A 57395-nucleotide genomic window follows, 5' to 3' on the forward strand; every position below is an offset into this window, starting at 1 on the left:
GCAGATCGTAGGCGGGCGACAGGACCGGCGTCCGCCGGTCGGGGTAGATCAACGACCAGTTCTTCAAGTGCATGTCGCGAAGGCCGATATGTCATGGGCGCGATTCCATTGGCCGGTTTATGCGACCGAGGTTCGGCGTCGCATCGAGCATCGCGGTCGCAAGAGCTGCGGCCGTCGGCTCGCTCGTCCTGGTCGAAGTCGGTGCCGCGCGTGAAACGAAATGCCGCGGAGCGCTTCGCCAAGCGCGCGGTGCGCGCCGTGGTGAAGGTTTCGTCCGCGGACAGCGTGGTCGCAGCGATCTTGTCTGTAATCCTTCAAGCGCTTGTTCGGATCGGCGCCCTGATCTCCGCTACCGCTCAGATCGCAAGGGCGATGACGGAGCTAAAGAATTGCGCCCCGAAACTGATATCCGATCTCTTTCTAGTCACCGCTGACGTGCGCTAGCGCACTCGACAGCCCGCGCGTGTTCGCATTGACGGCTTTGAGTTGCGCAGCAACTCTCATCCCGATGAGCCTAATAGGATAGCCTATGCGTCGGGACCACGAACAGAGAAGCGGAGAACAGATTGTAGAGAGTCTTTCCGCTTCGAAGCCTTCAGATCTAAGAAAGATACCATTTGCCGAGCGCTTGACCTGTACGATTGACGAAGCGTGCCAAGCAACCGGCTTGGGCCGAACCAAACTCTATGAATTAATAGGGGCAGGGCAGCTCGATACGCGGACCGTCGGACGTCGCCGACTCGTGCTTGTGCGCTCACTCCACTCCCTGCTCGACCCCAGTTGTTCAAAGGCTGACGGCATCGAAGACGTCTCGTAGCAAACCGATTTCTAGGATGCGCTATTTGGTCGACCAAGGATGCGTGCTCACCTCAGCACGCTGAGCCCCGGCCGCACCATCGCTCTGCCCGCGCGAACAGCAGCCCAAACCCGTAATCCAAGCGTGTCATTCTGTTCAAAACCGCGCGTGAGGGATCTTTTGGTCGCTCCCGACCTCCGCCCGAGAATTGGCTTGGGTTCCGGCACGAGCGGATACAATGGTGGGGCGGTTGGTGGGGCGGTAACCCAGAAACTGCGAATATCCGCAGAAAAAAGTAAGGCGCGACTGGCATCACCACAGTCGCGCCCTACGTCACCGGTTTATGGGGCAGGGGGGAATAACCGGCTGCCATGATGACTCCGGCGCGCGAGAGTCGTTCCAGGCGTTGCAAATTATTTTTGATCCGGTTTTTTTGGGGCGGTCTTTCTTCGCACACGGTTAAGTGATCGTGACTGCCGAGAACCCCGGACAATCCGGCAGCGTTGTTCCAGCGATCGCCATGGGGCGAGGGACGAACAACCATGTCACAGATCAGCAAAGCGTTTTTCGGGGCAGTCGCCATCTCGTTGACGCTCGGTGCCGTGCAGCTGGCGTCGGGTCACGATCTCGCCGATCGCTGGCAGGCCGTCGCCGACAAGCCGAGCCACGTTGTCAATCGCGCCGCCAAGGCGGATCGCATCGCCGATCGGAGGCCCGCAGCCGTGCCGACCCGCACCGTGTCGATGCGCCTCAACGATCTCGCCGATACGTCAGTGTTGCTGCGTGTTCCCGCGAGGATCGAGACCGGCAATGCGAGGCCGCCCGTCTTGCTGCAAAAGCAGGGGCGCAAGCCTACGGTCGCCTGCGAGCCCGTCGTCAGCTCGTTGACCGAAATCGCAAAGCTGCTCCAGCCCGGCCGCTGCGTGACCTGATCAGTTTGAATTCTGCTCGATAACTATTCGGCCGGCTCGGGCGAGGCGTTCTCTTCGGCTGTCCCGGCCCGGCTTGCCATGATTCCCAGCGCCACGCCGCCGATCGCGAGGATGGGAAGCAGCCGCTTGACGCCGATGGCGCGGACGATCTGCAAGCCCGTCGCAATCAGCATCGGATCGGACAGCATGCTTTGGGCTGCGGATCGCGCGGCCTTTTCCGCCGCCTGTCGCGCACGCTTCTCGGCCTCTCTCTTGTAGGCGATGTAGCTGCCGGCGGCGGCCAGCGTGAGCAGGAAGAACACCCCGGCGCCGGCAAGGCACGCCTGCACCGGGCCATAGTTTTGCAGCACCAGGATGAAGACCGCGGCGCAGAGAAATGCCGTGGTGATGAAGAGCGCAAGCGCCGCGGCTGCGGCCAGCGACGTCAGCCGCACGGTGGTCCCGGTGGACGCGCTGATGCCGTCGATAATCCGTTGAAACATCGCCCTCGCTCCTCAATCCCTCCTGCCAGCGTCCAAAGCGCGATGACGAGTCATGCTGATCTCATCGCGCGTTAGCGGCGCCAGGCAATGCCGATCAGGAAGCCGATACCGAGCGCCAGTCCCACGGTCGCGAGCGGGCGCTGGGTGATGGCATCCTCGAGCGTTTCCTCCAGCGAGGTCGCTGCGTCCTGTGCGGCATCCATCATCGCGCTGCCGCGCTCGGAGGCGTCATCCATCGCTGAATCCATCTGTTGGCGCGCCTGCTTGTAGCCTCGCCGGGCCTGCTTGCCCGCGGAGTTGGCAAAGGAATTGAGCGCGTCAGTGATCTGTTCGGTGAGGGCGGCGATATCGTTTTTCACGGCTAGGACATCCTTTTCGAGGCGTTCGCGGGCGGCCTTGTCGGTCCAGTCTTTCATTCCTGTTTCGGTATTTGTCATTGACATCGAAAGCTCCGGATCGTTGGCGGTGAGCTAGCCGGAAAAACGTTCCGCCGTGACGGAAGTTCCCGTTGCGGAAACTGCCTAGTCACCTGGCAGTTGCGGCGCATCCGCCGGCGCAAGATGCTCCTTCAGGATCAGCGCAACGATCAAAAGCGGCGATGACAGGAATGCCCCCATCGGGCCCCACAGCCAGGTCCAGAAGGCGAGCGCGAGGAATACCGCCAGTGCATTCAGTGCCAGCCGCCGGCCGATGATGGTGGGCGTGACAAAATGTCCCTCCAGGAAGGTCAGGCCGCCAAAGGCGAGCGCTGCCATCAATCCGCTGCCAAGGGTCGGAAAGGCGATCAAGCCGACCACGACCAGTACGACGAACATCGCGATCGGTCCGATGATCGGTATGAAGTTCAGCGCTGCCGCCAGCGCGCCGAGCCCGGCCGGATTGGGCATGCCGGTCAGCGCACAGACGATGCCGGCGGCGATGCCGACGCCGATATTGATGACCGACACCGTCAAGAGATAGCTGCCGAGATGGACCTCTATCTCGTTGAGGATCCGCAGCGTGCGCAGCCGGGCGTCGCGATCGCTGAAGGTCATGATCAGTGCGCGCCTCAAGTCGCGCCAGCTCGCGATGAACAGGATCAGGGTTGCGAAGAAGAGCAGGAATTCGGTGAAGGTCGGCGACAGGAATTCCAGGGTCGGCTGCACCCACTCGAACTTCGGCATCTGGAAGTTCGGCAGGCCTTCCGAACCGCCGACCATGGCTTGCAGCTCCTGCCACATTGCCAGCGGCCGGTCGAACAAATGCAGCTTGTCCTTGAGCTGCGCGCCGAGCTCCGGCAGGCGGGTGCTCCATTCCATGACCGGCGAAGCGATCAGGGCGACGACGAAGGTGACCATCGCGGTGACCGTGACCACGATCAGCACCGCGGCCAGCGCGCGTGGTACCCGTTGCCGCTCGAGAAATGTCGCCGCCGGCGACAGCATGGTGCCGGTGACGAAGGCCATCACCACGGGAAGGAAAAACGGCTTGCCGACATAGAGCACGGCCACGACCGCGATCAGAAGCATACCCGCAAGCGAGAAGGCGACGAACTCGGTACGCCGGATCACCGGCGGCAGGTCGCTCTTGCTGTCGGGAAGCGGCGTGCCTTCGCTGTCCTTGGAAAGCAGACGCTCACTGGGAAGGACGTGCACAGCCATTCTCCCGCACGAAGCTTACGCTCCGCGCGCGCAAGACTGCCTGAAGAACGTGCCTCTGATCGGAAGGTTCCGTCGCGTACTCGTGAAGTCGCCTTGGCTTGACTGTGACCGGTCGGCTGCGCGAGCGCGCGGAACTTGAGCCGTCGCAAGCGCGTTTGTTCAGGCAGCGCATCACCCTGATGCACTTCGATTCAAACGGGGCAGCACATGACACAGTTATCTGCATCCCACCGGCGGCTTTCGCCGCGCACCTTCACCGCGTTTGCCTTTGCGACAGCATTGCTGACGATGCCAGCCGGCGTCGCAAGCGCGCAGACCCTTGGCTTACAGACTCTTGGCTTCACGCCGATGCAGCTACAGGCCTTCCCGCAAAACAACTATGTGACCGAGCAGCCGCAGGCCTCGGATGATCCGGTCGCCTCGGACGATGCCGTCCTGCCCGAGCGGCTGCGCCGGCAGATCGTCAGCTTCGACGGCAGCCAGCCGGCCGGCACGGTCGTGATCGATACCGGAAATACCGTGCTCTATTACGTGCTCGGCCAGGGCCGTGCGATCCGCTACGGCGTCGGCGTCGGGCGCGATGGCTTCACCTGGTCGGGCGTGCAGTCGATCAGCCGCAAGGCGGAGTGGCCGGACTGGCATCCGCCGGCGGAGATGATCGCGCGCCAGCCCTATCTGCCACGCTTCGTCGCCGGCGGCCCCGGCAATCCACTCGGCGCGCGCGCGATGTATCTGGGCGCGAGCGAGTATCGCATCCACGGCACCAATGACCCCACCACGATCGGAAAATTCGTCTCCTCCGGCTGCATCCGCCTGACCAACGCGGACGTCGTCGATCTCTTCAACCGGGTCAATATCGGTACCAGGGTCGTGGTGCTTCCGAAGAACGCGCCGCTCATGGCGCGGGGCAGCGACGGTAAACCGGCGCGCCCGGTCACGACGACGCTGACCTCGGGACGCCAGGCGCTCAACGTTTCGGCCGTCTCCCTGAACGGTTCGGCGCCGAGGTAACATGATCAGGCGTTCGACCGGCAAACGGATGAGAGCGGCGGCCTTGCTGTTCGCTTCGCTTAGCCTGGCGCTGACGTCGTCGGCGCGCGCGGAGGATTTCCTTTCGGCGCTGTTCGGCGCGTTCGGTGCCCGGCCGCCACCCCAGATCAGGATGCCGTCCCCCGCCGACGACATGCCGCGCTACGAGGCGCCACGGGTGCGCTCCTATGGCGGCGGACAGGCCTGGTGCGTACGCACCTGCGACGGGCGCCACTTCCCGGCGCAAGGCAACGACAGCGAAAGCAAGGCGCAGAGCTGCAACAGCTTCTGTCCGGCGGCCGAGACTACCCTGGTCTATGGCAGCGACATCGACGACGCGGTCACGGAGACCGGGCAGGACTATGCCGACCTGCCGAATGCCTACCGCTATCGCAACGAGCTCGTCGCGGGCTGTACCTGCAACGGCAAGGATTCCGTTGGCCTCGCCGCGGTCAAGGTCACGGACGACCCGACCTTGCGCAAGGGCGATATCGTCGCGAGCCCCGGCGGATTGGTGGTCGCCAATCGCAATGCCAACGACAGGCACGGCGTCGCCATGAACTTCTCGCCGCTGCCGGAATCCGTGCGGGCGAAATTCCGCCACCTGCCGGTGGTGGCGCGGGAGTAAGTGCTTCCATCTGCGCGCGGGCTGGTCCCGTGCTCGGCGAGGGCGCCCTCGAGCGCGGGGCCTATGCCGCGCGAATCTTGCCGAGGAAGTCGCTGACCTGGTCGCCGAGCTGGCGGCTTTGCGTCTCGAGTAGTTCGGAGGCGTGCTTGACGTTGTCAGCGGCCGCGGCGGCCGCATCGGCATCGGCCTTCACGCCCGTGATATTGTCCGAGACGTTCCTCGTGCCCTGCGCGGCAAATTGCGTGCTGCGGGTGATCTCCTGCGTCGCCGCGCCCTGTTCCTGCACGGCCGCCGCGATCGCGGTCGCGACCTCGTTGACCTCGCCGATGATGCGGCCGATCGCCTGGATTGCGGTGATGGCATCGCCCGCGACCTTCTGGATGCCGGCGACCTGCTCGGAAATCTCCTCCGTTGCCTTGGCCGTCTGGGTTGCCAGCGATTTGACCTCGGAGGCGACCACGGCAAAGCCGCGCCCGGCTTCGCCGGCGCGGGCCGCCTCGATCGTGGCGTTGAGCGCCAGGAGGTTGGTCTGCGCTGCGATGGTGTTGATCAGGCCGACCACTTCGCCGATCCGGCTCGCAGAGGAAGCAAGGCCCTGAACGGTCCCGTCGGTATCGCGCGCCTGGCTCACAGCGCGGCTTGCGATGCCGGCTGCATGCGCCGCCTGCTGGCTGATGTCGTTGATCGAGGCGCTCAACTCTTCGGCGGCCGAGGCGACACTGTCCACGCTCGTCGACGCGTCGCTGGAAGCCTTGCCCGCGACCTGGACGCGCTCGTTGGTCTGGCGCGACACGGTCGAGAGATCGCCCGAGGTCTTGCGCATCTCGCCGGAAGCCTGGCTCAGTTCGTCGAGCGTCCTGCGTACCAGGCTCTCGAACTCGCCGACGGAAGCCTCGACCGCGCGCTGACGCGCCGCGGTGCCCGCATTGCGCTCGCGCTCCTGGGTCTCGATCGTGAGCTTGTCGGCCGCCTGCTGCTTGAAGGTTTCGAGCGCGCCGGCGAGAGCGCCGATCTCGTCGCGGCGGTCGAGATAGCCGCTGTCGACCGAGAGATCGCCGCCGGCGACCTTGAGCATGGCGTCGCGAATGTTGTGCAAGGGCCGGATGACGCGGCGGGTGACGGCGATCATCGCGCCGACCGCGAGCGCGAGCGCAAAAGTCAGCATTGCGATCTGCACCGCAAGCGCACGGCTCGCGGCCGAATATTGGCCCGCGGCATAGTCCCGCGCTTCATCCAGCGCGCGCTCGGCGACCGCGACCGCAGTGCCCATGCGCTGCGCGGTTTGCGGCGTCCATTGATCGGCGGTCAGCTCGGTCTTGGAGCCGACCATGATCTGGTCGATCAGCCGGTCGCGAAGCGCCAGGTAGTCTGGATTGAAATAGGCGGCCTTGGCCGCGCTCATGGCGCCAGCGAGCAGCGGCGAGAGCTGCATGCCGAGGGTGGAGGATTCCAGCCCGCTCCAGGAATTCTCGATCGCACCGACCGATTTGGTGTAGGTCTGCTGCGCTTCCATCGGCAGGCTGCCGGTCGCCACGAGACCGGTCGCCACCAGATCGGACGCTTCGCCGGCCGTATTGCGCAACAGCCAGGCGGCCTGCTTGATCGACAGGAGCTGGTCGATCAGCGGGTCGTTGTGATTGACGGCGGCCGTCAGGTTGGCAGAGATCTTTTCGAGTGTCGCGAGCAGCGCGCCGGTGGCCTCGGTATAGTCCTTTGCGAGATTTGGGTGCCGCGCCTTCTTCGCCTTGCGCATGTCGTCCCAGGCATCGCCCTGGAGTGCGGTGAGCCTCTCGACCTCCCGGTTCAGCGCGCCCACCAGCGTCGTCTGCTCGGCGAACGGAATAGACGGCAGCAGCGCCGCTGCGGCGCGGATCGCCGGCATTTCAGCGTCGTGAATGCCGTGCAGGAACTTGTCGATCTCCGGCGAGACCGCAGCCTCGCCGTTCAGCGCGCGCGGGGTCGACGAGCGATCGGTGCGCAGATTGTGCATCGCCTTGAAGGCGTGGCTCGAAGCTTCGGCGACCGCCGCGATCTGGCTGGTTGCGCGCAGCCGCTCCCAGGATTGCCAGGCTGTTGTGACGAGCAGCCCGACGACACAGGCTGCGAGCAAGGCGATGACGGACTGGAGCAGCGTCGATACGCTCAAACGGCCAAACATGACTGGAATCCCCCCGGAAGCCGCATATTTCTCGCAAAAGGGGATGAATTTAGTTGTAACGCGCGATAGCAGGATAGCCGGGGGAGCATGGCAGGGCGCGCCGACCGGCGGATGTTAAGAGATCGTTACCCCCCGCATTGTCGTCCTGGCAAAAGGGCAGAGTCTTGGCCATTGGCGCTTCTGGTAGAAATACGCATTTGCCAGAGGTTGTAGTGGGTTGCCTGAATGGAACCGGAGCGAGGGGCGCGGCGTTGGGAGTCCGTTAGCAAAAGGGGGGCCCTGCGATGCTCATCGGCGTACTCGTCACCTTTCTCGTCGTCGTCCTCGTTCTTTATCTCATCAACATGCTGCCGATCGACGGCCGCGCCAAGCAGATCGCGCGCGTTATCGTCATCATCATCGGCATCGTCTCTCTGTTGAAATATCTCACGGTGTTTTAGGCCGCGGCCGTAGCGTCGTAGTCTGGATGAGCGAAGCGACATCCGGGCTGAAATTGAGGCATGCCGGATATCGCTGCGCTCATCCCGGCTACAGGCTAAGCAAAAAGCCCCGGCGCGAGCCGGGGCTTTCGGTGTGTCGGGTCGCGTGGCTATTAGCCTGCCGTCTTAGCCCAGAGCCTTGGCCTCGCGGCGGCGTGCGGTGAGGATGTACTCGGTGTAGCCGTTCGGCTGCGTGCGGCCCTTGAAGACGAGATCGCAGGCGGCCTTGAACGCGACGCCGTCGAACGACGGCGCCATCGGCTTGTAGATTGCGTCACCGGCGTTCTGCTTGTCGACGACGACGGCCATGCGCTTGAGCGACTCCATCACCTGCGCCTCGGTGATGACGCCCTGGTGCAGCCAGTTCGCCAGATGCTGGCTCGAGATGCGCAAGGTGGCGCGGTCTTCCATCAGCCCGACGTCGTGGATGTCAGGGACCTTGGAGCAGCCGACGCCCTGGTCGATCCAGCGCACCACATAACCCAGAATGCCCTGGCAGTTGTTGTCGATCTCCTGCTTGACGTCATCGGGCGCCCAGTTCGACTTCGACACCGGAATGGTGAGGATGTCGGACAGCTTTGCGCGGGGCCCGCCCTTGGTGAGCTCCTGCTGGCGCGCGATGACATTGACCTGGTGATAGTGCAGCGCGTGGAGCGTCGCCGCCGTGGGTGAGGGCACCCAGGCAGTGGTGGCGCCGGCTTGCGGATGGGCAAGCTTCTGTTGCAGCATGTCCGCCATCTTGTCGGGCGCTGCCCACATGCCCTTGCCGATCTGGGCGTGGCCGGGCAGGCCGTCGATCAGTCCCATGTCGACGTTCCAGTCCTCATAGGCCTTGATCCACGCTTGCGCCTTCATCTCGTTCTTGCGGATCATCGGACCCGCTTCCATCGAGGTGTGGATCTCGTCGCCCGTGCGGTCGAGGAAGCCGGTATTGATGAAGACGATACGCTTGGAGGCTTGCTGGATGCAGGCCTTGAGGTTGACGGTGGTGCGCCGCTCCTCGTCCATGATGCCGACCTTGAGCGTGTTCTCCGGCAGTGCCAGCATCTGCTCGACGCGGCCGAAGATCTCGCAGGTCAGCGCCACTTCGTCAGGGCCGTGCATCTTCGGCTTGACGATGTAGACCGAGCCGGTGCGGCTGTTCTTGCTCTTCGAAAGACCCTTGAGGTCGTGGATCGCAAGCAAGCCCGTGACGGCGGCATCTAACAGGCCTTCCGGAATCTCCTCGCCCGTCTCATCGAGCACCGCGTCGGTGAACATGTGGTGACCGCAATTGCGCATCAGGAGCAGGCTGCGCCCGTGCAGCTTCACTTCGCCCTTGCCGTCCGGCGTCTTGTAGCTGCGGTCGGTGTTGAGCGAGCGGGTCAGCGTCTTGCCGCCCTTCTCGAAGTCGGCCGAGAGCGTGCCGTTCATCAGCCCGAGCGTGTTGCGGTAGACCAGCACCTTGTCCTCGGCATCGACCGCGGCGACGGAGTCTTCCATGTCGAGAATGGTGGAGACCGCCGCCTCCATGATCATGTCGGCAACCCCGGCGGGATCGTCCTTGCCGATCGTGTTGCTGCGGTCGATCTTCACCTCGACATGCAGGCCGTTGTTCACGAGGAGCACCGCGGACGGCGCCGCCGCATCGCCCACATAGCCGGTGAACTGCGCGGCATTCTTCAGGGCGGTGGCGTTGCCGCTCTTCAGCTTCGCCGCGAGCTGGCCTGCGACCACGCTATAGGCGGTGACGTCGGTGTGGCTGCCGGTCGCGAGTGGCACGGCGGCATCGAGGAAGGCTTTTGCTTTCGCAATGACCTTGTCGCCGCGCGCCTTGCTGTAGCCCTTGGCGGTGTCGGCCGCGTCATGCGGGATCGCATCGGTGCCGTAGAAGGCGTCGTAGAGCGAGCCCCAGCGCGCATTCGCTGCGTTCAGCGCGTAGCGCGCATTGGTGAGGGGCACGACGAGCTGCGGCCCGCAGATCTTGCCGATCTCTTCATCGACATTGGCCGTCTCGACCTTCTGCGTCGCAGTCTCGGGCAGCAGATAGCCGATCTCCTTCAGGAAGGTGGTATAGGCATTGATGTCGAACGGCTTGCCCTTATTCGCGCGATGCCAGTCGTCGATCTTGGCCTGCAAGCTGTCGCGGACCGCGAGCAGCGCGCGGTTTTTGGGACCCAGCTCCTTCACGATCGCGGCAAGCCCGGCCCAGAACGCGTCCGGCGCGATGCCCGTCTTCGGGGCCGCTTCCTTCGCGACGAAGTCGAAGAGAACAGGGGCGATCTTCAAACCATGGGCGTCGTGGCGTTTCATGAGGGGCTTTCTTGTTGGATTTGGCTGTTTTTGGCCGCCTTTGACCCGCTGGCAGCAAAACGCGCCCATAACGGGCGACTTTCGAGGCCCTATTAGCCTCAAAACCGGGGCGGTGAGAAGACCCCTAAAGTCTGTCAAAATGTCAAGATGGGGTGCCGCGGACCAACGCAACCGTTGTCATTCCCCGCGAAGGCGGGGCATCCAATACGCTGCGGCTTCTCCGTATCCCATCGCTGTCTCTGGGATACTGGGTCGCCCGGTCAAGCCGGGCGACGACAAGGGGAAATAGGCGAGCCTCAAATATTCGCGGCGAGGTCGACGACCTCGTCGAACAGCACGCCGCTTGCCTTCAGCATCTGTTCGATCGCGTCGGTTGCGTCCGCGACCGAACGTGTCGAGGTGTCGATGGTCAGCTCGGCACCTTGCGGCGGCTGGTAGTCGTTGCCGATGCCGGTGAACGACTGAAGCGCGCCGGAGCGGGCTTTCGCGTAGTGGCCCTTGGGATCGCGGCTCTCGCAGACTTCCGCGGGCGTCGCGACGTAGATCTCGCGGAACGTCGTGTCGGCGATGCGGCGCGCCGTGGCGCGGTCCTCGCGCGCGGGCGAGACGGCCGCGACGATCGCGATATGGCCGTTGCGGGCGAGATGCGTCGCGACTTCCGCGAGCCGCCGGATGTTCTCGCTGCGATCGGCGGCAGAGAAGCCGAGATCGCTGTTCAGCCCCGCGCGCACCGTATCGCCGTCGAGCAGGATCGGCGAGCCGCCATTGGTGAACAGACGCCGCTCCAGCGCTTTTGCCAGCGTCGACTTGCCGGAGGCGGGAAGGCCGGTGAGCCAGACCACGGCGCCGTTGTGCTGATAGCGCGCGGACCGCTCGTCGGGACGGAGTGCGGATTCCACCGGCACGATGTCGACGGGCACGGCGCGCTGTCCGGCGTCGACCGACAGCACCAGGCCGCCGCCGGCGATGCGCCCGGAGACCTCGATCACGAGGCGCCCGGTGCGCGGGTTCTCGGTATAGGGATCGGTGGCAATCGGATTGGAAAGCGAGATGTCGATCTCGCCGACATGGTTGCGGCCGATCGCCTTGTTCTCGCTGCTCGAGAGCTCACCGGGGTCGACAGCCTTCTCGATCGCAACGACGGTGGCGCGGCTTTCCTTCGGCCCGCAGCGCACCAGGAGCTGATCGCCCTTGGCGAGCGGCTTGTCGTGCAGCCAGAAGATGCGCGCGCGCAGGCGCCGCGTCTCGCGCGGCGCGGCGCCCGCATGCGCGATGATATCGCCGCGCTCGACGAACAGCTCGCGGTCGAGCGTGATGCCGACCGAGCGGCCCGCACCCTGCCGGGTCGCAACCGGCGTTACCGGCCAGCTCTCGACGGTCTTGATCTTGGCGATCTTGCCAGCCGGCATGATCACGATCTCATCGCCGGCAACCAGGCTGCCGGACTCGATGCGGCCCGCCACGATGCGGCGGTCGTCGAATTTGTAGATCGCCTGCACGGGCAGGCGCAGCGCCAGCGCCTTCAGCGGCCGCGCCGGCTCGAGCCGGTCGAGCGCCTCGACCACGGTCGGGCCCTTGTACCAGCCGATGCGATCGGTACGTTCCGCGACGCCGTCGCCGTCGCGCGCCGAAATCGGGATCACCGCCGTCGGCGTGACACCGAGGCCCTTCAGATGTGCCGAAATCTCGTCGCTGATCTCCTTGAATCGATCCGCGCTGAAATCGACGCGGTCCATCTTGTTGACGACGATCGCGACCTGCTTCACGCCGAGCAGATGCAGGAGATAGCCGTGCCGGCGGGTCTGGTCGCGCACGCCTTCAAGCGCATCGATGATCAGCACCGCGCCGTCGGCCTGCGAGGCGCCGGTGATCATGTTGCGGAGGAATTCCGCGTGGCCCGGCGCGTCGATCAGGACGATGTCGCGCGAATTGGTACGGAAGCGGATCTGCGTGGTGTCGATGGTGATGCCCTGGTCGCGCTCAGTCTGCAGCGCGTCGAGCAGGAACGACCATTCGAAGGGCATGCCGCGCCGTGCGCTGACGGCCTTGAGCATTTCGAGCTTGCCCTCGGGCAGGCTGCCGGTCTCATGCAGGAGGCGACCGACCAGCGTCGACTTGCCGTGGTCGACATGGCCGACGATGACGATGCGGACCTGCGGACGCGTGGTGCCGTTCGGAGTTGCTGGCGTAGCAGAAGTGACGAGCATGTTCATAGCCGCGTTGCGTCCTCAGGGATCAGAGATAACCGGCGACGCGCAGGCGCTCGAAGGCGTCCTCGGTCTCATGGTCGAGCGCACGGCCCGCGCGCTCCGGCACCTTGGTCTGTTCGAGCTCGATCAGGATCTCGTCGATGTTGGACGCTGTCGAAGCGACCGGATTGGTGATGTCCTGATCACCCAGTGAGCGATAGCGCTTGCCGTTCTGCGACAGATAAAGCGGGATGATCGGGATGTTCTCGCGCTTGGTGTAGGCCCAGATGTCGGCCTCGGTCCAATGCAGGATCGGATGAATGCGCAAATGGGCGCCCTGCGGCGGCGAGGCGTTGAAGTGGTCCCAGAACTCCGGCGGCTGGTCGCGCACGTCCCAATTGCCTTCGAGACCGCGCGGCGAGAACACGCGCTCCTTGGCACGCGTTGCCTCCTCGTCGCGACGGATGCCGGCGATCAGGCCGTCGAAGCCATATTTGGCGAGCGCCATCTTCAGGCCTTCCGTCTTGCGTGCGGCCGAGCGTGCGGCCGGCGGCAGCGTCGGATCGACGGCATCAATGGGCGGGCAGGGCTCGACGCGCAGGTCGAGCTCCCATTCCTTGCCGTAGTGATCGCGGAAGCGATACATCTCCGGAAACTTCTTGCCGGTATCGACATGCAGGGCCGGGAACGGCATCCGGCCGAAGAAGGCCTTCCGCGCCAGCCAGATCATGACGTTGGAGTCTTTGCCGAGCGACCATAGCAGGGCGATCTTCTTCAACCGGGCGAAGGCCTCGCGGAAGATGTAGATGCTCTGCGCTTCCAGCTGGTCGAGATGGTCCATGCTGGGCGGGAGATCTGCAGAAGATTCTTGCGCGCCCAGGCGCCCGATGAGGGCCGGGCTGCTCACTCCGACAGCTGCGGAATCGTCCTTGAGAAGATGCATCTCTGCCACTTTGCGTTTGGAGGCGAAAATTCTATAGTTGCAGCGCAGAAGAGAAGAAAAAATTTTCTCTTTGCGCGCTCGAAACGAGACATATATAGAAAATAATTCCAGTCAACCCCGTAATTGGGGAAGCAGGTACCGTATGCGCTTCTTGCCGGTATTCCTCGACATCAAGACCGGTCCGGTGGTCCTCATCGGCGCGGGTGAGCTGCTGCGCGCCAAATTGCGCGTGCTCGCGGCCGCCGGCGCGCGCATCCGTGTTCATGCGACTGATGGTAATCGCGACCTCAGCGGTGTCGGTGCCGATGATGCGCAACGCGTGACCTTTCTCGACGGCGATCCACTCACCGCGGATCTGACCGGCGTCATCGCCATAGTATGCGCAGGCGCAGGTGACATCGGCGTGGCGATGTCGGCGCGCGCGAAGTCGCTCGGATTGCCCGTCAACGTCATGGACGATCTCGAGCATTCGAGCTTCATCTTCCCCGCGATCGTCGACCGCGGCGACGTCGTGGTCGCCGTCGGCACCGGCGGCGCCTCGCCGGTCGTGGCGCGGCGCGTGCGCGAGAAGATCGAGGCGCTCCTGCCCGCTCGAATTGGCGATCTCGCCGATTTCATTGGCGGTTTCCGCAAATCCATTCACGCCGCGATTGCCGAGTTTCCGCTGCGCCGCCGTTTCTGGGAGCGCGTGATCGACGGCCCGATTGGCGCTCTGGTGCTCGCGGGCCGAAGGGCCGAGGCGGAAGCCGCGCTCAAGGCCGTTGCCGATCCCTCCGCGTTCGCGTTGGCCGACAAGCCGGCAGGGTACGTCGCGCTGGTCGGCGCCGGCCCCGGCGATCCCGATCTCCTCACCATCAAGGCACTGCGCGCGCTCCAGGATGCCGACGTCGTTTTCTATGATGAGCTGGTGTCACCTGAAATTCTCGATCGTATCCGCCGCGATACCGCGCGCATTCCGGTCGGTCGCCGCGTCGGCAAGCCCGGTATCGGCCAGGACGCGATTAACAGGCTGATGATCGAAGCGGCGCAGTCCGGCCAGCGTGTGGTGCGACTGAAGGGCGGCGATCCCTTCGTGTTCGGCCGCGGCGGCGAGGAAGTCGAAGCGTTGCGCGCGGCCGGCGTCGCCTATTCGATCGTGCCGGGCATCACCGCCGGGCTTGGTGGCGCCGCCGATTTCGAGGTGCCGCTCACCTACCGTCACGAGGCGCTGCGCATCACCTTCCTCACCGCGCACAAGGCGCGGGATGCCGAGACCGTCGACTGGTCGACGCTGACCGACACCAAGATGACTGTCGTCGTCTATATGGGCATGACCGCCGCGCCCGTGGTGCGCGAGGGTCTTCTCGCCGCTGGCCGCTCGCCGGAGACGCCCGTCGGCGTGTTCGCCCGCGTCACGCGCCCAGATGCGCAAGGCGCGATCGGGACGCTTGCAGAGCTACCCGAACTCGTCAGACGTCTCGACGGCGGTCCCGCCGTTCTCATCATCGGCGATGTGGTCCGGCATGCCGGCGCCTTTCGCCATCAATCCCCCAGGCAAATCATCTCTGAGCTATTGGAAGCTGCCCAATGACCTCTCCGCTTGAACAAAAGAAAATCAAGATCGCCGGCCCCTCGGTCGTGACCGCCAACCGCACCTGGGATGGCATCGTGGTCTATCGCACCGCCGCCAAAGGCTGGTCCGCGGACCTGTCAGAGGCCGCGATCGTGCGCAACTCGGATGAGGCCAAGGCGTTGCTTGCGGAGTCGGTGGCCGATGACGTCGGCGCAGTCGGCGCCTATATCGCGCCTGTGCAGGTCGACGAGGACGGCAAGATCCTCCCCGGGAACCTGCGCGAGCAAATCCGCCGCACCGGTGTGACCATCGGATCGCAGGCTCAGGTTTAAGGCGCTTCTCGATGTACGCTTATGATGAAATCGACCGCACGCTGGTCAACGAGCGGGTCTCGGAATTCCGCGACCAGGTGAAGCGCCGCCTATCGGGCGAGCTCACCGAGGACGAATTCAAGATCCTTCGCCTGCAGAACGGCGTCTATCTGCAACTGCACGCCTACATGTTCCGCGTCGCGATCCCCTACGGGACGCTGTCGTCGGAACAGCTGCGCCGGCTTGCGCATATCGCGCGTCGCTATGACCGCGGTTATGGCCACTTCACCACGCGGCAGAACATCCAGTTCAACTGGATCAAGCTCGCCGAATTGCCGGATGCGCTGGCTGATCTCGCCGAGGTCGGCATCCATGCGATGCAGACCTCCGGCAACAACATGCGCAACGTGACCTCGGACCAGTGGGCCGGCGTCGCCCCGGGCGAGATCGAGGATCCGCGCATCTGGTCGGAGCTGCTCCGCCAGCACACCACGCTGCATCCCGAGTTCTCGTTCCTGCCGCGAAAATTCAAGATCGCGATCACCGCGTCCGATCAAGATCGCGCCGCGATCAAGATCCACGATATCGGTCTGCGCCTCGTCAAGAACGAGAAGGGCGAGACCGGCTTCGAGGTGCTGGTCGGCGGCGGGCTTGGCCGCACGCCCTTCATCGCCAAGACCATCAAGCATTTCGTCCATGGCCGCGACATCCTGAGCTATGTCGAGGCGATCCTGCGCGTCTACAACCAGTATGGCCGCCGCGACAACATCTACAAGGCGCGTATCAAGATCCTCGTCCACGAGCTCGGCATCGAGAAGTTTTCGCGCGAGGTCGAGGACGAGTGGCAGCATATCCGCAACTCCTCGCTCCAGATCGACGATAGCGTCATCGAGGACATCCGCTCGCGCTTCTCCTATCCGGCCTACGAGAAGCTGCCGCATATGCCCGACGAGCTGCGCCAGGCCGCGGCCGATCCGGAGTTCGAGGCGTGGCGGAAGAACTCGGTGGCCCCGCACAAGGCGCAGGGCTACTCGATCGTCACGATCTCGCTGAAGCCGACCGGCGGACCTCCGGGCGATGCCACGGCCGAGCAGATGGACGCGCTCGCCGATCTCGCCGATAAATATTCCTTCGGAGAGATCCGCGTCGGTCACGAGCAGAACCTGGCGCTGCCGCATGTCGCCAAGCGTGATCTGCCGGCCTTGTGGAAGGCCCTCGACAAGCTCGGGCTCGCTACGCCCAACGTCAACCTGATCACCGACATCATCGCCTGCCCGGGCCTCGATTATTGCTCGCTGGCGAACGCGCGCTCGATCCCGATCGCGCAGGAGCTGACGCGGCGCTTTGCCAATCACGGGCTCGCCAACCTGATCGGCCGTCTGCACATCAACATCTCTGGCTGCATCAACGCCTGCGGCCATCACCATGTCGGTCACATCGGCATTCTCGGCGTCGAGAAGAACGGCGAGGAGGTCTACCAGATCACCATCGGTGGCCGCGCCGACGAGAATGCGGCACTCGGCAACCTGATCGGCCCCGGCGTGAAATTCGACGAGGTCGCCGACGTGGTCGAGGACATCGTCGAGGCCTATCTCGCGTTGCGCGAGCGGCCGGAAGAACTGTTTATCGATACCGTCAAACGCCTCGGTGTCGAACCATTCAAGGAGCGGGTTTATGCCACTCGTTAAGGGCGGAAAAATCGTCGAGGATAGTTTCGTCAAGCTCGACGTCGATGCGCCGCTGCCCGCCGCCGGCGATATCCTGGTGCCTGGCGACCGCTTCCTGAAGGATGCGGACGCCTTGCTTGCGCGTCCCGGCAAGGTCGGCGTGATCTGGCCGAACAATCGTGACATCGACGCGCTGGTGCCGTATCTCGGCAAGCTTGCTGCGGTCGCGCTGGTGTTCCCGACCTTCCGCGACGGTCGCGCCTACAGCCAGTCGCGGCTGCTGCGCGAACGCCACGACTATCGCGGCGAGCTGCGCGCAACAGGCCAAGTGCTGCGTGACCAGTTCGTGTTCATGCTGCGCGCCGGCTTCGACAGCTTCGAGGTCAAGAAGCAGGCCGATGCGGAAGCCTTTACGCAGACCGTGAAGCGCTATTCGGTGTTCTACCAGCCGACCGGCGATGGCCGCATCACCGCACTGCATCGGCGCATGCAACTGCGCCATTCGGAAGGTGTCGGCACGTGAACGCGATCGCGCCCGGGGATTCATTGTCGGCCGCGCCGGCACTGCCGTCGGCCGACGAGCTCAATCGCGCGTTGCGCGATGCCGCGCCCGGAGAGGTCGTTGCTGCGGCATTGAAGGTCGTCGGGCGCGAACGATTGGCGGTCGTGTCATCGTTCGGAACGGAATCGGCTGCGCTGCTCAAGGTGGTGGCCGACGTCGATCCGGCGATCCCGGTGGTCTTTCTCGACACCGGCTGGCTGTTCGAGGAGACGCTCGCCTATCGCGACACGCTGATCGCGACGCTCGGACTGAAGGATGTCCGCTCGATCGCGCCTCTGGCGGAGACGTTGACGCGCGAGGATCCCGATCGCGATCTCTGGTTCTCCAATCCCGACGCCTGCTGCCGTATCCGCAAAGTCGAGCCGTTGGCGCGGGCGCTGAAACCGTTCACCGCATGGATCAACGGCCGCAAGCGTTTTCAGGGTGGCGTGCGCGCCGAGATTCCGGTGGTCGAAGATGATGGCGCGCGATTGAAGTTCAATCCGTTCGCCAACGTTTCGCGCGAAGACATCAAGGCGATCTTCGCGCGTGCCAAATTGCCGCAGCATCCACTTCAGGCCTCAGGTTTCCTGTCGGTTGGGTGTATGCCTTGCACCAGCCGCGCGGCTGAAGGCGAGGACGAGCGGGCGGGCCGTTGGCGCGGCCGCGGCAAAACAGAATGCGGCATCCACACGATGAAGATTCCGTAGCACAGCCGCGCTACGTCGCCGCAAACAAGAAAATCCGGTTCCGTTGACTTAGAAGCATTTCGACCCGAGTTATGCCCGCATGCCATCGATGACGCCGATGTCGTCGAGGTAAATGGAGATGGACATGATCCGCCGTATTGTTCCGCTCGCGGCAGGCCTCCTCTGGGCAAGCTCGGCTTTCGCTGCTGACATCAACCTCTTGAACGTGTCGTACGATCCGACGCGTGAGCTCTATGTCGAATTCAACAAGGCGTTTGCGAACGCCTATCAGAAGGAGACTGGCAAGAGCGTCGAGATCAAGCAGTCGCATAATGGCTCGGGCGCGTCGGCGCGCAGCGTCATCGACGGCTTGCAGGCGGACGTGGTGACGCTCGCGCTCGCTTATGACATCGACGCGATCGCGGCCAAGGGCCTTACGGCCGCCGACTGGCAAAAGCGACTACCGGAGAATTCGTCCCCCTACACGTCGACGATTGTGTTCCTGGTGCGCAAGGGCAACCCCAAGGGCATCAAGGACTGGGACGACCTGATCAAGCCGGGCGTCGCCGTCATCACGCCGAACCCGAAGACGTCGGGCGGTGCGCGCTGGAACTATCTGGCAGCCTGGGGCTACGCGCTGAAGAAGTACGGCTCCGTCGACAAGACCAAGGAGTTCATCGGCAAGCTGTACCAGCAGGTGCCTGTCCTCGATACCGGTGCCCGCGGCTCGACCGTGACCTTCGTTGAACGCGGCGTCGGTGACGTGTTGATCGCCTGGGAGAACGAGGCATACCTGGCCCTGAAGGAATTCGGCCCGGAAAAATTCGAGATCGTGGCGCCGCCGCAGTCGATCCTCGCCGAGCCGCCAGTCGCGGTCGTTGACAAGGTGGTCGACAAGAAGGGCACCCGCAACGTAGCCGATGCCTATCTGCAATATTGGTATACCAAGGAAGGTCAGGAAATCGCGGCGCGCAACTTCTACCGTCCGCGTGATCCGGCGATCGCGAAGAAATACGAGAACTCTTTCGCAAAGGTCAGCTTGTTCACTATCGACGACGTGTTTGGCGGGTGGACCAAGGCGCAGAAGGAACATTTTGCCGATGGCGGCGTCTTCGATCAGATCTACAAGAACTGATCGGGCGCTGTCTTGGAGCATGATCCGGAAAAGTGTGAAGCGGTTTTCCGAAGAGATCATGCTCAAACAACAACCTGAAGCGCGATGATGAATCATCTCAATCTCATCGCGCTTTAGGAGGCTTTAGCAGGGGGCCTGGTGAGCGCAATCGCAGCAAGACGACGGACATTGCCGGGCTTCGGTCTCACGATGGGACTAACGCTGTCCTGGTTGTCGATCATCATCCTGATTCCGCTCGCGGGTCTTTTCTTGCGCACGCTCGAGCTGAGCCCCGAGCAGTTCTGGGCCATCCTGACCAGCCGCCGCACGCTGAACGCGCTGCGGGTGTCCTTCGGGCTCGCCTTTGCTGCGGCCTGCGTCAATCTCGTCATGGGCAGCATCATCGTCTGGGCGCTGGTGCGCTATCGCTTCCCTGGCCGGCGGCTGTTCGATGCCATCGTCGACGTGCCCTTTGCGCTGCCGACGGCGGTTGCCGGTGTCGCGCTGACCTCGCTGTTCGCGGAAAAAGGTTGGCTGGGCGCGCCGCTCGCAGCTCTCGGCATCAAGGTCGCGTTCACGCCGCTCGGCATCTTCATCGCCATGATCTTCATCGGCATCCCCTTCGTGGTGCGCACCGTGCAACCGGTGCTGCAGGATCTCGATCCCGAGATCGAGGAGGCGGCAGGAAGTCTGGGGGCCAGCCGTTGGCAGACCATCATTCGCGTGATCCTGCCCTCGCTCGCGCCGGCGCTGCTGACCGGACTGGCGCTCGCCTTCGCCCGCGCCGTCGGCGAGTACGGCTCGGTGATCTTCATTGCCGGCAACATGCCGAACGTGTCCGAGATCGCGCCGCTCCTGATCGTGATCCGGCTCTCTGAATTCCGCTATGCCGACGCGACCGCGATCGCGGTCATCATGCTCGTCGTTTCTTTCGTCATCATCTTCGCGGTCAACCGGTTGCAGCGCTGGGCGCAGAACCGGATCCCGGTACATTGAGGGCGGATACGATGACGATGCAGATCGCCGATTCAGTCTCGCTCTCCTCGCCCGACGCAAAAGCGCGCCTGCGTGCGGTCGCCACGCGCGAAAATCTTCGTACCGAACCGAAGGCGGTGCGGATCGCGATCACCTCCGCTGCGATCCTCTTCCTCACCGTCTTCGTCGTGCTGCCGCTGGTCGTCGTGTTTGCGCAGGCCCTCTCCAAGGGCATCATGGCCTATCTCGCCGCGCTGTCGGAGCCGGAGGCGCTGGCCGCGATCCGGCTGACGCTGCTGGTGGCTGCGATCTCGGTCGGCCTCAATCTCGTGTTCGGTCTGATCGCGGCCTGGGCGATCGCCAAATTCGAGTTCAAGGGCAAGACCTTCCTGATCACGCTGATCGACCTGCCGTTCTCCGTCAGCCCTGTGATCTCGGGTCTCGTCTTCGTGCTCTTGTTCGGCGCGCAGGGCTATTTCGGCGGCTGGCTGCGTGATCACGACATCCAGATCTTGTTCGCGGTGCCCGGCATCGCGCTCGCGACCACCTTCGTGACCTTCCCTTTCGTGGCGCGTGCGCTGATCCCCTTGATGCAGGAACAGGGCACGCAGGAGGAAGAGGCCGCGATCTCGCTTGGCGCCTCGGGTCTGCAAACGTTTTTCCGTGTGACCTTGCCCAATATCAAATGGGGCGTGCTCTATGGCGTGCTGCTCTGCAATGCGCGCGCGATGGGGGAGTTCGGCGCGGTTTCTGTCGTGTCCGGCCATGTCCGCGGCGAGACCAACACCATGCCGCTGCTGGTCGAGATCCTCTACAACGAATACCAGTTCGTTGCCGCGTTCGCGATCGCCTCGCTGCTCGCGATGCTGGCACTGATAACGCTAATTGCCAAAACCGTTCTCGAACGTCATCTGGACGAAGGACACGACTCCCGTGACCATTGAAGTCAAGAATCTCGTCAAGAAGTTCGGCAGCTTTGCGGCGCTCGACGGCGTCGACCTCAAGGTCGACAATGGCGAGTTGCTGGCGCTGCTCGGTCCCTCCGGCTCCGGCAAGACCACGCTGCTTCGGATCATCGCCGGCCTGGATTGGCCGGATTCGGGTGAAGTCTCTTTCAACGGTGAGGACGCACTCGCGCGGGGCGCGCGCGAGCGGAATGTCGGTTTCGTGTTCCAGCATTACGCGCTGTTCCGCCATATGACCGTTTTCGAGAACGTCGCCTTCGGCCTGCGCGTGCAGCCACGCGCGGCGAGGAAAGAGGAGGCGGCGATCCGCTCGCGCGTCAAGGAGTTGCTCGATCTCGTGCAGCTCGACTGGCTCGCCGACCGCTATCCAAGCCAGCTCTCTGGCGGCCAGCGCCAGCGTATTGCGCTGGCGCGTGCGCTCGCAATCGAGCCGCGCATCCTGTTGCTCGATGAGCCCTTCGGTGCGCTGGATGCGAAGGTGCGCAAGGAGCTGCGCAAATGGCTGCGCTCGCTACACCACGAGATCAACGTCACCTCGATCTTCGTCACGCACGACCAGGAGGAGGCACTCGAAGTCGCCAACCGCGTCGTGGTGATGGACAAGGGCAAGATCGAGCAGATCGGCTCTCCCGCTGACGTCTATGAACGACCGGCAACCGCCTTCGTGCACGGTTTCATCGGCGAATCCATCGAGCTGCCGGTTCAGGTTGCCGATGGCGTGGTCCGGCTTGGTGATCGGCCGCTCGGGCTCGCAGCTGATGGGCTCACGTCTGGCGCGTCACGGCTGTTCGTACGGCGACACGACATGCTCGTCGGCCCGCCCGGCAGTGGCGCCTTCGAGGGCGCCGTGCAGCATGTGCGGAACTTCGGCCCTGTGCAGCGTGCCGAAGTCGCGCTGTTGGGTGGCGAAACCATCGAGATCGACGCCCCCCGCGACAAGGAGTTGTACGCCGGCGACAGGGTCGGCCTGGAGCTCCGCCGTTACCGGATATTTGCGGGCGCCTGAGGCCGGTATTTCCGGGGTGCGATAGTGCGGCCTCGGAAGCCGTGCCACAATCTCGAGATTCCAGGTTCGACGCTTCACATCGCCCCGGAACGACGGCAGCATTTTCCGTAAAATTCACCTTTCAGCCACGGTTGGTATGCAACAACGGCCCGTCTTCTTGGGGGCCCGATTCATGCGCGCTACGGCCGCAATTCTCATCGCTTTGCTTCTCGCCGGTTGCGCGGGTAACGAAGCGCCGGTCGAACAGCCGTCGATGTATGCCGACATGGCCGTCTCAGGCGCTCGGCTCGATGCGCAGGCCGCGGCCGTGATGATCTCGCAGTACCGCCAGAACAACGGCCTCGGCACCATCGTCATCGATCCCGACCTGATGCGACTGGCCGAATCCCAGTCCCAGGCGATGGCGACCGCCAACAAGATGGACCACGACGTCCGTGCGCCGCTCGCCAAGCGGCTCGCCGCCGGCGGCTATCCGGCGACCGTCGCGGTCGAGAACATCTCGGCCGGTTATCATACGCTGGCGGAAGCATTTTCCGGCTGGCGCGACTCGCCGCCACACCGTGCCAACATGCTCAAAAGCGGTGTCACAAAATTGGGTATAGCGGCGAGCTATGCTCCGAACACCAAATACAAGGTGTTCTGGACGATGATTATGGCGGCTACCGAGCCCCGATAAGCCAGTCTTGATCCCCAAAACATTGACGCCGCCGTGAACTGGGGTCACGGTGGGCTGCCCTCAGTCCATTGATCCTCTCATGACCGATCATCAAGGCCCGGCATCGAACAGAATCCCCGCCAATGCGCAGCGTGTCCTGGTGCTCCAGGGCGGTGGTGCGCTCGGCTCCTATCAAGCGGGCGCCTATCAGTCGCTGTGCCATTTCGGCTTCGAGCCGGAATGGGTTGCCGGCATCTCGATCGGCGCGGTCAACGCCGCCATCATTGCGGGCAATGAGGGCCAGACCCGCATCAAGCGGCTGAAGGAATTCTGGGAGATGGTGTCGGCGCCGGTGCCGTGGAAGCCGATCGGCAAGAGTGATCACAGCCGCGAGCTGTTCAACTCCACGAGTGCCGCGTTGATTGCGACCTTCGGCGTGCCCGGCTTCTTCGTCCCTCGGGTCCCGCCGGCGCCACTCTGGCCACCGGGTCATCCGGAATCGGAGAGCTATTACGACACCGCGCCCCTGAAGAAGACGCTGGAACGGCTGGTCGATTTCGACCGCATCAACGATCTAAAGACGCGTCTGTCGGTCGGCGCGGTCGGCGTCACCTCCGGCAATTTTCGCTACTTCGACAATTACGAGTTCAAGAGGCTCGGCAAGAAGATCGGGCCCGAGCACATCATGGCGTCGGGCGCGCTGCCGCCGGGCTTTCCCTCCGTCGTCATCGATGGCGAGCATTACTGGGACGGCGGCATCGCCTCGAACACGCCGCTCGACTATGTGCTCGACGCGGAGCTCGAACGCGACCTCCTGATCTTCCAGGTCGACCTGTTCAGCGCGCGTGGTGAGCTGCCGAACTCGCTGCTCGAGGCGGCCGAGCGCGAGAAGGACATCCGCTTTTCCAGCCGTACGCGCATGAACACCGACAAGAACAGGCAGTTGCACAATGCCCGCAGGGCCGTGCGCGACCTGATCAGCAAATTGCCGGATTACCTGAAGAACGATCCCTCCGTCGAATTCCTCGCCAAGGCATCGCGCGAAAGTACCGTGACCGTGGTGCATCTGATCTACCGCAGCAAGAACTATGAATCCTCGTCCAAGGATTACGACTTCTCGCATGTCGCCATGGTCGAGCATTGGGAAGCCGGCGTGCGCGACGTGCACCTGTCGATGCGCCACAAGGATTGGCTCGAAAAGCCGCAATCCGGCGAGACCATGGTGACCTATGATCTCACGGGGGACGTCACCGCGCCCCCGGCCTCAAAAGGAGCGAACGAAAATGGGTAGTCTGTCAGGCAAGAACGCCGTCGTGACCGGATCGACCAGCGGCATCGGGCTCGCATATGCGCGTGCCTTCGCTGGGGCGGGCGCCAATGTCGTCATCAACGGCTTCGGCTCGCCCGAGGATATCGAGAAGGAGCGCGCCAAGATCGAGGCCGACTTCAAGGTGAAGGCGATCTATTCGCCCGCCGACATGACCAAACCCGCCGAGATCGCGCAGATGATCGCGCTCGGCGAGAAAACCTTCGGCTCGGTCGACGTTCTCGTCAACAACGCCGGCATCCAGTTCGTCTCGCCGATCGAGGAGTTCCCGGTCGAGAAGTGGGATCAGATCATCGCGATCAATCTCTCTTCGGCCTTCCATGCCATCCGCGCCGCGGTGCCCGGCATGAAGAAGAAGGGCTGGGGCCGTATCATCAACACGGCATCTGCGCATTCGCTGGTCGCTTCGCCGTTCAAGTCGGCCTACGTCTCGGCCAAGCACGGCATCGCCGGCCTCACCAAGACCGTGGCGCTCGAGGTTGCGACCCACAAGATCACCTGCAACTGCATCAGCCCAGGCTATGTCTGGACGCCGCTGGTCGAGAAGCAGATCCCGGACACGATGAAGGCACGCAATCTGACGCGCGAGCAGGTCATTCATGACGTTTTGCTCGACGCGCAGCCGACGAAAGAGTTCGTCACGTCCGAGCAGGTGGCGTCGCTGGCGCTGTTCCTGTGCAGCGATGATGCCGCGCAGATCACCGGCACCAATCTCTCGATCGACGGCGGCTGGACGGCGGAGTAAATCCACTCTCTGTCAGGCCCGCCACCGGGGTCAGGCCCGCCACCGGGGTTCGCCTTCGGCGAGCCCGATGACGGGCCCCGGTGGGGCGTCCAGTACGCCACGGCCTGTCGATTCAATCATAGCCGAGTACTGGGCGGTTTCGCCCGGTCCCGTCTCCGCCAAGGCTCCAACAAGGCTCGCAAACTCGGCTCGCCGAAGCTTCAGCGGAGGCGGCAAGCTGGTCGATGACAGCGTGAGTTGTGCGGCCGATCTGCGTTCAATGAGTCCAGGCCAGCGCGGTGACGATCGCGGACGACAGGTTCAGCTCCGCAAACATGATCTTGCCGGCGACCACGAAGAGGACGCTGGCAAGGGTCAGGCGCAGCACCGTCTCCGGCACGCGCGTGGCACTGAAGCTGCCGAGCACGATGCCGGGCAGGGAGCCCATCAGGAGCACGCCCATCAGCGCCCAATCGACGTCACCAAGCGCCCAGTGTCCGGTGCCGGCCACCAGCGTGAGCGGCACGGCGTGGGCGATATCGGAGCCGACGATGGTCGCCATCGGCAGGCGCGGGTAGAGCAGGAGCAGCACGGTCACGCCGACCGCGCCGGCGCCGACCGACGAGATCGAGACCAGCACGCCGAGCACGGCACCGGTGACCACGGTCGCGATCGCGGTGGTGCGGTCGTCGACGCCTTCGAGCGTCCTGCGATAGCGCTCCATGATCGCCTTGCGAAAGATCAGCGAGGTTGCGGTGAGCAGCAGCGCGAAGCACAGCACCAGATTGACCAGGCCGCGCTCGGCGTCGCTCTTGAGATCGAGCTTCCACAGCACGAACAGCGTCAGAGCACTTGCCGGAATGCTGCCGCAGGCCAGCCGCAGCACGGCGGGCCAATGCACGCTGCGCGACCAGCCATGCACCACGCTGCCGCCCGTCTTGGTGCCGGCGGCGTAGAGCAGGTCGGTCCCGACCGCGGTCGATGGGTGGACGCCGAACAACAGGATCAGCAGCGGGGTCATCAGCGAGCCACCGCCAACGCCGGTCATCCCGACAAGCAGGCCGACGCCGAATCCCGAAGCGACGTAGAGCGGATCAATCATGTCTGGGAGGAATCTAGGTTTATCTCGTCTACAGGGCAATACGACGTAGAATAAACTTCCCCTGAACTGCAACTGCTTGGATCAAATAAGAAAAAACATGCTGCGGGTGGATGGCGAGGGGGTATTTCGTCCAATTCTCAAGCATTCCGCGAAACGCACGTTTCGAGGGAGGCAATCCAGGTGAAGCATTTTGCACAGACCTCTTGCTGGCCGGGTCGCGGACCAGCAACCGGCGTTAGTTTCCGAAGGCCAGCACATGCAGGCCGAGCCGCTGCCGGACGATCCAGAACAGCAGCACGGTCTCGAAGCTGAGCGAGATCGACGTTGCGGCCGCCGCGCCGTGGCCGCCGAAGTGCGGCACCAGTGCGATGCAGAGGATGACGTTCATCACGAAGGCCAGCGCGTAGGCGAGCGCACAGATCTTCTGGTGGCCGAGCATGTTGAGGAGGCGCTCGACCGGCCCGATCGCGGCGCGCACCACGAGCCCGACCGCGGCGATGAACATGATGTCGTAGCCGATCACGAATTGCGGTCCGAACAGCCAGAGCAGCGGCTTGCCGAGTGCCAGCAGCACGGCGGTCGCGGCGAGGGAGGGCCAGAACGTCCAGTTGATGGCGTGCGCGACATAGGCCGACAGACGGTTCTTGTCGCCGAGCGCGTTGTATTCGGCAAAGCGATGCGCCGTCGTCGCCGACATCGCGTAGTGGATGAAGGACACCAGCGCCAACGTCTTCACCACGGCGAAATAGACGCCAACCTCGTCGGAGGGGCGGAATTGCTGAAGCACCAGCACATCGGTGTAGGACAACAGCAGATAAAAGCTCTCGACCAGCAGGATCGGCAGCGAGATCGCTAGCCAGCCCCTGACGTCGTATGCCTTGGGGCCGTCCTCAACATGGTCCGCGAGCTTGTGGTTCAGCGCCACCATCTGGCCGGTCATCGCGATCCATACCGCGCCCGCGCTTGCCACCATCGCGGCGGTAGCGCCGAGATGAAAGCCGAGCAGGAAGGCGGACGCGGTGATACCGATGATCAGCGCCTGGCGAATGATGAATTGCGGCATCAGGCCGAGCTGCATCCAGTCATGCGCGCGGGCGATACCGTCCTGGGTGTTGGCGACGACGAAGGCCGGCAGCGTCATGCAGCCGATATAGAGCGGCAGCCGTGCGGCCGGATCGATCCATGGCGAGAGCAGGAAGATGATGCCTGCCAGCACAAGCGAGACCAGGATCGAGACCACGAAGGTCAGCCAGCGGCTACCGGAGAGGAAGCCGCGCAGCAGCGCGTGCGCGCCGCTGGTGCGATATTCGGGAATGATTTTCTGTGCGGAGGCCGAGATACCGAAATCCATCATGCTGCCGAGCAGCAGCACCCAGGTCCAGACGTAGACATAGACGCCGTAGTCGGACGTGCCCATCCAGCGCGCCAGCAGGATCTGCGAGAAATAGGCAAGACCTGCGCTGATCACACGGATGAGGAAGATGGTACCAGCGAGCCGTCGCGTCAGCGACGCCTCGCTCGTGGCGCCGCCCACGCCGGTCCATCTGGCACGCAAACGTGCGAAGGACCCGACGGGCTCACTCGTTGCGGGTTGTGCGTCCGTCACGGCCACGTCGAAGATCCCTGCGCCCCCGCAAGATGCGGCAGGGTTGGCGTAGCAACCATTCGTTAAGAAACGGTGCCATCAGTCATTCCGGGGCGATGCCAACGGGTCCGCGCAAAGCGCGGCCCGATGACAGGCGCCGCATCGGGCCCGGAATCTAGAGCTTGTGGCGCGAGATTCCGGGTTCGCGCTACGCGCGCCCCGGAAGGACACCTTGGCTCAATCCAGATTGATATTGAACTCGTACGACTTCTCCGGCCCCACCAGCGTGAACTTCAACGCGGCGCCGTCGGGCTTGGCGCCGGGCGGCAGGCCATCGAGCTCGAAGGCGAAGCGCTTGACGCCTGCTGGGCTGTGCTCGACGGGCGAGGGGATCGGTAGCGCCCAGTCGGGTGTCGGCCCCTCCACGAACAGGTTGACGTTGCGCCCATCGGGCGTGGCCACGTCGACCAGCACCTTCGTCGCGCCCTCGCGCTTGACGTCGCGGATGGTTAGCGGAGCGGAATCGCCGATATTGGCGGGCTTCGGCACGCTGTCGAGCGCCGCGAACAGCGTGCCGTCCTCGGTCGAGGCGACGCTGTTGAAGCCGAGCTCGGCGCTGGCCTCAACCGGGATACAGAGCTTTTCGCAGACCGCGTAGTTGATCTCCGCGCGCAGGGTCACGGGCTTGTCCGGTGCCTTGGCGACGATGCGCAGCGGCAGCACGATCTGGTCGTGATAGCCGATCGAATGGCCGCCGGCGCCGTCGTCGAATTTCAGCGGCGCTGGCCACATCACCGTCACAGCTTCGACATTTTCGGACTTGGAGAAGTCGAACCGCGGCGGAACGCCGGAGTCCCCGGGCGTGCGCCAATAGGTCTTCCAGCCGTGTTGAAGCTGGAATGCGATGCCGCCGAGCAGCACCGGGCCGCTGCGCGATCCCGCCAAGAGGCGCACGGCAGAATGGCCGTCGCGCTGCCAGGGCGAGGCGTCGTCGGCGCGGACGCTCGAGGGCTGCGCCGACACGAGCAAGGTTGCGGCGACGATGGTCGCAGCGTGCTTGGGAACTATGGTGAGCATGGTACGTCTTTACAGGGTCGATCCGGGGCAAACCATTGAATTGCTTGTGATGGATGAACCGGCAGCAGGCTTAGGAATTCGGCTTGGGAATTCGGCTTGGGAATTCGGCTTGGGAGTTAGGCTCGGGGATTTCGGTCCACGCAAGCCTTGATTTGACAGCGGACAAGCCCGACATCAGGATATGAACCGAGAGGGAGTGCTTCACCGATGGGTTCTGCAGGCAAGAGAACTGGCGATAGCACCCCGGCGATCGGCCCTACCGTCTCTAATTCGGCGGGCTATCTCGACGGGCGGCTCCTGATCGCCATGCCGGTCATGGGCGACCCCCGCTTCGAGCGCTCGGTGATCTATCTCTGCGCCCATTCGGCCGAGGGCGCGATGGGCATCATCGTCAATCATCCCGCCGGCAGCATCGATTTTCCGGAGTTGCTGGAGCAGCTCGGTATCATCAAGAAAGGCGCGCAGATCAAACTGCCGGAGAACGCCGAGAGCATGAAGGTATTGCGCGGTGGCCCGGTCGATACGGGGCGCGGCTTCGTGCTGCATTCCAGCGACTTCTACATCGAGAACGCGACGCTGCGGATCGATGACGGCGTCTGCCTCACCGCGACTGTCGACATCCTGCGCGCGATCGCCAACGGCTCCGGTCCAAAGCGTGCCATCCTCGCGCTCGGCTATGCCGGCTGGGCGCCGGGTCAGCTCGAGACCGAGATCCAGAGCAATGGCTGGCTGCATTGCGATGCCGATGCGGATTTGATCTTCGGCGACGACGTCGAGGACAAGTACGCGCGTGCCTTGCACAAGATCGGCATCGATCCCGGCATGCTCTCGAACGAGGCCGGGCACGCGTAGTTACACCCGCGCGGTCATGCCCCGTCACCGGGTCTCGCCTTCGGCGACCCGATGACAGGCTGCTAGGTTCTAGTCTCGGAGGCGGCAGCGATCGATCCTTGGGTCAATCGGGCCGCTGGGCGAGCAACCGCGTGGTCTCAAAGCGAAACGCAAACCTAATCCGGCGCTGGAAATCGGACTCGAAGATTGCCGGAACACGTTCCCGACCAAACGAAAGCTCTCAAGCGTCCCGCCGCCGCGGCGTCGGCGCGGGGTAGCGGGCATAGAGCGTCTCGACGCGATCCCGCCACATCGTCACGAACGCGCCCGAGGTGAGGCGATCGACCGACTTCCATTCGCGTTTGACCGCCGGCAGCGTGTTGCCCCAGATGGCGCGCTTGCACCATCTCTCGCCCTTCTCGATGCCCTCGCGAGTCGCGCACATCGACTTCCAGGCAATCCGCTGCGGATGGCTGATGTGTTGGGCGGCTCCTTCCCAGCCCTGCTGGTGGATCAGATAAAGATTGGCGAACGTCAGCTCCTCGTGCGTCGTTGCTTCGAATAGCGCAGCCTCGGTGATGAACTTGTAGGCGGCGGCCACAGCATTGTCGCGAGAATTGAGGATGTCGCCCGACCCGTAAGTCCTAAACTCAGACTTGCTCAGCTGGAACAGACCTATATAGGAGCCGGTGCGTTGCCTGGGATCAAAATCGGATTCGATTTTGGCAACCGCCTTCATGAAATTGGCATCGACTCCAAATGCTTTGGCCGCGCGTTCGATCTCCTGGACCGGCGTTCCGAGCGGAACGTCGCCGAATGCCGCCAAGGCGATCTTCGCGGGTTTCTCAGGCGGAGGAACTTCCGAGTAGACGTAGTACTTCAGATACGGCAGCTCGCCTTCGTCCGGCTTGGGAGAAGCAGCATGCGGCGGGTCCAGCTGCGGCGTTGACTCGCTCGTGGGCGGCGTAGCATCGAGGCTCGCACTGGTCTGCAACGTTGGCCCTTGCGGCGGCGAACTGGTCACTTCGGACGGCATCACCGAGTCCGGCGCCGCGTCTGCGAACCCCGCCGCAACAATCGCATTGGCCGATGATCTTGTGTCGAATTTCGCCTCGATGACCGGAGCCGGCAACTCCGCGCTGGCGTTCGTCAGCAGCGTCGTCACGTTCAGCGGGATGATGCCAAATGCATCGGCAACTCTCGCATTCGGCGTTGCGACGCTCGTGGGCGTCGCCGCGATCTGATGAATCGCGGCAAGCGAAGTTGCGCCCAGTGCGCCGGCAATACAGCTTACTTGCCAAATCTTCAATGTCGCCAACCGCGCGGCCGCGGTTTCCCCATTCAATCCCAACCACAGATCCCCGTGTTCAGTCTGGGGGCCCCAATCCTGCATCGACGTAGCTTTTGGATTTGCCACAACGAAGGCGTGAGGCTTGACGGCTCGATTTTCTCACCGGCTGTTGCGGTAAAGACGCACTGGACAGCGATACTGACCTATCTTGGAATTTTTTTTTTGCCCGTTTGCCGTCTAAGCGAACGCCATGTCACTTGAGGTGCAAGCCGTAACCGCACCACGCGCCGATCGTCGCGACGGCGCGCTCGCTGTAGCGGCGTCATCTGAGCCTGCTCAGGGTCATTTTCGACTGTTCGGCGGGCTTTGCCTGCAACCTGAGGGTTGCTTTGGCCCAAAAGCAACTGGGCGCGATGAGGGATTTGTTTTGCCGACTTGCCCGACGTGTCAAACGTCCGCTCCACCAAACATCCTTGCTGGCGGCGGCTGTCCTACTTTGCATGGGGTTGTTTTCGACTTTTAATTTTGGGAGTGACCGCGCATGCCTGATTTCCTCAGGGCTACTGATGGTCGCGTTCACCTTCGCAGGTGACGCAGCGCTTGGCCTACTCCGCCGCCTGCTGCACCGTCGGCTCGGTGCCCGCCACCGTTGCGCGGCGCATGTCGCGGGGCTGCGCCTGGTCGTAGCGGCGGACGCGGTGCATGGTCTGACGGTTGTCCCACATCACGAGATCATGCAGCTTCCATTGGTGCACGTAGACGAATTCTCCTTGTGTTGCGTGCTCGTTGAGATCGCGCAGCAAGAGCCGGCCCTCGGGCATGCTCATGCCGACGATCTTGCCGGCATGTGAGGACAGATACAGCGACTTGCGGCGATGCACCGGGTGCGTGCGCACCAGGCGCTGCAACACCGGCCTGAACATCGTCTTCTCCTCGTCACTATATTCGGTGAAGCCGAGCGAGCCACGCGAATACATCAGCGAATGCTCGCAGATCAGATCCTCGATCTCTGTCTTGGTTTCGTCATCGAGCGCATCATAGGCCGCGCGCATGTCGGCAAATTCAGTGTTGCCGCCCTTCGGGTTCACCACGCGCGCCGACAGCAGCGAAAATTTTGCGGGGATGGGGCGAAACGAGCTGTCGGAATGCCAGAGGCAATTGCCGAGATTGAACAGATGCGTGCGGCTGTCCTTCGCCAGCGGTTTGCCGTCCTTGCCGAGATTGCTGACATCGTTCAGTCCCGAGCGGAGGCGATAGTCCTTTTCCTTGGTGACGGTGCCGCCGCGCGCATCTTCGCGCTGGCCGAAATTCAGCGCGAAGGCCATCTGCTGCTCGTCGGTGATGTCCTGGTCGTGAAAAACCAGCACCGCGTATCTGTCCATCGCAGCCTCGATTTGGCGCGCCTCATCCTTTGTGAGCGGCTGGCGCAAATCGAGGCCCGAGACCTCGCCGACAAAATGCTTCTGAAGCTGCCGGATGGCGATCGTCATTGCGATTCTCCTGGCGCTCTCCCGGGGCCTGCAAGCGGTTTGCCCGCTCTGTTCGTGAAAAGGGTATCCCCGCGCCTGCCGCTGTCAACGCTATGCGCGCATGGCTCTCACGCGTTCCGCGCCATCAGGCCGCCGTCGATCGGAATCACCGCGCCGGTCAGGAACGAGGCTGCCGGCAGGCACAGGCTCAAGGTCATGTGCGCGACCTCCTCGGGGTCGCCATAGCGGCCAAGTGCGGTGCGGCGCTTGGCATAGATCGTCTTGTGATCTTCCGGAATCCGGTCGGTGATCGCGGTGCGGATCGGCCCCGGACAGATGCAGTTCACGGTGATGCCCTCGCGGCCGAGCTCGACGGCGAGCGAGCGCGTCAGGCTCGCAACGCCGCCCTTGGCGGCCGAATAGGGGCTGTGCAGCGCGGTTGCGCCGAGCGCCTCTGTGGACGCGATATTGACGATGCGCGGGCTCTTCGATTTGCGCAGGTAGGGCAGGGCCGCGCGGATGATGCGCGGATGCGCCGTCAACATCACCGCAATGCCCTTGGCCCAGGCATCTTCGTAAGCTTCGTCGTCGATCGCGACGCGCACGGAAATGCCGGCATTGTTGACGACGATGTCGAGCCCGCCGAAATGCGCGGCGACGTCGCCCACCACGCGGCTGATCTCCTTGGCGTTGGCAACATCGAGCTTCCACGCCTCGGCGGAGCCGCCGCTGGCGGTGATCTCCCTGGCGACGGCTTGCGCGCCATCCGCATCGTAGTCGGTCACGGCGACATTGGCGCCCTCCGCGGCGAACACGCGTGCGGTGGCGCGTCCCGTGCCGCTTGCCGCACCCGTAATGAGAACGGTCAATCCCCTGACGGATCGGCTGAGCTGCTTGAACTCTGGCATGCAGTTTCCTCGAGGCCCGCTTGTCTATTGTTGTGTGATTGACAAGGCTGGCATCGATCCGCACACACGTCAAACAAAGCAAAAGCAAAGGGAGGCCGCGATGAACGAGCTCGATTTCTCGAGTAAGCAGGTTCTGGTCGTCGGCGGTTCCAGCGGCATCGGTAACGGCATCGCACAGGCTTTTCGTGGCAAGGGCGCGCAAGTTGCGGTCTACGGCACGCGCGCCCATGCGAAGGACTATTCGGCGGAGGAGGGATCGGATCTCACGGGCCTTGTTTACGCCCAGCTCGATGTCAGCGATGCCAGGGCGATCGAAGCGTTCAAGCCGTCGTTCGAACGTCTCGACGTGCTGGTGCTGGCACAGGGTGCAGTGATCTATCACCGCGGCGAATTCGAGATGGCCGGTTTCCGCAGGGTGGTCGAAGTCAACCTCATGAGCCTGATGGCCTGTGCCACGCGCTTTCATCCCATGTTGCGGGATGCGCAGGGGTCGCTGATCATCGTCTCGTCGACCGCCGCCTATCACTCCACCATGGGCAATCCGGCCTACAATGCCTCGAAGACCGGTGCGGTCGGATTGACGCGGACGCTGGGCGAAGCCTGGGCTGAGGACGGCATCCGCGTCAACGGCATCGCGCCGGGGCTCGTCGATACCAAGATGACCAAAGTCACGACCTCCAATCCCCAGCGGCTCGAGGGAGCGCTGTCACGCATTCCGCTGCGGCGATTGGGCACGCCGGCTGATATGGCCGGTGCGGCCTTGTTCCTGGCTTCGCCGTTGTCGTCCTACATCATTGGTCAGACCATCGTCGTCGACGGCGGGCTCATTCTCTAAGCGACGATGCGGAACTGCGCTGCGGCTGATCGGTTACTTCGGCTGACCCTCGAGGAGGACCACCATGGACAACGATCGGATTGCCGGATCAGCCAAGGAGTTTGCCGGACGCGTCGAAGGTGCGGTCGGTGAGATGACGGGAGACGCGAAGACGCAGGCCTCGGCCAAGGCGCGCGAAGCGGCCGGCACCGTGCAGAACCTGTACGGCCAGGCGAAGGATGCCGCGCGCGATGCTACGGATACCGCTGCCGGCTACGCGAAGGATGCGTATGAAGCTGGCCAGGATACATTCCGCGACGGTACGCAGGCACTTGCAAAGAGAGTGCAGGACAACCCGCTCGGCGCGCTGCTGATCGCCGGCGGCATCGGCTTTGCGCTCGCGCTGTTGATGTCGCGGCCAGCCCGCCGCCCGCCGCCCCGCTGGCGCTACTACAGCTAGCCTACTCGAGACGACTATCTATCGCGGCGGATTACCCCAGAATTCCGCCGATCGCCCAACGTTGCCCGGCGGACGCGGGATCGCCGGATTTGGATTGCGCGGCGGCTGCGGCGCCAGTTGACGCGGCGGCGATGGCGAGCCGAAGCTGAAGAAATCGCGCAGCGATGGCGTTGCCTGCGCCGGTTGCTGGACCGGCGGCTTCTTCGGCGCGGGCTTTGGCGGCGCAATCGCGGCAGCAGCATTCGGCGCGGTGCCCGCACTTGGATTAGTGGCGCCGCCCTCAGGCGTCGTCGCTGCGACCGGCGTATCACCCTTGGCCTGCTCGCGGCCGACCTCGCGCCGTGGCCAGGCATAGTCGTCGGCGCGGCCTGCCGGCGGTGTCAGTGGCTCGCCCTTCACCAGCGTCTTGGCCGCGAGTGCATCGACGGCCGCCGGACGCGATCCCGGTCCGCCCAGCAACTGATCGGTGGAAATCGAGGCCGCAACGAGCGGCACGATCGGCCCCGCAAGCGGTCGCGGCGCGGGCTTGCCGGGCTCGGCGCTGGTATCCGGCGTTGCCGGCTCGCTCGGCAATGCGATCGGGCCTGAGCGCCCAGCCAGCAGACGCGTAATCTCACGCTCGACATAGTGTGCGAGCTTGCGTGCGCCGGCCTTGGTGAAATAGACGCCATCAGAGGTGCGGAGCTGACGGATCTGGCCTTCGAAGTCCGGGCCCTTCTGGAGGAAGCGGCCCGCTTCGTCGACAAAGCCGTCCCAGACGTCGACATAAGTGATACCGGCCTTTGCTGCGCCTTCCCGATAGAGCGAATCCAGGAACAGCATGTCCGCGGTGCCCTTCGGACCGCGGATCGCGGGTAGGCCGACCCAGAGCACCGGCACGCCCTTGGCCTTGAGCACGCCGATCAGCTCCTCGATCTTCTTGCCGTAGAGCTCGACCCAGCGGTCGTCGCGGAATTCATAGAGCCCGTTCGGCGAGCGCGCGGTTTTTTCCGGCGCGGCGGTCTGCGGTGCATCGGCATTGTCGGCGTCGTCCTGCGGCAGGTCGGGGTCTGCCGGCTTGTCGTCGGGTTTGGCGGCAGCATCCGGGCCGGGCTTGGTGTCCGTCTTGCCGTCCGCAGGTTTGCCTTGCGGCTTGGCGCGCGCGCCCTTGTCGTTCTTCTTGTCGGCAGGCTTGTCGGATTTGTCCGCGGCGGGCTCGCGGATTGCCAGGCGGTCGTTCAGGCCGAGCATGACGACGATGACGTCGGGCTTCTCAGTCTCGAGAATGCCCTTGGCCGCGGTAGCCCAGTCCGAGGGCTCACCCTTCGGCTGGTACTTGATCAGGCCGGACGTGGTCTTGTGCTTGCGGATCACACCCATGTCAGGCTGCTCGGTGTAGGCGTCCTCAAGGCCATAGGCGAGCCAGTCGGCCATGGCGTCGCCGATCACGAGAACGTTCTTCTCGGGAGTCGTGTCGCGCTTGGCAGGCGCGGGCGCACGCGAAAAATCCTGGCGCGGGGCCTGCTGCTGCTGAGGCTGCTGGAATGGTGCGAAGAAGTCGCCGCCGAACCAGCCACCACCACTGCGCGGTGGCGCAGACCGCTGCGGCGGACCGCCGAAGCCGGGGAAGTTGAAGAACTGCGCCGACGCAGGGCCCGCAATCGACACCATGATCGCAAGCGCCGTCCCCAGCGCGATCAACGGGCCGGTCTCGGTCAGCGCCTTGAAAAATGATTTCGGCTTCGACATGCAGTTCTGAGGCACGTGCCACGGTTTCGGAATAGGCCCGATATAATAGCGGAATCGGGCCGCAAACGGGCAGATTTGATTGCGCCATACACCGGGGAACTGCCGCCCTCGTCAAGGCCGGAGGCCGGATTTCGTGTTCAGGGTTACTTTCGGGACGGATTTACCGTCCGCGCAGCCGTTCCAGCATGTCGGAAGAGGCAAATCCGTCCGCGGGCGCCCCGATCGAGGCCTGGAAGTTGCGCAAGGCGTCGCGGGTCTGGCCGCCGAACTGGCCGTCGGGCGTGCCCTTGTAGAAGCCGCGCTGGACCAGGAGCTGCTGCAATTCCAACCGCTCGGCGCGGGACAGCTCCCGCTCCTGCCGCGGCCAGGGCTGCACGAAGGGCTGGCCACCCCGCAGCCGGTCAGCGAAATGGCCGATCGCCAGCGCGTAGGCCTCGGCCGGGTTGTACTTCATGATCACGCGGAAATTCTGCAGCATCAGGAAGCGCGGCCCTTGGGCGCCGGCCGGTGCGAGCAGGTAGGCCTTGTCGGCCGGGTGCGGGAAGGGCTGGCTGGTCGCGCGCGTGATGCCAAGCTTCTCCCATTGCGCGATCGTCATCGCCTTGGCGCGGTCGGCCAGCATGTAGTTGAAGCCGTCGGGCACCATCACCTCGTAGCCCCAGCTAGCGCCGCTCTGCCAGCCGTCCTTCTTCAGATTGTTGGCGGTGGACGCGATCAGGTCTGAAGGATTGTCGACGACGTCGCGCCGGCCGTCCCCGTCGCCGTCCACGGCAAAGCGCTTGAACGCGGTCGGCATGAACTGCGTGGGGCCGAACGCGCCGGCCCAGGAGCCGCGCATTTGTTCGGGCCGCAGATCGCCACGGTTGAGGATTTCCAGCGCGGAGAGGAACTCATCCCTAAAATAGGCCTGGCGGCGGCCGATGCAGGCCAGCGTCGCGGTGGATTGCAGCACGCTTCGGTCGCCCATCTGGGTCGAGTAGTTGGATTCGATGCCCCAGATCGCCGCGATGATGTAGCGGTCGACGCCATAAGCTTTCTCCGTGGCGTCGAACTGCGCCTTGTACTTGGCGAGGATCTCCTTGCCCTTGGCGAGGCGGTTGTCGTTCACGAGGATGTCGAGATAGTCCCAGATCGATTTGGTGAACTCCGGCTGCGAGTCCAGGAGATCCATGATGCGCAGGTCGGGTGTGAGCCCGGCGGTGAACTGCTGAAAATTCTCCTGCGTGATGTTGCGGCGTGCGGCATCAGGCCACATCGATGCAACGCAATTGTCAAAATTCGCGGCGGCCTCCCGGATCGCGGCTGCGGTCATCAGGGGGTGGCCGGAAGCGCCGTCCTCGCCGCTCCAAGATTGACTTCCGGCCTGCGCGCCGCCCGGACCGGGTGCAGGTTGCGCCGGCGACGGGTTGGAGCCGGAGAAGATGCCGCCGAACAGGTTCGACAAGCCATTTGATCCCTGCGCGCGCGCTTGAAGCGGGAACAGCAGGGCGGCCGCAATCAGGGTTGCGCCGGTCATTCCTGCAAGTCCTGCCATCGATCGCCTCATGTCCCAGCTGTGCGGCCAAAATCCGGCTGCAGGAGGCCGTTGTTACGGTTGCCAACACCTTAACGAAAGTGAAATTTTGTAGATGGCCTTTTCCTTTGAATCCCGGGGCAGGGGCCCAACATCCGCCTTTGTTACCGGCTGCAAACCGGCTAGCAAGATGTCATTGCTCTCCGTCCGCACGTCCCAAGGTATTCGATCAATCCCATGAAAATCCGCAAAGCCGTATTCCCCGTCGCCGGCCTCGGCACCCGCGTGCTGCCCGCCACCAAGGCGATGCCCAAGGAAATGCTCACCATCGTCGACAAGCCGCTGATCCAGTACGTCTATGACGAAGCGAGAGAGGCCGGCATCGAGCATTTCGTCTTCGTCACCGGGCGCAACAAGAACGTCATCGAAGACCACTTCGACCGCATGTTCGAGCTCGACTCGACGCTCGCCGCGCGCGGCAAGAGGGTCGAGCAGGAAGTCCTCGCGCAAAACCAGCCGGAGGCCGGCGCGGTCAGCTTCACCCGCCAGCAGGCACCGCTCGGCCTCGGCCACGCGGTCTGGTGTGCGCGCGACATCGTCGGCAACGAACCGTTTGCCGTCGTACTGCCCGACGAGCTCGTGCTCAATACGCCGGGGTGCCTGAAGCAGATGATCGAGGCCGCAAGCCAGCTTGGCGAGAAGTCCAACGTGCTCGCTGTCGAGGCCGTGCCGGACCATCTCACGCATCAATACGGCATCTGCGGCGTGGGAAAACGCAGCGGCAAGATCTTCGAGGTCGATGGCATGGTGGAGAAGCCGCCGAAAGGCACCGCGCCCTCCAACCTGTCGATCACCGGCCGCTACATTCTGCAGCCCGAGATCTTCAAGATCCTGGAGACCCAGGAGCGTGGCGCCGGCGGCGAGATCCAGCTCACGGACGCCATGATCGGACTCGCCAAATCGCAGAAGTTCTACGGCGTCGAGTTCGAAGGCGAGCGCCATGATTGCGGCTCCAAGGCCGGCTTCCTGCGCGCCAACATCGCCTATGGCCTGAAGCGCCCCGAACTGCGCGACGGCCTGCTCGCGGAGATGAAGAAGTATCTGGGCGGATAGCGAACTCTCGCCTCGGGTGTCATTGCGAGGAGCCACGCGGTCCCGCCTTGGCGGGCCGGATGACAGGCTCCGCGACGAAGCAATCCAGAATCTCTCCGCGGCGACAGCCTGGATTGCTTCGCTTCGCTCGCAATGACGGTGTGGCGTGTTCACGCCACCAGCGAAAGTTTCGGAATGTTCGCGACCACGGACTGGTTGCGGCCGCCGGCTTTGGCGGCATAAAGCGCTTTATCCGCGGCGGTCACCAGGATGGACCAGTCCATGCCGGCCGTGGGGACGAGGCTGGCGATGCCGCAGGAGACCGTCGTGCTCGCCTGGTCGTCGGACCAGCCCTGCACCTTGCAGCGGATCGTCTCGGCGATCTTGAACGCGTCCGCTTCCGAGGTGCCCGGCAGCAGCACGGCAAATTCCTCGCCACCATAGCGCGCGGGGCAATCGCCGGCGCGGCGAACGGAATCGGAGATGCAGATGGCGATGCCGACCAGCACCTGGTCGCCGGCCTGGTGGCCGAATGTGTCGTTGTAAGCCTTGAAGTGATCGGCGTCGATCATCAAGAGGGCGACCGGCGTCTTCTGCCGCATGGCGCGCCGCCATTCGACGTCGATCACGGAATCGAACTTGCGACGGTTTCGCAGGCCCGTGAGCGCGTCGGTGGTTGCCATCTCCTCGAGCTTGTTTTCCGCCTTGGCGCGTCGGCCGATCTCGCGCGCCAGCACCGCCGTCGAGCCCAGCACGAACAATGCGAGCACCAACACCACGGCGCCGATGCGCAAGGCTTCCTTCTGCCAGAGCTCGAACACGGCGCTGAGCGGCTTGCCGGCGACGACGAACAGGGGGGTGGTGGTACTGCCGCTGCGGACATAGAGGCGCGGCGTCGTATCCACCGGGCCCTGTCCCGCAAAAGAACCGCCTTCCTTCAGATTGTCCGCCTTCCAGTTCTGCCGGTCGGCCAGATTTCTGCCGATCACGTCGAGATCGAATGGCCGCCGCATCATAATGGTGCGGTCGCGCTTGAGCACGGTGATGGTGTCCTGCGGATCGAGGCTCAGCCGCTCGAACAGCTCGTGGAAGTAGCTGAAGCGGATCGAGCCCGCGACGACGCCCATGAAGCCGCCGTCCTGATCGCTGACCCGCCGGCTCAGCACGATGGCATAGGCGCCGCGAAACAGCATCGGCCGGCTGATGAACAGCCCTGCATTGGGGTTGTCGCGATGAACCCGGAAATATTCCTCGTCGGAGCGATTCTCCGGGACCGGGTCCAGCGTGGATGCATCGATGGTCAGCTTGCCGTCGGTGTCGAACACCTGAATGGCGCCAAAATGCTTGGCGGTTGTGGCGTGGTCGAACAGGATGAGCTGCCGGATCGATTTGCTGACCGTCCCGATTTCGGGCAGCAGCATGTTGCTGGCCACCGCCTTAAGCGACAGGTCGTAGATCTCGATGTTGCGGCTGATGTCGGCTTCGATGGTCGTAGTCAGGTTTTCCAGGGTCTGGCGGGCGAGCGCCTCCTCGCCACGGCGCATGTCCAACATCACGTTGACGCAAATGGCGGAAAAGCCGATCACCGTCACGACCGACGAGATGATCAGCAACTTCGCCGAGATTCGCCACGGCCGCCGGGCCGTGCCTTCGCGCCATCCAGCCAGCATCACTTGCTCCCGACACTAGTGGATGCACCTGAAATCTTGAGTAGTCTTTAAACTGAGACGCCGGTGCCGCAATCAGTTAAGAAACGGTTTCCGGGGCTAACGCTTTTCGGCAAGGGCGGGCCCCCGACGAACGATCGAGGACGACGGTGAACGACTACGACGCGTTGCGCGATTACCTGAAGCGGCAGAAGCAGATGGAGCTCGTGCTGAGCTTTGACCAGATCGAGGAGATCATCGGCGCAGCCCTGCCGCGTGCGGCGCAGCGCGCCTCATGGTGGGACAGTCTGCGCAGCCCCGACATCCAGATGCCGCAGCGCGAAGCCTGCCTCGCCGCGGGCTTCGTGGCGACACGGATGCCTGATGGTGCGAGCGTGCGGTTTACGAAGCGGAAGAACGACCGGCGGAGGTAGCGCGACGATCGGCGGTCTCTCCCCATCCAACAGTATCGTAGGGTGGGCACGGCGCAAGTGCGCCTTTGCCCACGATACGATACCGGACACGCGGCGAGATCAGCTCGCTGCTTCCAGCCGCACTTCCGTAAGCAGCCGCATCGCGGCGTCGGCGTCCATCGGCTCGCCGAAGGCGAAGCCCTGCGCGTATTCGCAGCCGAGCTGGTAGAGCTCGACAGCGTCCGAGTCGGTCTCCGCGCCTTCCGCCACCACGTCCATGCCGAGATCGTGCGCCAGTGCGATGATCGACTTCAGGATCACGGGGCGGGTGCCGCGGCTCGTGGTGCGCACGAAGGACTGGTCGATCTTGATGGTGTCGAACGGAAAGCGCTGGAGATAGGCGAGCGAGGAATGGCCGGTGCCGAAATCGTCGAGCGAAAGCCCGGTGCCGAGCTCGCGGATCCGAGTCAGCATCTGGGCTGCGTGCTCCGGATTCTCCATCACCAGCGATTCCGTCAATTCCAGTTTCAGCGTGCCGCGCGCGACCGAGGAGCGCGACAGCACGGTGCGGATGTCGTGGATGAGGTCGTGGCGGAGCAATTGCCGCGAGGAGACGTTGACGGATGCGAAGATCGGCTCGCGTGAGCGCATTGCGCGCTGCCAGACCGAGAGCTGCTTTGCGGTCTGGTCGAGCACGAAGAGGCCGAGGTCGACGATGAGGCCGGTCTCTTCGGCAATCGTGATGAATTCCGAGGGCGACATCCGTCCCAGTTTTGGATGATCCCAGCGCGACAGCGCCTCGAAGCCGGCGATCGAGCGATCTTCCAGCCGCACGATCGGCTGGTAGAGGATCGTCAACTCCTGCCGCTCGATGGCCCGGCGGAGCTCGCTTTCCAGCGTCAGGCGGTCGGTTTTTCGCGCGCGCATCGCCGGCTTGTAGACGTCGATGCGATCGCCGCCGATCCGCTTGGAATGATACATCGCAAGCTCGGCGTCCTTGATGATCTCGTCCGTAAGCTGGACTTGCGGATCAGAGAGCGCGAGGCCAATCGAGGCGGTGAGGAAGATCTCGCGGTCGTTGAAGGCGATTGGCGCGCGGATGGTCTTGCGGATGGTCTCGGCAAAGGCGGTGATGCGGGCCGGGTCCTGCTCGGACAGCAGGATCAGGCCGAACTGGTCGCCGGCGAGCCGCGCCAGCGTATCCTGCGGCTTCAGGATGCGGGTGAGGCGGCGGGCGAGCGTGAGCAGGATGGAATCGCCGACCGCGATGCCGACGGAATCGTTGACCTGCTTGAAACGGTCGAGATCGATGACCATCAGCGTCGGCCGCAGCGTCGGCATGGTCTTGGCGAAATTGGCGACCGCGCCGAGGCGGTCCATGAACAGCTTGCGGTTGGGCAGGCCGGTCAGATTGTCGTGCACGGAATCGTGCAGCAGGCGTTCCTCGGCATTGCGCAGCTCGGTCACATCGGTGAGCGTGCCGACGACGCGCGAGACCTCGCCGTCGGAGCCGACCACGGGACGTGCCTTCAGTGCGAACCACATGAAATGGCCGTCCGGAGTGCGCAAGCGGAAATCCTGCACCAGGCGGCCGCGGCGCTGGTCGAGCACGCTGTCGAGCGCGGCACGGAAGCGATCCTGGTCGAGCGGATGCAGCACCTCCAGCCAGGTCGCAGCCGGCCCTTCCAGCGTGCCGCGTTTCAGGCCGAGCAGCGCCTCGGTCTCGGGGCTGGTGAACACCTTGTCGGCGGAAACGTCCCAGTCCCAGATCAGATCGCCGGAGCCGGCCAGCGCGAGCGCCCGCCGCTCGATGTCGGATACGACGCCGGTGGTGGCGCCGCCGCCGGCGAAGGCGTGTTGCATGACCGTGAAGCCGATCAGCATCACGATCAGCACCAGGCCGCCGAGCAGCGCGGGTCCGACGATGTCGTTGGTCACGGAGCCCGCGACCGTCATGCCGGCCGCGACCACCCAGATCACGAGCAGGAACCAGGTCGGGATCAACAACACCGCGCGGTCAAAGCCATGGGTCGAGAGATAGACGATCAGCGCAAAGCCGGCGAAGGCGATCAGCACCAGGGACATGCGCGCGATCCCGGAGGCGACCGCTGGATCGAACAGCGCGAGCGCGACGAGCGAGCCCAGGAACGCGAGCCAGCCCACGGTGATGTGCGAATAGCGCACATGCCAGCGGCTGAGGTTGAGATAGGCGAACAGGAACACCAGCAGCGTCGCGGCCAAAATCGCTTCGCCCGCCGCGCGCCAGATGCGCTCGGCGTTGTTCGACATGTCGAGCACCTTGCCCCAGAAGCCGAAATCGACGCCGATATAGACAAGCACTGCCCAGGCGAGCGCCGCGGCGGCCGGGAACATGATGCTGCCCTTCACCACGAACAGGATGGTGAGCACGAGCGCAAGCAGGCCCGAGATGCCGATCACGATGCCCTGGTAGAGCGTGAACGAGTTGACCTTGTCCTTGTAGGCTTCCGGCTCCCACAGATAGAGCTGAGGAAGCTTGTCGGTGCGCAGCTCCGCGACGAAGGTGACGACGGAGCCGGGGTCGAGCGTGATGCGGAAGACGTCTGCGGTCGCGCTCTCCTGGCGCTCGGGCCGGTCACCGATCGAGGGCGTGATGGTCGCGATGCGCGACAGTCCGAGGTCCGGCCACAGCAGGCCCGACGAGACGATGCGGTAATGCGGCGCGACGATCAGGCGATCGAGCTGGTCGTCGGTGTTGTTGGCGAGCGCGAACACCACCCAGTTCTGGCCGCCCTCGCGCGCGCGCACCTCGATGCGGCGGACGATGCCGTCGGTGCCGGGTGCGGTGGACACCTGGATTCGGTCAGCGTCACTGCGCTGGTGCTCGAGTACGGCGGTGAGGTCGATCGCGGGCGCGTCGCTGCGGACGCTGACGGCATCAAGCGCGCGTGCAGGCGACGCGGCGACAAGAATCATGAGGCCCAGCGCTATGGGCGCGAGGCACCTGATCAGACGCAAGGTCAGTTCTCCGCGTTCGACGCAAACTCTTCAGTGCTAACCGCATTTCCGAACGTAACGAGATGGTTCGGCGCTTCGCGATAGATGCCACGAAAGCGAGGAAAATCAAAGGGTTTCCGCCTCGCCTGCGGGTCGTGCGGGTTAGACCTCCAACACAATTTTGCCAATATGTGCACTCGTCTCCATCCGCCGGTGCGCCTCTGCCGCCTTTTCCAGCGGGAAAGTGCTGTCCATCAGCGGTTTGATGCGGCCTTCGCGCAAGAGCGGCATCACCTTGGCCTCGATCGCGGCCACCATCGCCGCCTTGTCCGCATTACTACGGGGGCGCAGCGTCGAGCCGGTATGGGTGAGGCGCTTCACCATGACCTTGGCGATGTTGACGTTGACCTTGGGGCCGTTGAGGGTTGCGATCTGTACGATGCGGCCGTCGACCGCGGCGGCATCATAGTTGCGGTCGACATAGTCGCCGGCGACCATGTCGAGGATCAGGTTGGCGCCGGCATTGCCGGTCTCCGCCTTGACCACGGCAACGAAGTCCTCGGTCTTGTAGTTGATGGCGCGGTCGGCGCCCAGCTTGAGGCAGGCATCGATCTTGTCCTGCGAGCCGACGGTGACGATGACCTTCGCACCGAACGCTTTCGCAAGCTGGATCGCCATCGTGCCGATGCCGGAGGAGCCGCCATGGACCAGCAGCGTCTCGCCGGCCTTCAGCCCACCGCGCTCGAACACGTTGTGCCAGACCGTCATCAGGGTTTCCGGCAGCGCGCCGGCTTCCTGGATCGACAGCGCCGGCGGCACGCTCATGGCCTGGGCGTCCTGGGCGATGCAGTACTGCGCGTAGCCGCCGCCTGCGACCAGCGACATCACCTTGTCGCCGATCTTGTGCCGCTTGGCGTTGTTGCCGACCGCCACTACTTCGCCCGCAACCTCCAGCCCCGGCAGATCGCTGGCGCCGGGTGGCGGCGGATACGCGCCGGAGCGTTGCGCCACGTCGGGCCGGTTCACGCCGGCGGCCATCACCCTGATCAGGATCTCGTCGGGACCCGGCTGTGGCAGCGCACGCTGCTCCGGCACCAGCACCTCGGGGCCGCCGGGCTTGGAGATGGCGACCACGGTCATTTGCGCAGGCAGCTTTTCCATGATTTGTCCTTGATTGTCCCCGTGCCTTAGGGGTGCAGGAAGAACGAGGCAATTGATTAGCCAGCGGGCTACGCGCTGGCAACCGCTTCGGGTTCGGTTGTGATGGAGGAGAGATGATGGCGATGGACGATGACGACCGGCCACGCAAGAAGATCACCCACGAGATCGGACAGGACCTCTCACTGTTATCGGTCGAGGAATTGACCGAGCGCATTTCACTGCTGAAATCCGAGATTGCAAGGCTCGAGGAAGCGGCAACCAAGAAGCGCGCCTCGCGCGATGCCGCGAATAGCGTTTTCAAGACGTAGCAACACTTGCAGTCCTCATCCTGAGGAGCGGCCGAAGGCCGCGTCTCGAAGGATGGCCGCGGAAACCGGGCCTTCATGGTTCGAGACGCGCGCGATGCGCGCTCCTCACCATGAGGATTGATGGTCCGCCCGCTGAAGCCGCTGTCCTTGAGACTGTTCCGCACCCCCCCTCGGCCAATGGCCGACATGGCTAACGAACCCTCAAAAAAATCGCTCGTTTACGGTCGATTAAGCTTTCGCGTTTATGACTGGAACCGTCCTCGTTTGGACACCGAGTGGCTCCTGTCCACTCTGTTTGACGCCTCCCTGTTATCAACTTTCAAAGCCGCCGGTCTCCGGCGGCTCTTTTTTTGCCCTTGTTTTGCTTCTTGCGTGTCCCGGCTTGGTGCAATCAGGCGCGGAAACCATAAACGCGGTTGCTGCTGGACTTCGCGGCCGGCCCGCGCAATGATTTGTTCATCATAAGCCGGCGCCAAAGCCGGATGGTAAACAGTTGCGTAAGGGGCGTTAACCATGGAACGTTTGCAAGCCGACGGCGCTCTCGTTCAACTCAGCGAACGGTTCACCAATTCGGCTGCGTTCGGTGCGTTGTTCCGCGAAGGCATGGACCTGGTCGAAGAGACCGCCGCCTATCTCGACGGCGCCGGCCGTACCGAGGCCAAGGCGCTCGACCGCGCCGTCAGCCTGACCTACGCCACCGAAAGCATGCGTCTCACCACCCGCCTGATGCAGCTCGCATCCTGGTTGCTCCTGCACCGCGCGGTGAAGGAAGGCGAGATGACGCTGCTTCAGGCCAACCGCGAAAAGACCAAGGTCAAGCTGACCGCGGCCGATCCCGGCCCCACCGATACGATCGAGAAGCTGCCGCAGCAATTGCAGGACCTGATCACCCGCTCGATGAGCCTGCAGACGCGCGTGCGCCGCCTCGACACCAGCATCCACACCCCGCCGACGGACCGCATGCCGATCGGCAATCCCCTGGTGCCCCAGCTCAACGCGCTCAAGGCCGCGTTCGAGGGGTAAGCGTTCAGGCGCAAGGGTGGGCAAAGGCGCAACTGCGCCTTGCCACCATCCATCCTTTCAGATCGTCGCGAGAAATGGCGGGCACGCTTCGCTTTGCCCACCCTACAGACCTTTGGCTCGTTTGAGGGCTCAAACAAAAACGCCCCTGGTCTCCCAGGGGCGTTTTTCGTCGCGGCCTGATCGGCCGGATCAATCCTTCTTGAGGAAGCCCGAGAACTTCTTCTGGAACCGGGAGACGCGGCCGCCGCGGTCCATGATCTGGGCGGAGCCGCCGGTCCAGGCCGGGTGCGACTTCGGGTCGATGTCGAGCTGGAGCTTGTCGCCTTCCTTGCCCCAGGTGGAGCGGGTCTGGTACTCGGTACCGTCGGTCATCACGACGGTAATCGTATGATAATTCGGGTGAATCTCGGCTTTCATGGCAATTCCTCGGCGCCCCGGCGCCTCATTGAGTGGCTAGCGAATGACGGATTTGGGCGGCTCTATACCCCACGAAACCTCGCAAAACAAGCCATTGCGGGATGAGCGAACCGGGCTTGCCCCTAAGGGACATCCCGGATTTGCTACTACCTTTGCACCAGCCTATTGGGAGCGGACTAATCCAATGGGTCGGATCTCATGAGCGCAGTGGAACGGCTTGATGACGTCGATCAGGGCGAGATGAACGCCGCGGACACCCCTTCGATCGAGGCCGAGCTGATCGAGCAGCCGGCCAAAGGTCGGGCAAAGCTGCGGCCGCTGATGGCGCTGGCGCCCTATGTGGGTCGCTATCGCGGCCGCGCGGCGCTTGCCTTCGTCGCGCTGACGATTGCCGCGCTGACCACGCTTTTGGTGCCGGTCGCGGTGCGGCGGATGATCGATTTCGGCTTCACGCCGGAAGGCATCGCGCTGATCAACAGCTATTTTGCGGTGATGATCGCGGTGGTCGCGGTGCTCGCGCTGGCAAGCGCGGCGCGCTACTACCTCGTGATGACGATCGGCGAGCGCATCGTCGCCGATCTCCGCCGCGACGTGTTCGGCCATCTGCTCTCGCTCTCGCCGACCTTCTTCGATTCCGCACGCAGCGGCGAGCTGGTCTCGCGGCTCACCGCCGACACCACCCAGATCAAGTCCGCGGTCGGCGCGTCGGTGTCAATCGCACTGCGCAACATGATGATGTTCTTGGGCGCGGTCGCGATGATGGTGATCACGAGCCCACGCCTCTCGGGCTTCGTGCTGCTCGCCATTCCCCTGATCGTGCTGCCGCTGGTCGCCTTCGGGCGCTGGGTGCGGCGGCTGTCGCGCAACGCGCAGGATACGCTCGCCGACGCCTCGGCCTATGCCTCCGAGCTGGTCGGTGCCATCCGCACCGTGCAGGCCTATACCAGCGAGCAGCTCGCCGGAAAGCGCTTCGGCGGCGAGGTCGAGCAGGCCTATGAGGCGGCGCGCACCTCGACACAGGCGCGCGCAGTGCTGACCGCCATCATCATCTTCATCGTGTTCACGAGCGTGGTCGCGATCCTCTGGATCGGCTCGCATGACGTCCTGATCGGCTCGATCACGCCCGGCCGTCTCGGTCAGTTCGTGCTCTACGCGGCATTTGCCGCCGCCGGCCTTGGCCAGCTCAGCGAGGTCTGGGGCGAGGTCGCGGCCGCCTCCGGTGCCGCCGAGCGCCTGTTCGAGATCCTGCACGTGCAGCCGGAGATCACGGCGCCGGCGATGCCGCGCGCGCTGCCGTCGCCCGCGCGCGGCGAGGTCGGCTTTGACAAGGTGAGCTTCGCCTATCCGGCGCGGCCCGACGTCAAGGTGCTCGATGGCGTTTCGCTCAACGTACGCCCCGGCGAGAAGGTTGCGATCGTCGGTCCGTCCGGCGCCGGCAAGAGCACGCTGTTTCATCTCCTGCTGCGGTTCTACGATCCGAAGCTGGGCGCGATCGCGCTCGACGGCGTGCCGGTCAGATCGGCTGATCCGCGTGAGTTGCGCGCGCGCATCGCGCTGGTGCCGCAGGAATCGGTGGTGTTCGCCGCTACCGCCCGCGAGAACATCCGCTTCGGCCGGCCCGACGCGACCGACCCCGAGGTCGAGCGTGCCGCCGAGCTGGCGCACGCCGCCGAGTTCATCCGCCGCCTGCCGGAAGGGTTTGAGACCCCGCTTGGCGAGCGCGGCGTGACGCTGTCCGGCGGCCAGCGCCAGCGCATCGCGATCGCGCGCGCGATCCTGCGCGATGCGCCACTGCTGCTGCTGGATGAAGCAACCTCGTCGCTGGACGCGGAAAGCGAGACGCTGGTTCAGACTGCGCTGGAAGAGCTGATGAGCCATCGCACCACGATCGTGATCGCCCATCGCCTCGCCACCGTGCTGTCATGCGACCGCATCCTGGTGATGGACCAGGGCCGGATCGTCGAGCAGGGCACGCATGCCGAGCTGGTCGCGGCGAACGGGCTCTATGCGCGGCTGGCAAGGTTGCAGTTCGAGGGGGCGTGAGGGCGCCTCCCGGTCCAAACCTCGAAAACAACCCCATGCAAAGTAGAACGGCAGTTGCCGGTGGCGGGGCGTAAGTGCCTCAAGTTCCTGTCATTGCCGCGCTCGCAATGACGGCCGGGTGCGGGGCTGGCTGCCGCGCCTACGGCTTCCATTCCATCTTCAGCACCGGCCGTCCCGAGGTCGGGTTCACGTCGTCGCCCGCGTGGGCAAAGCCGTTGCGCTCGTAGAAGCGGATGGCGCGGGTGTTGTCCTTGTTGACGAGCAGCGTGACGCCTTTCGGCGAGAGGCGCTTGGCCTCATCCACAAGAAGCCGCGCAGTATCCGAACCCCATTGTCCGGGATCGACCACGAGCTGGTCGAGATAACCTTCGCCGTCGATGGTGACGAAGCCGATCAGCGCGCCGTCCTGCTCGGCGACGACGATCGCCGCCTTCGGCACCAGATCCTTGCGCCAGCGCTCGCGCCACCAGTCGCGCCGCGCCGCGAAGTCGATCTGCGGATAGGCCTGCTGCCAGGTGCGATGCCACAGATCGATCGCCGCCGCCTCGTCCTCGGCGCGATAGGGGCGGAGGTGGAAGCTCACTACCGCTCCGTTAGCTTCAGCTCGATGCGGCGGTTCCGCTTGAAGGCGTCCTCGGTGTTGCCGGTGTCGAGCGGCTGGAATTCGGCAAAGCCGGCGGCGACCAGGCGCTCGGCGGGCACGCCGAGCGAGATCAGGTATTGCACCACCGAGATCGCGCGGGCCGATGACAATTCCCAGTTGGACTTGAAGTTGGCACCGCTGACCGGCCGCACGTCGGTATGGCCATCGACGCGCAGCACCCAGGGGATCTCGCTCGGGATCTTGCCGTTGAGCTCGTTCAGCGCGCTTGCGACCGTGTCGAGCTCGGTGCGGCCCTCGGGTAGGAGCGTTGCCTGGCCGGTGTCGAAGAACACTTCGGACTGGAACACGAAGCGGTCGCCGACGACGCGGATGTCGGGACGGTTGCCGAGGATCGCGCGCAGGCGGCCGAAGAATTCCGAGCGATAGCGCGACAATTCCTGCACCCGCTGGGCCAAAGCCACGTTGAGGCGAGAACCCAGATCGGCAATCCGCGTCTGCGATTCCTTGTCGCGCTTCTCGGAGGCGTCGAGTGCTTCCTCGAGCGCTGCCAATTGCCGCCGCAGTGCGCTGATCTGCTGGTTCAGCACCTCGATCTGCGCCAGCGCGCGCGCGGACACCTGCTTCTCGGAGTCCAGCGCCTTGCTGAGCTCGGTGGTCTTGCCCTGCGCATCGTTGCCGGCATTCGCAAGTCCCTCATAGAGGCCCTTGAGGCGGTTGCGCTCGGACTCGGCCGAGGCGAGGCCAGCCTTGAGCTGCGACACCTGGTCGTCGAGGCTGAGCTTGCCGAGCTTTTCCAGCGACAACAGCTCGTTGAGCTGCGCGATCTTGGCGTTGAGCTGCTCCAGCGCCTTGTCCTTGCCGGTGACCTCCTGCGACAGGAAGAACTGCACGACCAGGAAGACCGAGAGCAGGAACACGATCGACAGCACCAGCGTCGACAGCGCGTCGACGAAACCGGGCCAGTAGTTGAAGGGGCCTTCGCTGCGGCGGGCGCGGGCAAGAGCCATCTCGCTTGTCTCCACTTTCTTGTCCCGGACGCGGCGCAGCGTGCAACGCTGCTCCGCAGAGTCGGGACCCACATTTCAAGTAACGCTGGGCCCCGGCTCAGCAGCGCGCCACTGCGTGCTGCGCTGCGTCCGGGGCACGGTAGCCCAGCGAGTACTCAACTCTTCTCCGGCTGGCGGGCGAGGCGCTCGAGCAGGCGGCGGATCTCGCGGTTCTGCTCGCCCTGGCCGTCGGCCCATTCGCGGATCATCTGCTGCTCGGTTCGCATGTGCGAGACCAGCGCCTGGATGGCTTCGGCAAGGCTTGCCATCGCCGCAGTCGTGCCGCGGCTCGCGTTGCCTTCCTCGAGCACCGAGCGCAGCCGCTCCACCGCGGCCTGGAGCTCGCCGGAAGCCACACCGCCGCCGCTGGCGACGGCCGCCACCTCGCCGCTGCCATATTCGCGCACGGTGGTGGCGAGCCAGTCTTCGAGGTCGGTGTAGAAGCGGTTCTGCGCCTGGCTCGATTGCAGGTCGAGGAAGCCGAGGATCAGCGAGCCGGCGAGGCCGAACAGCGAGCTGGAGAACGAGATACCCATGCCGCCAAGCGGGGCAGCTAGGCCTTCCTTCAGCGTATCGAAGAGAGCGCCGGCGTCGCCGCCGACCTTCAATCCGTCGATCACCTTGCCGACTGAGCCAACGGTCTCGATCAGGCCCCAGAAGGTGCCGAGCAGGCCGAGGAAGACCAGCAATCCCGTCATATAGCGGGAGATGTCGCGGGCCTCGTCCAGGCGGGTCGCGATCGAATCGAGCAGGTGCCGCATGGTCTGCTGGGTGATGCTCATCCGCCCGGACCGCTCGCCGCCGAGAATCGCCGCCATCGGGGCCAGCAGTCTCGGATGGCGCGACGGCGCAAGCCCGGGATCCGCGATACGGAAATTGTTGACCCAGGAGACCTCGGGATAGAGCCGGATCACCTGCCGGAATGCCAGGATGATGCCGATGAACAGCACACCGCCGATCAGGGCGTTCAGCCCGGGATTGGCGAAGAAGGCGGTGATGATCTGCTTGTAGAGCACGACCCCGACCAGCGAGCAGAGCACCAGAAACACCAGCATCCGGACCAGGAACACGCTGGGGGAGGATAGTTTGATGTAGTTGATGTCCATGGGGGAGCGGGGCGAAGTGCCAGGCTTCATGGCCGATGTCATCCGTTGCGAAACCTCGAATTGCAGCCTGCACTATGGCACAGAGCCAGCCCAAAAAAAGCGGGAAGGGGCCGATTTCAGGGGTAACCAGGGAACCTAAAGCTGAAACCGGGCTTTGAAGCTTTGGTACTTTGTAAAACTCCGGCGTTCCCGAAGACTCAAGTCGGATTTTTTGCATGATGACCTATCGCGGGGCGCTTCGCGCGCTTTCGCCTGCGATTCCGACGACGTTCGCCTGGATGGCAGCGGACCAGCAATTCCGGCCCGGTGGACGTCATCTGGGCTTTTTCGGCCGGACTGGTCGGCGCCGGCAGTCTTCGTTGGCTGGTCTCCGAGCCTGCGCCGGCGATCGCTACCGCGCCTGTCAGGCGCGAACCAGCGCCTTTTTCCACTCCTGCTCAGAGCCACGGTCAAGGGAGCGACCCCATGAGCTTCGTCTCCACCATCATCGAGACCGCCGAACGCGTGCCGTTACCTGACGTGGTCGTCCGCGCCGCGATTCAGCGGCTGTGCTCGCGCACCGCGACGCGCCTTGCTGACCGCACGGCGGCGGATGACACGGCTTTCGCCGGCCAGATGATGCTGCGGCCGATCGCCGAGCATGCCGATGCCGCCAACATCCAGCACTGCGAGGTGCCATTTGCTTTCTTCGCGGCGGTGCTCGGCCCCAAACGCAAATATTCGTCCTGCTTCTACAACACGGCTGCGACCACGTTGCAGGAGGCGGAAGAAGAAGCCTTGCGCCAGACCGTCGCGCATGCCGATCTTGCCGACGGGCAGTCGATCCTCGAGCTCGGCTGCGGCTGGGGTTCGCTGTCGCTGTGGATGGCGCGGCAGTTTCGGCATGCCGAGGTGACGGCGGTCTCGAACTCACATTCGCAGCGCGACCATATCGAGGAGGAGGCGCGACGGCGTGGCCTGCAAAACCTCCGCGTCGTCACGTCTGACATGAACGTGTTCGCACCCGACCGCCGCTTCGATCGCATCGTCTCGGTGGAGATGTTCGAGCGCATGATGAACTGGCGCAAGCTCCTGACGAACGTTCGCTCCTGGCTCGATGTCGACGGACGCTTCTTCATGCATATCTTCACCCATCGCTCGGGCTCGTATTTGTTCGACCGTACCGACCGCGACGACTGGGTTGCGCAGCATTTCTTCACTGGCGGCGTGATGCCGAGCCATCACCTTGTCAGGCAATATCCCGACCTGTTCGAGGTCGAGAAGGAATGGTGCTGGAGCGGCACGCACTATCAGCGCACCGCGAACGACTGGCTGGTCAATTTCGACCGCAATCGTGAAGCCATTGAAGCGGCCTTGCGCCAGGTCTATGGCAACGACACCGTATTGTGGATGCGTCGCTGGCGCTGGTTTTTCCTCGCCACCGCAGGCCTGTTCGGCCACGCCGACGGCACCGAATGGGGCGTCAGCCATTACCGCATGAAGGCGGTGGCATAGGGCGCGTGCTCGCCATCAGGCGTGCCGCGGATGGTGTGCACGGGTCTGCTGTGCCTCTGATCGCGGCGCGATAGCGGAGCTCAGACCAGGTCTGAGTTGGGGCCGATATCCGAAGTCTGCGCGCCAAACCAAGCGCGGAACCGGTTGGTCATCGGAGGGGCTCGTCAAACCATACTGCGAAGCCCCAAGTTGGGTGAGGGTTTCTCCGCATTGAAACCGGTCTTTCAACGGGTCTCAGTCCCTTGATTCAGATCAAGGGACTTGCGGATCACAACCCATGTCATTGCGGCTTCGAAAGAAATGTCGGATGTCGACCCCTTGAGCGGCCTTGACCGGTTCTAGACGTCGGCCGATAGGCAGAATGGCATGAGCGCAGCAGCGAATGCGAACACGACCAACGAGGTGGTGCCCTGGCACGCGATACCTCAGCATGAGGTCGTCGAGCGACTTGCTACCAGCTGCGAGAAAGGGCTTGCTCCGGCCGAGGCTACGGCCCGACTTCAGAAATTCGGTCAGAACCGCTTGCCCGAAGGCAGGAAACGCGGCGCGTTTGCGAGGCTTCTCGCACAGTTCAACAACATCCTGGTCTACGTGCTGCTCGCCGCGGGGTTCACCAAGTTGATGCTGAACCTGTGGGTCGACGCGGCGATCATCTTTGGCGTGGTCGTTCTCAACGCGCTCCTCGGATTCATTCAGGAGGGCAAGGCCGAGAAGGCACTGGATTCCATCCGCAATTTGCTGACCGCCGAGGCCAGGGCGGTACGCGGTGGGGAAACCCGCATGATTCCAGCGGAGCAGCTCGTTCCGGGCGACGTCGTGCTCCTGGAGTCGGGCGACAAGATTCCTGCGGATCTGCGACTGTTCGAGACAAAGAACCTGCGGACCGAAGAGGCGGCCCTCACTGGTGAATCGGTGCCGGCAGAAAAGGGCGTCGACGCGGTGCCTGCGAACGCGACGGTCGGCGATCGCGAGAACATGGCATTTTCCGGCACCATGGTCGTATCCGGTCGTGCGACCGGACTGGTCGTCGCGACCGGCACTCAGACCGAACTCGGCCGCATCAACCAGTTGCTCGCCGACGTCAGCCCGCTCGAGACTCCGCTGCTGCGCCAGATCAAGAAATTTGGCTACGCCATCAGCGCGGCAATCGGGGTGATCAGCGTCCTGATCTTCGCCTACGGCAAGTGGGTGAAAGGGATCGACTTTGTGGAGCTCTTCCAGGCAGTCGTCGGCATCGCCGTATCGCTTATCCCGGAAGGACTACCTGCACTCATCACGATCACCCTGGCCATCGGCGTCCAGCGCATGGCCCAGCGCAACGCGATTATCCGGCGGTTGCCCGCAGTCGAGACGCTCGGCTCCGTGTCGCGGATCTGCTCTGACAAGACGGGTACGCTGACGCTCATGGAGATGATGGTGGTATCCGCCGTCACAGCCGAGTCGGCGTATCAGGTCACCGGCGATGGCTATTCTCCCGCGGGAGAAATCAAAAAGGACGGACAGCCCGCCGGCAAGGATCCGGTCCTTGCGCTGATGGGGCGCGTGTCCCTGCTCTGCAACGACGCGGAACTGTTCCAGGAGGAGGGCACCTGGAAGGTGGAGGGCGATCCGACCGAGGGCGCACTCTATCCGTTCGCGGCAAAGCTCGGCATGGATCGGCAGCTCGAGCAGGCTGCATCTCCGCGTATCGACGCCATTCCGTTTGAATCCGAGCACAAGTTTATGGCAACGCTCCAGAGAGATGCGAACGGCGAGCAAGTCCTGCTCGTCAAGGGCGCTCCGGAAGTCATTCTTGAACACTGCGATCGCCAGCAGACCGGCGATGGCCAGTCGAGCCCGCTCGACCGCAATCGCTTCTCGGAACAATCGGACAGGCTCGCGGCCCAAGGTGAACGTGTGCTGGCGTTCGCGTGGCTCCGGAACCCGAATGTGAAGGCTGGCAGTCTCACCGCGGCCGATCTGCCAAGGACGCTGGTCCTGCTCGGCCTGATCGGCCTCCTGGATCCGCCGCGCAAGGAGGCGATCGAAGCCGTGAAGGAGTGCCAAGGTGGTGGCATCCGCGTCACCATGATCACCGGCGATCACAAGATCACCGCCGCGGCCATCGCCAAGATGCTTGGGCTCGGCGACGGCAAGACCGCGATCACGGGCGCCGAAATCGAGGACATGGACAGCGCGACGCTGCAGGAACGAGTTCGCGCCGTCGACGTCTTCGCGCGCGCCAGCCCCGAACACAAGCTGCGCCTGGTGAAAGCGATCCAGGCCAACAATCAAATCGTGGCGATGACGGGTGACGGTGTGAACGACGCGCCTTCTCTCAAGAAAGCCGACATCGGGGTCGCGATGGGTATCAAGGGCACCGAGGTCACGAAGGAAGCTGCTGAAATGATCCTTGCCGACGATAACTTCGCCTCGATCTCGGCGGCGGTGAAGGAAGGGCGCACCGTCTACAACAATATCGAGAAGGCCATGCTATTCATGCTGCCGACCAACGTCGCGCAGGCGCTGGTCATTGCGGTGGCGATCTTTGTCGGGTTCACCATGCCGATCACGGCTCCGCAATTGCTCTGGGTCAATATGGTCACCTCGGTCGCGCTGGGCCTCGTCATCTCCTTCGAGCCGCACGAGATCGATGTGATGCAACGGCCCCCGCGCGCAGTAGACCGCCCGATCGTGACCGGCTTCGGCATCTGGCGGATCATCTTTGTCGGCCTGGCGCTCCTTGCCTACACCTTGCTGGCGTTCTTCTGGATGACGAAGCAAGGCGCATCGGATGGGCTGGCCCGAACGGTAGCGGTCAACGCCATCACAATCGGCCAGGTCTTCTATTTGCTGAATAGCCGCTACCTGCTCGATTCGTCGCTCTCCCTGAAGGCGCACATGGGCAACGCGTACTTGCCGCTCGGCATCGCTGCCGTCGTGATCCTGCAACTGATCTTCACCTACGTGCCACCGGTCCAGGCGATGTTTGGCAACGAATCTGTTCCGCTTTGGGTGTGGCCCTGGCTTCTCGCGGGCGGATTGCTGTTCTTCCTCGTGGTCGAGGCAGAGAAGCTCGTCATCCGCTCGTCAAGCGCCTTGCGGAAGGTTGTCCTTGCAGCGGAAGCAGGCGAATGAGACGGCTCGTCTTGCGCCTCGGCAGTCAAGCTTCACGTGCAAGTTCCGCACGCGCCGTGGCCAGCTCCTTTTTCTGCTCCGAACTTACCTTCGGATAGGCGAGGTCGAGTTTCTCCACTGCCTCCACGATTGCCGCGGCGACGACAAGACGGGTGAACCACCTGTTGTCGGCCGGCACCACGTACCACGGCGCCTGCTCCGATGCAGTGGCCGTGATCGCCGCTTCGTACGCGCCCATGTAATCGGCCCAGTACCTGCGCTCGCGCACGTCCGACGCGGAGAACTTCCAGTTCTTTTCGGGATTGTCGAGGCGCTTCATGAAGCGTTTCTTCTGCTCTGCGCGCGACACATGCAGAAAGAACTTGAGGATGACCGTGCCCTGCCGGGTGAGGTAATCCTCAAAGCGCGCGATGTCTGCCAGCCGTTCGCCCCAGATCCTCCTGCCCACGAACGACGACGGCAGCCTCTGCCGCTTCAGGATATCCTCGTGAACGCGCACAATGAGGACCTCCTCGTAATAGGAACGATTGAAGATTCCGATCCGTCCACGCTCCGGCAGACGCGAGACGTAGCGCCACATGAAGTCATGTGCGAGATCCTCTTGTGAGGGCTGCTTGAACGAAAAGACCTGGCAGCCCTGCGGATTTACCCCCGACATGACGTGTTTGATGGTGCTGTCCTTGCCAGCCGCATCCATGGCCTGGAACACGAGCAGGAGCGACCAACGGTCCTGGGCGTAAAGCATGTCCTGTTCTTCTGCGAGCCACCGAGTGCCCCGCTGAAGAAGGTCGGCAGCTTCGCCCTTTTCCATGTTCAGACCGCGCGTGTCGCCGGGGTCGAAATCTCCGAGCTGAAAGCCCTTGCCGCTGGAGATACGGAACGGGTGGATGTACTTCTGGATCTGGTCGAGAATCTCTTTTCTCGGCATGGAGTGTCCTCCGTCTTAAGACAAAGACAATCTCGCGCTGTCTGCGCCGGCCCGGGCTTGACCCGCTCTCCGACAGCCTTGATGGGCAGTGCGTCATCCTATCATGGTGGCAGGGCTACGTGCGTCGCGGCGGGTGCCGCGCGGGCGCA

At 63.9% G+C, this 57395-nt stretch carries 51 protein-coding genes; 28 read left to right on the forward strand and 23 right to left on the reverse strand.

What is annotated here, in order from left to right; genetic code table 11:
* The first annotated feature begins 93 nt into the window (after positions 1-93).
* The 3 genes from SO139_RS15070 to SO139_RS15080 all read left to right on the forward strand — a co-directional run bounded on the left by SO139_RS15070 (position 94) and on the right by SO139_RS15080 (position 1728).
* The gene (locus tag SO139_RS15070) at positions 94-444 is read left to right on the forward strand and encodes a hypothetical protein (protein WP_498540193.1); all 351 of its coding nucleotides are present in this window, start codon (positions 94-96) and stop codon (positions 442-444) included.
* A gap of 85 nt (positions 445-529) precedes the next feature.
* Positions 530-817 carry a helix-turn-helix domain-containing protein gene (locus tag SO139_RS15075; protein WP_498540194.1) on the forward strand — a complete coding sequence of 96 codons (288 nt, stop codon included), beginning with the start codon at positions 530-532 and terminating at the stop codon, positions 815-817.
* Positions 818-1338: 521 nt separating this feature from the next.
* Positions 1339-1728: a hypothetical protein gene (locus tag SO139_RS15080; protein WP_449377010.1), complete on the forward strand. Its 390-nt coding sequence runs from the start codon at positions 1339-1341 to the stop codon at positions 1726-1728.
* Positions 1729-1751: 23 nt separating this feature from the next.
* On the opposite strand, the gene SO139_RS15085 is transcribed toward SO139_RS15080, so the two are convergent.
* The 3 genes from SO139_RS15085 to SO139_RS15095 form a co-directional block, all read right to left on the reverse strand.
* Positions 1752-2210: a hypothetical protein gene (locus tag SO139_RS15085; protein WP_449377009.1), complete on the reverse strand. Its 459-nt coding sequence runs from the start codon at positions 2208-2210 to the stop codon at positions 1752-1754.
* A 71-nt stretch (positions 2211-2281) separates the two neighbouring features.
* Positions 2282-2653, reverse strand: a complete 372-nt coding sequence (locus SO139_RS15090; protein WP_449377008.1) for an ElaB/YgaM/YqjD family protein — start codon at positions 2651-2653, stop codon at positions 2282-2284.
* Between the two features lie 78 nt (positions 2654-2731).
* The gene (locus SO139_RS15095) at positions 2732-3844 is read right to left on the reverse strand and encodes an AI-2E family transporter (protein WP_449377007.1); all 1113 of its coding nucleotides are present in this window, start codon (positions 3842-3844) and stop codon (positions 2732-2734) included.
* Between the two features lie 213 nt (positions 3845-4057).
* On the opposite strand from SO139_RS15095, the gene SO139_RS15100 reads away from it, so the two are divergent.
* On the forward strand, positions 4058-4861 hold the full coding sequence (locus SO139_RS15100) for a L,D-transpeptidase (RefSeq protein ID WP_449377006.1): 804 nt from the start codon (positions 4058-4060) through the stop codon (positions 4859-4861).
* A gap of 1 nt (position 4862) precedes the next feature.
* A complete protein-coding gene (locus SO139_RS15105; RefSeq protein WP_449377005.1) occupies positions 4863-5507 on the forward strand; it encodes a DUF2865 domain-containing protein in 645 nt (214 codons plus the stop codon).
* Positions 5508-5568: 61 nt separating this feature from the next.
* Here SO139_RS15105 and SO139_RS15110 read toward each other — a convergent pair whose 3' ends face one another.
* Positions 5569-7665 (reverse strand): methyl-accepting chemotaxis protein, encoded by a 2097-nt coding sequence (locus SO139_RS15110; RefSeq protein ID WP_449377004.1) that lies wholly within the window; start codon positions 7663-7665, stop codon positions 5569-5571.
* A 284-nt stretch (positions 7666-7949) separates the two neighbouring features.
* Here SO139_RS15110 and SO139_RS15115 point away from each other — a divergent pair, with 284 nt between their 5' ends.
* The gene (locus tag SO139_RS15115) at positions 7950-8105 is read left to right on the forward strand and encodes a Thivi_2564 family membrane protein (protein ID WP_449377003.1); all 156 of its coding nucleotides are present in this window, start codon (positions 7950-7952) and stop codon (positions 8103-8105) included.
* Positions 8106-8270: 165 nt separating this feature from the next.
* On the opposite strand, the gene SO139_RS15120 is transcribed toward SO139_RS15115, so the two are convergent.
* The 3 genes from SO139_RS15120 to cysD all read right to left on the reverse strand — a co-directional run bounded on the left by SO139_RS15120 (position 8271) and on the right by cysD (position 13466).
* Positions 8271-10436 (reverse strand): malate synthase G, encoded by a 2166-nt coding sequence (locus SO139_RS15120; RefSeq protein WP_449377002.1) that lies wholly within the window; start codon positions 10434-10436, stop codon positions 8271-8273.
* Between the two features lie 296 nt (positions 10437-10732).
* Positions 10733-12649: an adenylyl-sulfate kinase gene (cysC, locus tag SO139_RS15125; RefSeq protein WP_449377001.1), complete on the reverse strand. Its 1917-nt coding sequence runs from the start codon at positions 12647-12649 to the stop codon at positions 10733-10735.
* A 22-nt stretch (positions 12650-12671) separates the two neighbouring features.
* On the reverse strand, positions 12672-13466 hold the full coding sequence (cysD, locus tag SO139_RS15130) for a sulfate adenylyltransferase subunit CysD (protein WP_449377000.1): 795 nt from the start codon (positions 13464-13466) through the stop codon (positions 12672-12674).
* Positions 13467-13710: 244 nt separating this feature from the next.
* Here cysD and cysG point away from each other — a divergent pair, with 244 nt between their 5' ends.
* From cysG to SO139_RS15190, 12 genes are all read left to right on the forward strand, one after another.
* Positions 13711-15138 carry a siroheme synthase CysG gene (cysG, locus tag SO139_RS15135; RefSeq protein ID WP_449376999.1) on the forward strand — a complete coding sequence of 476 codons (1428 nt, stop codon included), beginning with the start codon at positions 13711-13713 and terminating at the stop codon, positions 15136-15138.
* The gene (locus SO139_RS15140; protein WP_449376998.1) at positions 15135-15452 is read left to right on the forward strand and encodes a DUF2849 domain-containing protein; all 318 of its coding nucleotides are present in this window, start codon (positions 15135-15137) and stop codon (positions 15450-15452) included. Before cysG ends, SO139_RS15140 begins: the two co-directional genes overlap by 4 nt.
* 11 nt (positions 15453-15463) lie before the next feature.
* Positions 15464-17119 carry a nitrite/sulfite reductase gene (locus tag SO139_RS15145; RefSeq protein WP_449376997.1) on the forward strand — a complete coding sequence of 552 codons (1656 nt, stop codon included), beginning with the start codon at positions 15464-15466 and terminating at the stop codon, positions 17117-17119.
* Entirely contained in the window at positions 17106-17621 is a 516-nt protein-coding gene (locus SO139_RS15150; protein WP_284268293.1) for a DUF934 domain-containing protein, read from the forward strand. Before SO139_RS15145 ends, SO139_RS15150 begins: the two co-directional genes overlap by 14 nt.
* Positions 17618-18349, forward strand: coding sequence for a phosphoadenylyl-sulfate reductase (locus SO139_RS15155; RefSeq protein WP_449376996.1), 732 nt, complete (start codon positions 17618-17620; stop codon positions 18347-18349). Before SO139_RS15150 ends, SO139_RS15155 begins: the two co-directional genes overlap by 4 nt.
* Positions 18350-18461: 112 nt before the next feature.
* On the forward strand, positions 18462-19463 hold the full coding sequence (locus SO139_RS15160; protein WP_449376995.1) for a sulfate ABC transporter substrate-binding protein: 1002 nt from the start codon (positions 18462-18464) through the stop codon (positions 19461-19463).
* 138 nt (positions 19464-19601) lie between these two features.
* Positions 19602-20438 carry a sulfate ABC transporter permease subunit CysT gene (cysT, locus tag SO139_RS15165; RefSeq protein WP_449376994.1) on the forward strand — a complete coding sequence of 279 codons (837 nt, stop codon included), beginning with the start codon at positions 19602-19604 and terminating at the stop codon, positions 20436-20438.
* Between the two features lie 11 nt (positions 20439-20449).
* Positions 20450-21361 carry a sulfate ABC transporter permease subunit CysW gene (cysW, locus tag SO139_RS15170; protein ID WP_449376993.1) on the forward strand — a complete coding sequence of 304 codons (912 nt, stop codon included), beginning with the start codon at positions 20450-20452 and terminating at the stop codon, positions 21359-21361.
* Positions 21351-22388 carry a sulfate/molybdate ABC transporter ATP-binding protein gene (locus SO139_RS15175; protein WP_449376992.1) on the forward strand — a complete coding sequence of 346 codons (1038 nt, stop codon included), beginning with the start codon at positions 21351-21353 and terminating at the stop codon, positions 22386-22388. The genes cysW and SO139_RS15175 overlap by 11 nt, the downstream gene beginning before the upstream one ends.
* A 172-nt stretch (positions 22389-22560) precedes the next feature.
* On the forward strand, positions 22561-23064 hold the full coding sequence (locus SO139_RS15180) for a CAP domain-containing protein (protein WP_449376991.1): 504 nt from the start codon (positions 22561-22563) through the stop codon (positions 23062-23064).
* Positions 23065-23143: 79 nt separating this feature from the next.
* The gene (locus SO139_RS15185) at positions 23144-24334 is read left to right on the forward strand and encodes a DUF3734 domain-containing protein (RefSeq protein ID WP_449376990.1); all 1191 of its coding nucleotides are present in this window, start codon (positions 23144-23146) and stop codon (positions 24332-24334) included.
* Positions 24327-25115 (forward strand): 3-hydroxybutyrate dehydrogenase, encoded by a 789-nt coding sequence (locus tag SO139_RS15190; protein ID WP_449376989.1) that lies wholly within the window; start codon positions 24327-24329, stop codon positions 25113-25115. Before SO139_RS15185 ends, SO139_RS15190 begins: the two co-directional genes overlap by 8 nt.
* A 256-nt stretch (positions 25116-25371) precedes the next feature.
* Here the strand turns inward: SO139_RS15190 and SO139_RS15195 are convergent, their stop codons facing one another.
* The 3 genes from SO139_RS15195 to SO139_RS15205 form a co-directional block, all read right to left on the reverse strand.
* On the reverse strand, positions 25372-26196 hold the full coding sequence (locus SO139_RS15195) for a sulfite exporter TauE/SafE family protein (protein ID WP_449376988.1): 825 nt from the start codon (positions 26194-26196) through the stop codon (positions 25372-25374).
* 235 nt (positions 26197-26431) lie between these two features.
* Positions 26432-27808 carry a flippase gene (locus SO139_RS15200; protein ID WP_449376987.1) on the reverse strand — a complete coding sequence of 459 codons (1377 nt, stop codon included), beginning with the start codon at positions 27806-27808 and terminating at the stop codon, positions 26432-26434.
* A 210-nt stretch (positions 27809-28018) separates the two neighbouring features.
* Positions 28019-28858: a protein-disulfide reductase DsbD domain-containing protein gene (locus tag SO139_RS15205; protein WP_449376986.1), complete on the reverse strand. Its 840-nt coding sequence runs from the start codon at positions 28856-28858 to the stop codon at positions 28019-28021.
* A gap of 207 nt (positions 28859-29065) precedes the next feature.
* On the opposite strand from SO139_RS15205, the gene SO139_RS15210 reads away from it, so the two are divergent.
* Positions 29066-29710 (forward strand): YqgE/AlgH family protein, encoded by a 645-nt coding sequence (locus SO139_RS15210; RefSeq protein ID WP_474799086.1) that lies wholly within the window; start codon positions 29066-29068, stop codon positions 29708-29710.
* A 220-nt stretch (positions 29711-29930) separates the two neighbouring features.
* Here the strand turns inward: SO139_RS15210 and SO139_RS15215 are convergent, their stop codons facing one another.
* The 3 genes from SO139_RS15215 to SO139_RS15225 form a co-directional block, all read right to left on the reverse strand.
* Positions 29931-30998, reverse strand: coding sequence for a lysozyme family protein (locus SO139_RS15215; protein WP_449376984.1), 1068 nt, complete (start codon positions 30996-30998; stop codon positions 29931-29933).
* A gap of 587 nt (positions 30999-31585) precedes the next feature.
* Complete coding sequence (locus SO139_RS15220) at positions 31586-32470, reverse strand: TauD/TfdA dioxygenase family protein (protein WP_449376983.1); 885 nt, start codon at positions 32468-32470, stop codon at positions 31586-31588.
* A 107-nt stretch (positions 32471-32577) separates the two neighbouring features.
* Positions 32578-33357, reverse strand: coding sequence for an SDR family NAD(P)-dependent oxidoreductase (locus SO139_RS15225; protein ID WP_449376982.1), 780 nt, complete (start codon positions 33355-33357; stop codon positions 32578-32580).
* A 100-nt stretch (positions 33358-33457) separates the two neighbouring features.
* On the opposite strand from SO139_RS15225, the gene SO139_RS15230 reads away from it, so the two are divergent.
* Entirely contained in the window at positions 33458-34192 is a 735-nt protein-coding gene (locus tag SO139_RS15230; RefSeq protein ID WP_449376981.1) for an SDR family NAD(P)-dependent oxidoreductase, read from the forward strand.
* A 64-nt stretch (positions 34193-34256) separates the two neighbouring features.
* A complete protein-coding gene (locus SO139_RS15235; protein WP_449376980.1) occupies positions 34257-34631 on the forward strand; it encodes a CsbD family protein in 375 nt (124 codons plus the stop codon).
* Between the two features lie 18 nt (positions 34632-34649).
* Here the strand turns inward: SO139_RS15235 and SO139_RS15240 are convergent, their stop codons facing one another.
* Both SO139_RS15240 and SO139_RS15245 read right to left on the reverse strand, forming a co-directional pair.
* Positions 34650-36359: an SGNH/GDSL hydrolase family protein gene (locus tag SO139_RS15240; RefSeq protein ID WP_449376979.1), complete on the reverse strand. Its 1710-nt coding sequence runs from the start codon at positions 36357-36359 to the stop codon at positions 34650-34652.
* Between the two features lie 160 nt (positions 36360-36519).
* Entirely contained in the window at positions 36520-37875 is a 1356-nt protein-coding gene (locus tag SO139_RS15245) for a lytic murein transglycosylase (protein ID WP_449377021.1), read from the reverse strand.
* Between the two features lie 234 nt (positions 37876-38109).
* Here SO139_RS15245 and SO139_RS15250 point away from each other — a divergent pair, with 234 nt between their 5' ends.
* Positions 38110-38985 carry a UTP--glucose-1-phosphate uridylyltransferase gene (locus tag SO139_RS15250; RefSeq protein ID WP_449376978.1) on the forward strand — a complete coding sequence of 292 codons (876 nt, stop codon included), beginning with the start codon at positions 38110-38112 and terminating at the stop codon, positions 38983-38985.
* A gap of 149 nt (positions 38986-39134) precedes the next feature.
* Here the strand turns inward: SO139_RS15250 and SO139_RS15255 are convergent, their stop codons facing one another.
* Positions 39135-40634, reverse strand: coding sequence for a diguanylate cyclase (locus tag SO139_RS15255; protein ID WP_449376977.1), 1500 nt, complete (start codon positions 40632-40634; stop codon positions 39135-39137).
* 146 nt (positions 40635-40780) lie between these two features.
* On the opposite strand from SO139_RS15255, the gene SO139_RS15260 reads away from it, so the two are divergent.
* Complete coding sequence (locus tag SO139_RS15260; RefSeq protein ID WP_449376976.1) at positions 40781-41044, forward strand: DUF7662 domain-containing protein; 264 nt, start codon at positions 40781-40783, stop codon at positions 41042-41044.
* Between the two features lie 99 nt (positions 41045-41143).
* Here the strand turns inward: SO139_RS15260 and SO139_RS15265 are convergent, their stop codons facing one another.
* Both SO139_RS15265 and SO139_RS15270 read right to left on the reverse strand, forming a co-directional pair.
* The gene (locus SO139_RS15265) at positions 41144-44020 is read right to left on the reverse strand and encodes an EAL domain-containing protein (RefSeq protein ID WP_449376975.1); all 2877 of its coding nucleotides are present in this window, start codon (positions 44018-44020) and stop codon (positions 41144-41146) included.
* A gap of 141 nt (positions 44021-44161) precedes the next feature.
* Complete coding sequence (locus SO139_RS15270; RefSeq protein WP_449376974.1) at positions 44162-45160, reverse strand: NAD(P)H-quinone oxidoreductase; 999 nt, start codon at positions 45158-45160, stop codon at positions 44162-44164.
* 116 nt (positions 45161-45276) lie between these two features.
* Here SO139_RS15270 and SO139_RS15275 point away from each other — a divergent pair, with 116 nt between their 5' ends.
* Both SO139_RS15275 and rcdA read left to right on the forward strand, forming a co-directional pair.
* Positions 45277-45468, forward strand: coding sequence for a DUF1192 domain-containing protein (locus tag SO139_RS15275; RefSeq protein ID WP_449376973.1), 192 nt, complete (start codon positions 45277-45279; stop codon positions 45466-45468).
* Positions 45469-45981: 513 nt separating this feature from the next.
* Positions 45982-46491 (forward strand): protease adaptor protein RcdA, encoded by a 510-nt coding sequence (gene rcdA / locus SO139_RS15280; protein WP_449376972.1) that lies wholly within the window; start codon positions 45982-45984, stop codon positions 46489-46491.
* Between the two features lie 189 nt (positions 46492-46680).
* Here the strand turns inward: rcdA and rpmE are convergent, their stop codons facing one another.
* Positions 46681-46908 carry a 50S ribosomal protein L31 gene (gene rpmE, locus SO139_RS15285; protein ID WP_027521816.1) on the reverse strand — a complete coding sequence of 76 codons (228 nt, stop codon included), beginning with the start codon at positions 46906-46908 and terminating at the stop codon, positions 46681-46683.
* Positions 46909-47106: 198 nt separating this feature from the next.
* Between rpmE and SO139_RS15290 the strand changes: the two genes are divergently transcribed.
* The gene (locus SO139_RS15290; RefSeq protein ID WP_449376971.1) at positions 47107-48951 is read left to right on the forward strand and encodes an ABC transporter ATP-binding protein/permease; all 1845 of its coding nucleotides are present in this window, start codon (positions 47107-47109) and stop codon (positions 48949-48951) included.
* Between the two features lie 139 nt (positions 48952-49090).
* On the opposite strand, the gene SO139_RS15295 is transcribed toward SO139_RS15290, so the two are convergent.
* From SO139_RS15295 to SO139_RS15305, 3 genes are all read right to left on the reverse strand, one after another.
* Positions 49091-49534: a GNAT family N-acetyltransferase gene (locus tag SO139_RS15295; RefSeq protein ID WP_449376970.1), complete on the reverse strand. Its 444-nt coding sequence runs from the start codon at positions 49532-49534 to the stop codon at positions 49091-49093.
* A complete protein-coding gene (locus SO139_RS15300; RefSeq protein WP_449376969.1) occupies positions 49534-50562 on the reverse strand; it encodes a peptidoglycan -binding protein in 1029 nt (342 codons plus the stop codon). Before SO139_RS15300 ends, SO139_RS15295 begins: the two co-directional genes overlap by 1 nt.
* A 155-nt stretch (positions 50563-50717) precedes the next feature.
* Positions 50718-51737: a flagellar motor protein MotA gene (locus tag SO139_RS15305; protein ID WP_449376968.1), complete on the reverse strand. Its 1020-nt coding sequence runs from the start codon at positions 51735-51737 to the stop codon at positions 50718-50720.
* Positions 51738-52172: 435 nt separating this feature from the next.
* Between SO139_RS15305 and SO139_RS15310 the strand changes: the two genes are divergently transcribed.
* On the forward strand, positions 52173-53201 hold the full coding sequence (locus SO139_RS15310; protein WP_449376967.1) for an SAM-dependent methyltransferase: 1029 nt from the start codon (positions 52173-52175) through the stop codon (positions 53199-53201).
* 366 nt (positions 53202-53567) lie between these two features.
* On the forward strand, positions 53568-56318 hold the full coding sequence (locus tag SO139_RS15315) for an HAD-IC family P-type ATPase (RefSeq protein WP_498540195.1): 2751 nt from the start codon (positions 53568-53570) through the stop codon (positions 56316-56318).
* A 25-nt stretch (positions 56319-56343) separates the two neighbouring features.
* Here the strand turns inward: SO139_RS15315 and SO139_RS15320 are convergent, their stop codons facing one another.
* Complete coding sequence (locus SO139_RS15320; RefSeq protein ID WP_449376965.1) at positions 56344-57246, reverse strand: polyphosphate kinase 2 family protein; 903 nt, start codon at positions 57244-57246, stop codon at positions 56344-56346.
* Positions 57247-57395: the final 149 nt, after the last annotated feature.

Source organism: Bradyrhizobium sp. UFLA05-89, from assembly GCF_059803475.1.

Bases quoted from the DNA above. Each gene is read 5' to 3' on its own strand.
- rpmE (WP_027521816.1), bottom strand. From the start codon at position 46,908: ATGAAAGCCGAGATTCACCCGAATTATCATACGATTACCGTCGTGATG.
- SO139_RS15255 (WP_449376977.1), bottom strand. From the start codon at position 40,634: ATGCTGGCTGGATGGCGCGAAGGCACGGCCCGGCGGCCGTGGCGAATC.
- SO139_RS15270 (WP_449376974.1), bottom strand. From the start codon at position 45,160: ATGGAAAAGCTGCCTGCGCAAATGACCGTGGTCGCCATCTCCAAGCCC.
- SO139_RS15220 (WP_449376983.1), bottom strand. From the start codon at position 32,470: ATGACGATCGCCATCCGGCAGCTTCAGAAGCATTTTGTCGGCGAGGTC.
- SO139_RS15205 (WP_449376986.1), bottom strand. From the start codon at position 28,858: ATGCTCACCATAGTTCCCAAGCACGCTGCGACCATCGTCGCCGCAACC.
- SO139_RS15300 (WP_449376969.1), bottom strand. From the start codon at position 50,562: ATGGCTCTTGCCCGCGCCCGCCGCAGCGAAGGCCCCTTCAACTACTGG.
- rcdA (WP_449376972.1), top strand. From the start codon at position 45,982: ATGGAACGTTTGCAAGCCGACGGCGCTCTCGTTCAACTCAGCGAACGG.
- SO139_RS15105 (WP_449377005.1), top strand. From the start codon at position 4,863: ATGATCAGGCGTTCGACCGGCAAACGGATGAGAGCGGCGGCCTTGCTG.
- SO139_RS15110 (WP_449377004.1), bottom strand. From the start codon at position 7,665: ATGTTTGGCCGTTTGAGCGTATCGACGCTGCTCCAGTCCGTCATCGCC.
- SO139_RS15080 (WP_449377010.1), top strand. From the start codon at position 1,339: ATGTCACAGATCAGCAAAGCGTTTTTCGGGGCAGTCGCCATCTCGTTG.
- SO139_RS15100 (WP_449377006.1), top strand. From the start codon at position 4,058: ATGACACAGTTATCTGCATCCCACCGGCGGCTTTCGCCGCGCACCTTC.
- SO139_RS15275 (WP_449376973.1), top strand. From the start codon at position 45,277: ATGGCGATGGACGATGACGACCGGCCACGCAAGAAGATCACCCACGAG.
- SO139_RS15180 (WP_449376991.1), top strand. From the start codon at position 22,561: ATGCGCGCTACGGCCGCAATTCTCATCGCTTTGCTTCTCGCCGGTTGC.
- SO139_RS15070 (WP_498540193.1), top strand. From the start codon at position 94: ATGGGCGCGATTCCATTGGCCGGTTTATGCGACCGAGGTTCGGCGTCG.
- cysC (WP_449377001.1), bottom strand. From the start codon at position 12,649: ATGAACATGCTCGTCACTTCTGCTACGCCAGCAACTCCGAACGGCACC.
- SO139_RS15210 (WP_474799086.1), top strand. From the start codon at position 29,066: ATGGGTTCTGCAGGCAAGAGAACTGGCGATAGCACCCCGGCGATCGGC.
- SO139_RS15315 (WP_498540195.1), top strand. From the start codon at position 53,568: ATGAGCGCAGCAGCGAATGCGAACACGACCAACGAGGTGGTGCCCTGG.
- SO139_RS15225 (WP_449376982.1), bottom strand. From the start codon at position 33,357: ATGCCAGAGTTCAAGCAGCTCAGCCGATCCGTCAGGGGATTGACCGTT.
- SO139_RS15195 (WP_449376988.1), bottom strand. From the start codon at position 26,196: ATGATTGATCCGCTCTACGTCGCTTCGGGATTCGGCGTCGGCCTGCTT.
- cysD (WP_449377000.1), bottom strand. From the start codon at position 13,466: ATGGACCATCTCGACCAGCTGGAAGCGCAGAGCATCTACATCTTCCGC.
- SO139_RS15160 (WP_449376995.1), top strand. From the start codon at position 18,462: ATGGAGATGGACATGATCCGCCGTATTGTTCCGCTCGCGGCAGGCCTC.
- SO139_RS15190 (WP_449376989.1), top strand. From the start codon at position 24,327: ATGGGTAGTCTGTCAGGCAAGAACGCCGTCGTGACCGGATCGACCAGC.
- SO139_RS15250 (WP_449376978.1), top strand. From the start codon at position 38,110: ATGAAAATCCGCAAAGCCGTATTCCCCGTCGCCGGCCTCGGCACCCGC.
- SO139_RS15305 (WP_449376968.1), bottom strand. From the start codon at position 51,737: ATGAAGCCTGGCACTTCGCCCCGCTCCCCCATGGACATCAACTACATC.
- cysW (WP_449376993.1), top strand. From the start codon at position 20,450: ATGACGATGCAGATCGCCGATTCAGTCTCGCTCTCCTCGCCCGACGCA.
- SO139_RS15090 (WP_449377008.1), bottom strand. From the start codon at position 2,653: ATGTCAATGACAAATACCGAAACAGGAATGAAAGACTGGACCGACAAG.
- SO139_RS15075 (WP_498540194.1), top strand. From the start codon at position 530: ATGCGTCGGGACCACGAACAGAGAAGCGGAGAACAGATTGTAGAGAGT.
- SO139_RS15115 (WP_449377003.1), top strand. From the start codon at position 7,950: ATGCTCATCGGCGTACTCGTCACCTTTCTCGTCGTCGTCCTCGTTCTT.
- SO139_RS15245 (WP_449377021.1), bottom strand. From the start codon at position 37,875: ATGACCGGCGCAACCCTGATTGCGGCCGCCCTGCTGTTCCCGCTTCAA.
- SO139_RS15140 (WP_449376998.1), top strand. From the start codon at position 15,135: ATGACCTCTCCGCTTGAACAAAAGAAAATCAAGATCGCCGGCCCCTCG.
- SO139_RS15240 (WP_449376979.1), bottom strand. From the start codon at position 36,359: ATGTCGAAGCCGAAATCATTTTTCAAGGCGCTGACCGAGACCGGCCCG.
- SO139_RS15120 (WP_449377002.1), bottom strand. From the start codon at position 10,436: ATGAAACGCCACGACGCCCATGGTTTGAAGATCGCCCCTGTTCTCTTC.
- SO139_RS15085 (WP_449377009.1), bottom strand. From the start codon at position 2,210: ATGTTTCAACGGATTATCGACGGCATCAGCGCGTCCACCGGGACCACC.
- SO139_RS15145 (WP_449376997.1), top strand. From the start codon at position 15,464: ATGTACGCTTATGATGAAATCGACCGCACGCTGGTCAACGAGCGGGTC.
- SO139_RS15235 (WP_449376980.1), top strand. From the start codon at position 34,257: ATGGACAACGATCGGATTGCCGGATCAGCCAAGGAGTTTGCCGGACGC.
- SO139_RS15310 (WP_449376967.1), top strand. From the start codon at position 52,173: ATGAGCTTCGTCTCCACCATCATCGAGACCGCCGAACGCGTGCCGTTA.
- SO139_RS15150 (WP_284268293.1), top strand. From the start codon at position 17,106: ATGCCACTCGTTAAGGGCGGAAAAATCGTCGAGGATAGTTTCGTCAAG.
- cysG (WP_449376999.1), top strand. From the start codon at position 13,711: ATGCGCTTCTTGCCGGTATTCCTCGACATCAAGACCGGTCCGGTGGTC.
- SO139_RS15290 (WP_449376971.1), top strand. From the start codon at position 47,107: ATGAGCGCAGTGGAACGGCTTGATGACGTCGATCAGGGCGAGATGAAC.
- SO139_RS15320 (WP_449376965.1), bottom strand. From the start codon at position 57,246: ATGCCGAGAAAAGAGATTCTCGACCAGATCCAGAAGTACATCCACCCG.
- SO139_RS15230 (WP_449376981.1), top strand. From the start codon at position 33,458: ATGAACGAGCTCGATTTCTCGAGTAAGCAGGTTCTGGTCGTCGGCGGT.
- SO139_RS15185 (WP_449376990.1), top strand. From the start codon at position 23,144: ATGACCGATCATCAAGGCCCGGCATCGAACAGAATCCCCGCCAATGCG.